57 protein-coding genes, 2 riboswitches and 1 other annotated feature (2 of these 60 running past the window's edge) are annotated in these 57671 nt (G+C 43.1%); of the genes, 28 read left to right on the top strand and 29 right to left on the bottom strand.

The window, feature by feature from the left end; genetic code table 11:
- The 5 genes from MHZ92_RS06045 to MHZ92_RS06065 all read right to left on the bottom strand — a co-directional run.
- On the bottom strand, positions 1-424 hold the start of the coding sequence (locus MHZ92_RS06045; RefSeq protein WP_239430684.1) for a DUF4139 domain-containing protein. Its footprint begins 860 nt before the window's first position; 424 of the gene's 1284 nt are visible here — the first part of the coding sequence; its start codon is at positions 422-424; its stop codon lies off the left edge, out of view.
- A 469-nt stretch (positions 425-893) separates the two neighbouring features.
- Complete coding sequence (locus MHZ92_RS06050) at positions 894-2516, bottom strand: long-chain fatty acid--CoA ligase (protein WP_239430685.1); 1623 nt, start codon at positions 2514-2516, stop codon at positions 894-896.
- 108 nt (positions 2517-2624) lie between these two features.
- On the bottom strand, positions 2625-3773 hold the full coding sequence (locus MHZ92_RS06055) for an acyl-CoA dehydrogenase family protein (protein ID WP_239430686.1): 1149 nt from the start codon (positions 3771-3773) through the stop codon (positions 2625-2627).
- A 15-nt stretch (positions 3774-3788) separates the two neighbouring features.
- Entirely contained in the window at positions 3789-4559 is a 771-nt protein-coding gene (locus MHZ92_RS06060) for a 3-hydroxyacyl-CoA dehydrogenase (protein WP_239430687.1), read from the bottom strand.
- A 27-nt stretch (positions 4560-4586) separates the two neighbouring features.
- Complete coding sequence (locus MHZ92_RS06065) at positions 4587-5735, bottom strand: thiolase family protein (protein WP_239430688.1); 1149 nt, start codon at positions 5733-5735, stop codon at positions 4587-4589.
- A 199-nt stretch (positions 5736-5934) separates the two neighbouring features.
- Here MHZ92_RS06065 and MHZ92_RS06070 point away from each other — a divergent pair, with 199 nt between their 5' ends.
- The 5 genes from MHZ92_RS06070 to MHZ92_RS06090 all read left to right on the top strand — a co-directional run bounded on the left by MHZ92_RS06070 (position 5935) and on the right by MHZ92_RS06090 (position 9397).
- Entirely contained in the window at positions 5935-6288 is a 354-nt protein-coding gene (locus MHZ92_RS06070) for a lmo0954 family membrane protein (RefSeq protein ID WP_239430689.1), read from the top strand.
- Positions 6289-6301: 13 nt separating this feature from the next.
- On the top strand, positions 6302-6940 hold the full coding sequence (locus MHZ92_RS06075; RefSeq protein WP_239430690.1) for a PspA/IM30 family protein: 639 nt from the start codon (positions 6302-6304) through the stop codon (positions 6938-6940).
- Between the two features lie 105 nt (positions 6941-7045).
- Positions 7046-7747 (top strand): cell wall-active antibiotics response protein LiaF, encoded by a 702-nt coding sequence (gene liaF, locus MHZ92_RS06080; protein WP_239430691.1) that lies wholly within the window; start codon positions 7046-7048, stop codon positions 7745-7747.
- Positions 7744-8790, top strand: coding sequence for a sensor histidine kinase (locus MHZ92_RS06085; protein WP_239430692.1), 1047 nt, complete (start codon positions 7744-7746; stop codon positions 8788-8790). The genes liaF and MHZ92_RS06085 overlap by 4 nt, the downstream gene beginning before the upstream one ends.
- Entirely contained in the window at positions 8765-9397 is a 633-nt protein-coding gene (locus tag MHZ92_RS06090) for a response regulator transcription factor (protein ID WP_239430693.1), read from the top strand. Before MHZ92_RS06085 ends, MHZ92_RS06090 begins: the two co-directional genes overlap by 26 nt.
- Positions 9398-9623: 226 nt before the next feature.
- On the opposite strand, the gene MHZ92_RS06095 is transcribed toward MHZ92_RS06090, so the two are convergent.
- The gene (locus MHZ92_RS06095; protein ID WP_239430694.1) at positions 9624-11441 is read right to left on the bottom strand and encodes a mechanosensitive ion channel; all 1818 of its coding nucleotides are present in this window, start codon (positions 11439-11441) and stop codon (positions 9624-9626) included.
- A gap of 497 nt (positions 11442-11938) precedes the next feature.
- Between MHZ92_RS06095 and MHZ92_RS06100 the strand changes: the two genes are divergently transcribed.
- Positions 11939-13105 (top strand): solute carrier family 23 protein, encoded by a 1167-nt coding sequence (locus MHZ92_RS06100; protein ID WP_255723404.1) that lies wholly within the window; start codon positions 11939-11941, stop codon positions 13103-13105.
- Positions 13106-13345: 240 nt separating this feature from the next.
- Here the strand turns inward: MHZ92_RS06100 and MHZ92_RS06105 are convergent, their stop codons facing one another.
- The 3 genes from MHZ92_RS06105 to MHZ92_RS06115 form a co-directional block, all read right to left on the bottom strand.
- Positions 13346-15754 (bottom strand): S8 family peptidase, encoded by a 2409-nt coding sequence (locus MHZ92_RS06105; protein WP_239430695.1) that lies wholly within the window; start codon positions 15752-15754, stop codon positions 13346-13348.
- 19 nt (positions 15755-15773) lie between these two features.
- A complete protein-coding gene (locus MHZ92_RS06110) occupies positions 15774-16772 on the bottom strand; it encodes an AAA family ATPase (protein WP_239430696.1) in 999 nt (332 codons plus the stop codon).
- A 764-nt stretch (positions 16773-17536) separates the two neighbouring features.
- Positions 17537-20623 carry an efflux RND transporter permease subunit gene (locus MHZ92_RS06115; protein WP_239430697.1) on the bottom strand — a complete coding sequence of 1029 codons (3087 nt, stop codon included), beginning with the start codon at positions 20621-20623 and terminating at the stop codon, positions 17537-17539.
- A 98-nt stretch (positions 20624-20721) separates the two neighbouring features.
- Between MHZ92_RS06115 and MHZ92_RS06120 the strand changes: the two genes are divergently transcribed.
- The gene (locus MHZ92_RS06120) at positions 20722-21561 is read left to right on the top strand and encodes a TetR/AcrR family transcriptional regulator (RefSeq protein ID WP_239430698.1); all 840 of its coding nucleotides are present in this window, start codon (positions 20722-20724) and stop codon (positions 21559-21561) included.
- Positions 21562-21593: 32 nt separating this feature from the next.
- Positions 21594-22400 carry an SMI1/KNR4 family protein gene (locus tag MHZ92_RS06125; protein ID WP_239430699.1) on the top strand — a complete coding sequence of 269 codons (807 nt, stop codon included), beginning with the start codon at positions 21594-21596 and terminating at the stop codon, positions 22398-22400.
- Positions 22401-22440: 40 nt separating this feature from the next.
- Here the strand turns inward: MHZ92_RS06125 and MHZ92_RS06130 are convergent, their stop codons facing one another.
- Positions 22441-22908: a DinB family protein gene (locus MHZ92_RS06130; RefSeq protein ID WP_239430700.1), complete on the bottom strand. Its 468-nt coding sequence runs from the start codon at positions 22906-22908 to the stop codon at positions 22441-22443.
- 78 nt (positions 22909-22986) lie between these two features.
- Positions 22987-23322, bottom strand: a complete 336-nt coding sequence (locus tag MHZ92_RS06135) for a hypothetical protein (protein WP_239430701.1) — start codon at positions 23320-23322, stop codon at positions 22987-22989.
- Positions 23323-23506: 184 nt separating this feature from the next.
- Here MHZ92_RS06135 and MHZ92_RS06140 point away from each other — a divergent pair, with 184 nt between their 5' ends.
- From MHZ92_RS06140 to MHZ92_RS06150, 3 genes are all read left to right on the top strand, one after another.
- Positions 23507-24157, top strand: coding sequence for a CPBP family intramembrane glutamic endopeptidase (locus tag MHZ92_RS06140; protein ID WP_239430702.1), 651 nt, complete (start codon positions 23507-23509; stop codon positions 24155-24157).
- A 220-nt stretch (positions 24158-24377) separates the two neighbouring features.
- Complete coding sequence (locus MHZ92_RS06145) at positions 24378-24875, top strand: hypothetical protein (protein ID WP_239430703.1); 498 nt, start codon at positions 24378-24380, stop codon at positions 24873-24875.
- Positions 24876-24963: 88 nt separating this feature from the next.
- Positions 24964-25524, top strand: coding sequence for a hypothetical protein (locus MHZ92_RS06150; RefSeq protein WP_239430704.1), 561 nt, complete (start codon positions 24964-24966; stop codon positions 25522-25524).
- Positions 25525-25589: 65 nt separating this feature from the next.
- On the opposite strand, the gene MHZ92_RS06155 is transcribed toward MHZ92_RS06150, so the two are convergent.
- The 3 genes from MHZ92_RS06155 to MHZ92_RS06165 are packed head-to-tail and all read right to left on the bottom strand — an operon-like array spanning position 25590 to position 28661.
- A complete protein-coding gene (locus MHZ92_RS06155; protein ID WP_239430705.1) occupies positions 25590-27815 on the bottom strand; it encodes a sensor histidine kinase in 2226 nt (741 codons plus the stop codon).
- Positions 27815-27994 (bottom strand): hypothetical protein, encoded by a 180-nt coding sequence (locus tag MHZ92_RS06160; protein WP_239430706.1) that lies wholly within the window; start codon positions 27992-27994, stop codon positions 27815-27817. The genes MHZ92_RS06155 and MHZ92_RS06160 overlap by 1 nt, the downstream gene beginning before the upstream one ends.
- A complete protein-coding gene (locus MHZ92_RS06165; protein ID WP_239430707.1) occupies positions 27972-28661 on the bottom strand; it encodes a response regulator transcription factor in 690 nt (229 codons plus the stop codon). Before MHZ92_RS06165 ends, MHZ92_RS06160 begins: the two co-directional genes overlap by 23 nt.
- Before the next feature lie 126 nt (positions 28662-28787).
- On the opposite strand from MHZ92_RS06165, the gene MHZ92_RS06170 reads away from it, so the two are divergent.
- Positions 28788-28946, top strand: coding sequence for a hypothetical protein (locus MHZ92_RS06170; RefSeq protein ID WP_239430708.1), 159 nt, complete (start codon positions 28788-28790; stop codon positions 28944-28946).
- 22 nt (positions 28947-28968) lie between these two features.
- Complete coding sequence (locus tag MHZ92_RS06175; RefSeq protein WP_239430709.1) at positions 28969-29154, top strand: hypothetical protein; 186 nt, start codon at positions 28969-28971, stop codon at positions 29152-29154.
- A gap of 40 nt (positions 29155-29194) precedes the next feature.
- On the opposite strand, the gene MHZ92_RS06180 is transcribed toward MHZ92_RS06175, so the two are convergent.
- Entirely contained in the window at positions 29195-29620 is a 426-nt protein-coding gene (locus MHZ92_RS06180; RefSeq protein WP_239430710.1) for a hypothetical protein, read from the bottom strand.
- 149 nt (positions 29621-29769) lie between these two features.
- Here MHZ92_RS06180 and MHZ92_RS06185 point away from each other — a divergent pair, with 149 nt between their 5' ends.
- Complete coding sequence (locus tag MHZ92_RS06185) at positions 29770-29949, top strand: hypothetical protein (protein WP_239430711.1); 180 nt, start codon at positions 29770-29772, stop codon at positions 29947-29949.
- A 53-nt stretch (positions 29950-30002) separates the two neighbouring features.
- Positions 30003-30261: a binding site (T-box leader), on the top strand.
- A gap of 217 nt (positions 30262-30478) precedes the next feature.
- Complete coding sequence (metG, locus tag MHZ92_RS06190; protein ID WP_239430712.1) at positions 30479-32122, top strand: methionine--tRNA ligase; 1644 nt, start codon at positions 30479-30481, stop codon at positions 32120-32122.
- A 74-nt stretch (positions 32123-32196) separates the two neighbouring features.
- Here metG and MHZ92_RS06195 read toward each other — a convergent pair whose 3' ends face one another.
- Both MHZ92_RS06195 and MHZ92_RS06200 read right to left on the bottom strand, forming a co-directional pair.
- Positions 32197-32868, bottom strand: coding sequence for a hypothetical protein (locus MHZ92_RS06195; RefSeq protein ID WP_239430713.1), 672 nt, complete (start codon positions 32866-32868; stop codon positions 32197-32199).
- Positions 32843-33406, bottom strand: coding sequence for a sigma-70 family RNA polymerase sigma factor (locus MHZ92_RS06200; RefSeq protein WP_239430714.1), 564 nt, complete (start codon positions 33404-33406; stop codon positions 32843-32845). Before MHZ92_RS06200 ends, MHZ92_RS06195 begins: the two co-directional genes overlap by 26 nt.
- Positions 33407-33812: 406 nt before the next feature.
- Here MHZ92_RS06200 and MHZ92_RS06205 point away from each other — a divergent pair, with 406 nt between their 5' ends.
- From MHZ92_RS06205 to MHZ92_RS06215, 3 genes are read left to right on the top strand one after another with little or no spacing between them, the layout of a single operon-like run.
- The gene (locus tag MHZ92_RS06205; protein ID WP_239430715.1) at positions 33813-34661 is read left to right on the top strand and encodes a hypothetical protein; all 849 of its coding nucleotides are present in this window, start codon (positions 33813-33815) and stop codon (positions 34659-34661) included.
- Positions 34654-35238 carry a hypothetical protein gene (locus tag MHZ92_RS06210; protein ID WP_239430716.1) on the top strand — a complete coding sequence of 195 codons (585 nt, stop codon included), beginning with the start codon at positions 34654-34656 and terminating at the stop codon, positions 35236-35238. Before MHZ92_RS06205 ends, MHZ92_RS06210 begins: the two co-directional genes overlap by 8 nt.
- A 19-nt stretch (positions 35239-35257) precedes the next feature.
- The gene (locus MHZ92_RS06215) at positions 35258-36148 is read left to right on the top strand and encodes a CPBP family intramembrane glutamic endopeptidase (RefSeq protein ID WP_239430717.1); all 891 of its coding nucleotides are present in this window, start codon (positions 35258-35260) and stop codon (positions 36146-36148) included.
- Between the two features lie 144 nt (positions 36149-36292).
- Here the strand turns inward: MHZ92_RS06215 and MHZ92_RS06220 are convergent, their stop codons facing one another.
- The 3 genes from MHZ92_RS06220 to MHZ92_RS06230 form a co-directional block, all read right to left on the bottom strand.
- A complete protein-coding gene (locus MHZ92_RS06220) occupies positions 36293-37171 on the bottom strand; it encodes a DMT family transporter (protein WP_239430718.1) in 879 nt (292 codons plus the stop codon).
- A gap of 80 nt (positions 37172-37251) precedes the next feature.
- Complete coding sequence (locus tag MHZ92_RS06225; protein ID WP_239430719.1) at positions 37252-37560, bottom strand: hypothetical protein; 309 nt, start codon at positions 37558-37560, stop codon at positions 37252-37254.
- A gap of 26 nt (positions 37561-37586) precedes the next feature.
- Positions 37587-38603, bottom strand: coding sequence for a hypothetical protein (locus MHZ92_RS06230; RefSeq protein ID WP_239430720.1), 1017 nt, complete (start codon positions 38601-38603; stop codon positions 37587-37589).
- A 143-nt stretch (positions 38604-38746) separates the two neighbouring features.
- A riboswitch (PreQ1 riboswitch) is annotated at positions 38747-38792 on the top strand.
- A 5-nt stretch (positions 38793-38797) separates the two neighbouring features.
- Between MHZ92_RS06230 and MHZ92_RS06235 the strand changes: the two genes are divergently transcribed.
- On the top strand, positions 38798-39283 hold the full coding sequence (locus tag MHZ92_RS06235) for a QueT transporter family protein (protein ID WP_239430721.1): 486 nt from the start codon (positions 38798-38800) through the stop codon (positions 39281-39283).
- A gap of 41 nt (positions 39284-39324) precedes the next feature.
- On the opposite strand, the gene MHZ92_RS06240 is transcribed toward MHZ92_RS06235, so the two are convergent.
- Positions 39325-39711 carry a DUF2512 family protein gene (locus MHZ92_RS06240; RefSeq protein WP_239430722.1) on the bottom strand — a complete coding sequence of 129 codons (387 nt, stop codon included), beginning with the start codon at positions 39709-39711 and terminating at the stop codon, positions 39325-39327.
- A gap of 94 nt (positions 39712-39805) precedes the next feature.
- Here MHZ92_RS06240 and MHZ92_RS06245 point away from each other — a divergent pair, with 94 nt between their 5' ends.
- Positions 39806-40036, top strand: coding sequence for an excisionase family DNA-binding protein (locus tag MHZ92_RS06245; RefSeq protein WP_239430723.1), 231 nt, complete (start codon positions 39806-39808; stop codon positions 40034-40036).
- 265 nt (positions 40037-40301) lie between these two features.
- The gene (locus MHZ92_RS06250; protein ID WP_239430724.1) at positions 40302-41819 is read left to right on the top strand and encodes a BCCT family transporter; all 1518 of its coding nucleotides are present in this window, start codon (positions 40302-40304) and stop codon (positions 41817-41819) included.
- A 57-nt stretch (positions 41820-41876) separates the two neighbouring features.
- Here MHZ92_RS06250 and MHZ92_RS06255 read toward each other — a convergent pair whose 3' ends face one another.
- Together MHZ92_RS06255 and MHZ92_RS06260 are read right to left on the bottom strand one after the other, a co-directional pair.
- Positions 41877-42863, bottom strand: coding sequence for a homoserine dehydrogenase (locus tag MHZ92_RS06255; protein ID WP_239430725.1), 987 nt, complete (start codon positions 42861-42863; stop codon positions 41877-41879).
- Between the two features lie 190 nt (positions 42864-43053).
- The gene (locus tag MHZ92_RS06260) at positions 43054-44352 is read right to left on the bottom strand and encodes an O-acetylhomoserine aminocarboxypropyltransferase/cysteine synthase family protein (RefSeq protein ID WP_239430726.1); all 1299 of its coding nucleotides are present in this window, start codon (positions 44350-44352) and stop codon (positions 43054-43056) included.
- A 119-nt stretch (positions 44353-44471) separates the two neighbouring features.
- Positions 44472-44587: riboswitch (SAM riboswitch) on the bottom strand.
- Between the two features lie 324 nt (positions 44588-44911).
- On the opposite strand from MHZ92_RS06260, the gene MHZ92_RS06265 reads away from it, so the two are divergent.
- Both MHZ92_RS06265 and MHZ92_RS06270 read left to right on the top strand, forming a co-directional pair.
- Positions 44912-45553, top strand: a complete 642-nt coding sequence (locus MHZ92_RS06265) for a glycerol-3-phosphate acyltransferase (protein WP_239430727.1) — start codon at positions 44912-44914, stop codon at positions 45551-45553.
- Between the two features lie 207 nt (positions 45554-45760).
- Positions 45761-45979: a DUF2187 family protein gene (locus MHZ92_RS06270; protein WP_239430728.1), complete on the top strand. Its 219-nt coding sequence runs from the start codon at positions 45761-45763 to the stop codon at positions 45977-45979.
- Between the two features lie 40 nt (positions 45980-46019).
- On the opposite strand, the gene MHZ92_RS06275 is transcribed toward MHZ92_RS06270, so the two are convergent.
- Positions 46020-47030, bottom strand: coding sequence for a YeiH family protein (locus MHZ92_RS06275; RefSeq protein ID WP_239430729.1), 1011 nt, complete (start codon positions 47028-47030; stop codon positions 46020-46022).
- Between the two features lie 112 nt (positions 47031-47142).
- Here MHZ92_RS06275 and MHZ92_RS06280 point away from each other — a divergent pair, with 112 nt between their 5' ends.
- The 5 genes from MHZ92_RS06280 to MHZ92_RS06300 all read left to right on the top strand — a co-directional run bounded on the left by MHZ92_RS06280 (position 47143) and on the right by MHZ92_RS06300 (position 52216).
- The gene (locus MHZ92_RS06280; protein ID WP_239430730.1) at positions 47143-48039 is read left to right on the top strand and encodes a LysR family transcriptional regulator; all 897 of its coding nucleotides are present in this window, start codon (positions 47143-47145) and stop codon (positions 48037-48039) included.
- A 119-nt stretch (positions 48040-48158) separates the two neighbouring features.
- Positions 48159-49385, top strand: a complete 1227-nt coding sequence (gene pepT, locus MHZ92_RS06285; protein WP_239430731.1) for a peptidase T — start codon at positions 48159-48161, stop codon at positions 49383-49385.
- Positions 49386-49396: 11 nt separating this feature from the next.
- Positions 49397-50356: a DMT family transporter gene (locus MHZ92_RS06290; RefSeq protein ID WP_239430732.1), complete on the top strand. Its 960-nt coding sequence runs from the start codon at positions 49397-49399 to the stop codon at positions 50354-50356.
- 37 nt (positions 50357-50393) lie between these two features.
- On the top strand, positions 50394-51197 hold the full coding sequence (locus tag MHZ92_RS06295; protein ID WP_239430733.1) for a class I SAM-dependent methyltransferase: 804 nt from the start codon (positions 50394-50396) through the stop codon (positions 51195-51197).
- A 53-nt stretch (positions 51198-51250) separates the two neighbouring features.
- Positions 51251-52216: a quinone oxidoreductase family protein gene (locus tag MHZ92_RS06300; protein WP_239430734.1), complete on the top strand. Its 966-nt coding sequence runs from the start codon at positions 51251-51253 to the stop codon at positions 52214-52216.
- Positions 52217-52276: 60 nt separating this feature from the next.
- Here MHZ92_RS06300 and MHZ92_RS06305 read toward each other — a convergent pair whose 3' ends face one another.
- The 5 genes from MHZ92_RS06305 to MHZ92_RS06325 form a co-directional block, all read right to left on the bottom strand.
- Positions 52277-53746: a serine hydrolase domain-containing protein gene (locus MHZ92_RS06305; RefSeq protein ID WP_239430735.1), complete on the bottom strand. Its 1470-nt coding sequence runs from the start codon at positions 53744-53746 to the stop codon at positions 52277-52279.
- 325 nt (positions 53747-54071) lie between these two features.
- Positions 54072-55142: an ABC transporter substrate-binding protein gene (locus MHZ92_RS06310; protein WP_441347710.1), complete on the bottom strand. Its 1071-nt coding sequence runs from the start codon at positions 55140-55142 to the stop codon at positions 54072-54074.
- 41 nt (positions 55143-55183) lie between these two features.
- Complete coding sequence (locus MHZ92_RS06315; RefSeq protein WP_239430737.1) at positions 55184-55972, bottom strand: ABC transporter ATP-binding protein; 789 nt, start codon at positions 55970-55972, stop codon at positions 55184-55186.
- Between the two features lie 4 nt (positions 55973-55976).
- Entirely contained in the window at positions 55977-56798 is an 822-nt protein-coding gene (locus MHZ92_RS06320; RefSeq protein WP_239430738.1) for an ABC transporter permease, read from the bottom strand.
- Positions 56799-57114: 316 nt separating this feature from the next.
- Positions 57115-57671, bottom strand: the 3' end of a protein-coding gene (locus MHZ92_RS06325; protein WP_239430739.1) for an acetyl-CoA hydrolase/transferase family protein. Its footprint extends 715 nt past the window's final position; only the last 557 of its 1272 coding nucleotides appear in the window; its start codon lies off the right edge, out of view — the gene reads right to left on this strand; it ends in the stop codon at positions 57115-57117.

Genomic DNA, 57671 nt, shown 5'->3' on the forward strand with positions numbered 1-57671 from the left:
ATACGAGCGTAGGCTCCACATGATTCCCGCCGTCAATTTCCGGGAATCGAATCTCACCTTTCGGATTCACAATAAGCTCTTTCGTTTCAACGTCTTGCATAACGATCGGTCCATTTCCACGCAACAGCGTGTACACCCGATCCTGTTTTGAAAAAGGATCTTTAATCGTCAGCTGACGGCCGATATACCTTTCAAAAATCCTCAATTCATCCATCAAATCATACTCATACACAAGCTCCGATACATCCAAACCTTCCACAATAATGGAATCGGGCTTCAACTTCCTAGACACCCCAACGAAATAGACCAAGTCGTCTACCTCTAATTGTGGGATGGAACGTGTATCTTTCACAAGCGCAAAGCCATCATTATAAACAGTAAGGGAACAGTCGGTCGTCTGGGATTTCGGTATTCGGTTCAGCATACTTACTACCTCCTATGTGATTGAACATTCCTATACACTTTCCATTGCATATGCTCCCTATACGCTATTCCCTTTTCTGGTGGATTTAATGCGGTAAGGTGAAATAAAAGTTTATCACCGACTTGGCACTGGTTATCACCGACTTGCGGGAGTTTATCACCGACTCTTGACGTTTTATCACCGACTCGGAGAAATTTATCACCGACTGACTACAATTCAAATAGGAAAGTTCCTTTTCGATGGTGGATTTCAATGCTAAAACGCGTTATCACCGCTCACGATCTCTTTATCACCGCTTAGAGGGAGTTTATCACCGTTCGTGACCACTTTATCACCGCTTAGAGATGGTTTATCACCACTCATGGGGATTTACCACCGATTTGAAGCACTTTACCACCGTTTCGCCGAAAAGCGTCCATGGAAAACTCCATTAAAAAACCACCCGCTACCAAAAGCGGGTGGAACATTTTCACACTTCCAACACATGGCCTTTCAATTGTTCGCGCAGAGCGGCTTTGAGGAACTTGCCGACGGATGTTTTTGGCAATTCGTCCATGAACACGACGTCGTCTGGAACCCACCACTTTGCAAATTGGTTTTCCAAATAGGCAAGGAGTTCAGCTTTCATCGCTTCGTCTGCCGCTTTCCCTTCCTTCAACACGACGCACGCAAGCGGGCGTTCTTGCCATTTTTCATGCGGTACGGCGATGACAGCCGCCTCGAACACAGCCTCATGCGTCATTAACGCATTTTCCAGGTCGACGGATGAAATCCATTCGCCGCCACTCTTGATAAGATCCTTCGTCCGATCCATCAATTTCAAATAGCCGATATCCGTCATGACGGCGATGTCTCCCGTGTAAAGCCAGCCATCCTTGAACGCTTCTTCCGTCCGGTCGTCCTTGTAATATTCACTTGCAATCCAAGGACCGCGTACCGCCAGTTCGCCCATCGTCTTGCCGTCCCACGGCACTTCGCCGTCTTCATTCACAACTTTCACTTCAAGCCCCGGCATGATCAACCCTTGCAACGCACGGATATCGATCCGTTCGTCCATCGGCAAATCTTCCATGCCGGACGTATAGACCGATAAGCTGACGAGCGGCGATGTTTCGGTCATTCCATAGCCGACATAGAACGGCACACCAAGTTTCTCTTCGAATGCGCGAATCAACCCTTTCGGCGATGCCGATCCCCCACTTACGATGCCACGAACCGAGGAGAGATCCCTTGGATTTTGCTCCTGCTCTTTCAAAACGGCCAGCCAAATTGTTGGCACTCCAGCCGTCAACGTCACTTTTTCCTGTTCAATCAAATCAAGCAATAGCTGCGGAGTGAAACCTGGCCCTGGAAGTACTTGCGTTGAGCCGTAGAAAACCGCCGCAAACGGCATCCCCCATGCGTTTACGTGGAACATTGGCACAATTGGCATGATGACATCGCTTTCTCGTAAACCCATCGCATCCGCCAAACCAAGCGCGAAACTGTGCAACACGATGCCGCGATGCGAATAGACGACCCCTTTCGGATTGCCTGTCGTTGCAGACGTATAGCACATTCCCGCGGGTGTATTTTCATCCAAGTCTTCTGGATAATCGTATTGATCCGAAGCCTCCGCAAGCAGCGCCTCATAGGAATGGACATTTGGAAGTGTCGATTCCGGTACTTCGGTGCTGTCTCCCATAATGACGTAATGTTTCACCGTCTTCAGTAGCGGTGCCAGCTTCTCTAAGTGAGGAAATAGATTATCATCGACGAGCAGAATTTCATCTTCCGCATGGTTAATGACATACGCGATATGCTCTGGTGATAGACGTATGTTCACCATATGCAAGATGGCGCCTGTACTCGGCACGCCAAAGTATGCTTCCAAATGGCGATGATGGTTCCAACCGAACGTTCCCACTTTCGTTCCGTGCTTCATACCGAGCTTCGCTAATGCATTGGAAAGTTTTCTCGTCCGTTTCGCAAATTCACTATACGGAATACGATGGATCGTGTCAGGCCCCGTACGGGAAATGATCAGTTTGTTTGGAAAAAACTGCTCAGCCCTCTTAATGAACGATGAAAGTAATAATGGTGTTTGCATCATGTAAATCGCTCCCCTTTTGCAATTTATAATGTGAAGCATGTACAACCATTCCCAGCAAGCGCTTGTATCCACGCAATCATATGCGGACAAGCTTCCTGCTATTCCCTTTTATAGTCCCATATTCTTAGCTATGATCATCTTCATTATTTCATTCGTTCCTGCATAAATCGAAGCGACCGGGATATCGCGGTATCGCCGCGCGATTTTGTATTCCTCCATATAACCGTATCCTCCGTGCAGTTGCATGCAATCCGCGGAAATTTCCCGCGCCGTTTCGGTGATCCAATATTTCGCCATTGATACTTTTGACACAACATCCTTGCCGGCCAAATGATCTTCAATGAGCGATTCGAGAAACGTTTTCCCAAGCTCCACTTTCGTCGCGATTTCCGCAAGCTTGAATTGCGTATTTTGGAATGAACCGATCGGCTTGCCGAACGCCTCCCGCGATTTCACATAGTCGAGCGTCATTTCAAGCATATCTTCCGAAGCGATTTGCGCGGATAACGCAACGAGCAACCTTTCCTGCTGGAGCTTTTCCATCAAATAGCTGAAGCCTTTCCCTTCATTGCCAATCAAATTTTCAACAGGCACTCGGCAATCCTCGAAATAGAGCTCCGCCGTATCTTGCGAATGCATGCCGACCTTATCAAGTTTACGCCCTTTCGTGAAACCAGGCGTCCCCTCCTCAATCATGAGCAAGCTGATCCCCCGATGTTTCGGCTCCGCCTTCGGGTCCGTCTTCACGACGACGAGGAACAGATTCCCGTTCACGCCATTCGTAATAAACGTCTTCTGTCCGTTCACGACATAATGATCCCCGTCTTTGATGGCAGTCGTCCGGATATTGGCGAGATCCGAACCGGTTCCAGGCTCTGTCATCGCAACTGCTGTAATAAAATCTGCAGTAATGCATCCCGGCAGCCAGCGCTTCTTCTGCTCTTCCGTCCCGTACGATTCGATATACGGAACGACGATATCATTATGTAGGCCAACTCCTGTTAGCCCCGCGCCGACACGTTCCATCTCCTCACCGATAATGACTCCATAGCTGAAGTCGAGACCGAGACCTCCGTATTGCTCTTCCACTTGCGGACAAAGGAACCCCATTTCCCCGAGCTTTCGCCAAAAGCTGATAGGGATGAGCCGATCCTTCTCCCATTGTTCGTAATGGGGAACCGCTTCCTTTGAGAGGAACTTCCGGAGCGTCTCCCTGAATAGGACATGTTCATCTGTTTCATAGCGATAGCGCGCCATACAAAATCCCCCCTCTTATTTCGGTTGCATGCGAATTGCTCCGTCGAGCCTGATCGTTTCCCCGTTCAGCAGTGGATTTGTAAAGATGCTTTCGACGAGCTTTGCGTATTCTTCGGGACGACCGAGCCGTTTCGGGAATAGCGTCAATTCCTCAAGACCCTTACGCGCAGGCTCAGGAAGACCAGCAAAAAGAGGTGTTTCAACGAGACCCGGTGCAATACTCATGACACGAATACCGAATCCGGCGAATTCACGGGCGATCGGCAATGTCATACCGACAACCCCACCTTTTGATGCACTATACGCCGCCTGCCCAATTTGCCCCTCGAATGCGGCCACGGATGCAGTGTTCACGATGACGCCACGTTCCCCTTCCGCATTCGGCTCGTTTTCCATCATCGCGGCAGCTGCGACACGGATGACATTAAAAGTGCCCGTCAAATTGACGCGGATCACTTGCTCAAAACGCTCAAGTAGCATCGGTCCTCCTTTTGACACGACTTTTCCGGGCGTTGCAATGCCTGCGCAATTGACGACGGCATTCACCTTCCCGAAAACAGATAAAACTTCCGCTACATTCCCTTCCACATCTTCAGCGCTTGCCACATCTGTCTTCAGGAATAAAACATGGTCTCCCCCTAGCTCGTTGACCAAGGCGTTTCCACGTTCTTCGTTCCTATCAAAGATAGCGACTTTACCCCCAGCCGCAACAATCCTCCGAGTCGTTGCTTCCCCTAAACCGGAAGCGCCTCCGGTGACGATTGCAATAATGTCATGCATTTCCATCTGTCCGTACCCCCTTTATGTAAAACGTTATAACCTTTCAATAATTGTTGCGTTTGCCATTCCCATTCCTTCGCAAATGGCGAGCAGTCCGTATCTTCCGCCCGTGCGTTGCAACTCGTTCACCATGGACACGAGTAATTTCGTTCCCGTTGCGCCAAGCGGATGGCCAAGTGCGATCGCTCCTCCGTTCGGGTTCAACTTTTCAGGATCAGCGTTTGTTTCCCTCAACCATGCGAGCGGGACTGGAGCAAATGCTTCATTCACTTCATAGACGTCCATATCTTCAATTGACAGTCCCGCCTTCAACAAAACCTTCTTCGTCGCTTCAATCGGACCCGTCAACATCAATGTAGGATCGGAACCAACAACCGTACGGGCGACAATCCTTGCGAGCGGCCTTACCCCAAGTTCCTCCGCCTTTTCCTTCGACATGAGCAGGACAGCGGACGCTCCGTCACTCATTTGACTTGCATTTCCTGCGGTGATGGCACCGTTTTCATCGAACACCGTTTTCAGTCCCGCAAGTGCTTCAGGTGTTGTGTCCGGACGCGGGCCTTCATCCCTCGCGACGGTTTCAACTGAACCATCGACGCGATTCACCTCAACCGGCACGATTTCGTCATTGAATTTACCTTCTTCAATGGCTCGGATTGTCTTCTGATGGCTTTCGTACGCGAAGCGATCAAGCTCTTCTCTTGACAGTCCCCATTTTGCCGCAATACGCTCCGCTGATAGCCCTTGGTTGATGATTTCATGCTTTTCCGTTAGCTTCGGGCTCGGTTTGGCGTCCCCCATGTTCGAAAACATCGGCGCCCTTGTCATACTTTCGACGCCCCCGGCAACTACGATGTCCATATCCCCTGCTGCAATTGCTTGCGAAGCAAAGTGGACCGCCTGCTGACTCGATCCGCATTGGCGGTCGATTGTGACGCCCGGAACGTGGATAGGAAACCCTGCAATCAAAGCTGCTGTCCGCGCAATATTGCCCCCTTGTTCACCCGACTGCGTGACACAGCCGAGAATGACATCCTCCACATCTCCTTTATCGATTCCCGCGCGTGTAATCAGTTCTTCGAGAACGACAGCCGCCAGCTCATCCGGTCGATATTCCGAATAACCGCCTTTCCGTCTCGCTACCGCGGTTCGCACCCCTTCGACAATGACAACTTCCCTCATATCGGCACCCCATTCTCTGAATTGATTGATAGTTCGTATAGTTATAGCTTACAGGAAAGCGATCCCAATATCCATAGCGTTTTCAACGGTTCTAGGTAGGAATCGGTCTCAAGTCGTAGACGGAAATCCGCATTGCGCCCGTTTGGATGAAACGAAACACATTGTAAGATGTAGATACAACGAAAGGAGGAACAACAATATGAAAAAATTTGGTCTTGTGACACTCGGTATAGTGGCAGCGATCGTTGTTCTCGCAAACTTAGGGTCAATTTTGGCGCTAGCCATTTCCGGTGCGATTGCTTTTGCAGGGTTCCATTATTACAGGAAGACTGATTCGACATTCTTGAAGGTGTTTTGGGGAATCGTGTTGGTCATCGGATTGGTGACAGCCGTTTCAAATGTGCCTGCGTTCATCGGCATCATCGCATTGCTCGGTGTCTACTACGTATGGCGTAATTGGAATGAACGCCCGAATGACAATGTAATTGAAGCAAAGTATTCCGACGATCCGTTCGTGAACTTCGAACGTCAATGGGATGAAATCACAAAATAAGGAGGAAACTACAATGAGTACATTATGGAACAGATTGAAATATACGGTGCAAGCGGATTTGCATGCTGCGCTAGATAAAAAGGAAGCGAAAAATCCGATTGCGATGTTGAACCAGTACGTCAAGGAAGCGGAGAAACAAACTGAAGCTGTTGGCAAGTTGTTGGAGCGTCAAGGGAAGTTGAAAGTTGAACTTGAAAAGGAGTTCACGGAAGCTGAAACGATGCTCGAAAAACGCCGTCGTCAATTGGAGCTCGCCCAGTCGACAGGCGAAGAAGATTTAGTCGCGTTCGCGCAAGATGAAGTCCGTGCATATGAGACGCGTTCAAACGAATTGGCGAGAAGCATTGCCGAAGCCGCGCAAGAATTGTTCGCCTTGGAGCGGAAATTTGAGGAAATGAAACATAAAGTGAAAGATATGAAAGTCCGCCAGCTTCAATTGATGGGGAAAGAAAACGTCACACGCGCCCATCGCCACATGGACCAATTCATCTCCCCCGAAACTGGCGACAAGCAACTTTCAAGCGTTGATGAAATGAATTCGTATATTGAAAATCTTGGTGGTAAGATTAATCGTGAGCATGAAGTATCCTCGATGGAACGTAGATTGGAATTACTAGAAAAAAATGCCGCATCTACTAACGAAGTTGTGTAAAATAGAAGTAGATATCACTTGCAGAGATTTATGATCACTAACATTTAAAATGGGAAGGTATCTCGCCTTCCCTCTTCCATCTGACATCAAGAAGGGGGCATTACAATGAATCAAATGGATACGAATAAGATGACGTTTTGGGTTGTGGCTTTTCTTGCGCTCTTTTTCATTGAGTCCACTTTCCTTTCGAATGGCAATATCATCTTCCTCCTTCTCGGTGCCGGATTCGCATATTTCGGATTCAAGAAGCGTTCAAAATGGATGACCTTCTTAGGTCTTTTCTTCATCGTTATGGCGTTGATGACGTTGTGGAGCTTGCGCCTGTTATTGTTGGCCGGGTTCATTTACGTTTTATATCACTTATGGAAAGGGATGCCTGCGGAGCAGATGATGCGTCCGCTGAAAGAGTTTCAAAAAGAGACGCCGAACGGCATTTGGAAAAACAAATTGTTTTCCGTCCAGGCTTCCCCCTTCTCCTCATATGAATGGGAAGACGTACAAATCCAAGGCTTTTTCGGGGACATTCACGTCGATGTGACCGACACAGTCCTTCCGAAAGGGACATCATTCATTGCGATTCGACAAGGATTCGGGCGGATCAAAGTTGACCTGCCTTACGAAATTCCTGTCCGCATCCATTACACTACCTTGTTTGGCGAAGCGCGGATTCTTGACATCAGTCCGAAGCGGATGATCAATGAAACGCTTCATTATAAAGAAGGCTATGATACGGACATCGGGGATCGGGCAGAGCTGATCATCTCCCTATCTACGTGGATTGGGGATATTGAGGTGGTGCGGAAATGAAGAACTTCTTTGGCCGCAGCCTCTTTCTGTCCCTTATTTTCATAGCAATTGCTGCACTTTATTTTTACTCGCTCATTGACGTCCCGTTAAGTGAAAGTTGGTTAATCTTTTACGGCATCCAATATGCGAACGTGCCTTTAGGCGTTTGGATCATTTTCACTTGCATTGCGTTAGGTACTGCTATTGCAGGCTGGATGGGCGGTATTGGCCGGTCAAGGGAAAAGGTGATTGAACAACAGCTAACGGGATTGATTCAAAATGAAGAGATTGTGAAAATCACGAAATCATTTTCCCCGAAGATTGATAGAACGCTTGAAGACGTCTCCAATATTTTGATGACGCAGCGAAAAAGCTTACAGCGAATTACAGATGAACGTGCGGAAGCGCAAGAAAAATTAATACAAGAGCAGATTGTACAGGAACGGCAACGGCTCGCTCGAGAACTCCATGATTCGGTTTCCCAGCAGTTGTTTGCCGCTTCGATGCTCATGTCTGCCATCAACGAGCAGGAGCACGAACAGAATATGCAAAAGCCGCTTTTTCAAGTGGAGCGGATGGTGCAACAGGCTCAGCTTGAGATGAGGGCATTGCTGCTTCATTTGCGCCCTGCCGCCTTGAATGATAAATCACTTGCAGAAGGTCTTGAAGATCTGTTAGTTGAATTAAAAGAGAAAGTCTCGTTTGATATCCGCTATCGACTCGAGGAAGTATCTTTGTCTAAAGGAGCGGAGGATCATTTATTCCGCATTGCGCAGGAAACGTTGTCGAATACGTTGCGCCATGCGCAGGCAACGGAAGTCAATGTCCTTTTCGTCGAACGGGACGACCTCGCCATTTTCCGCGTGCAAGATAATGGGGTCGGCTTCGAGGAATCAGATAGTAAAGGCGGTTCATATGGATTGCAAAACGTGAAGGAACGGGCGATTGAAATCGGCGGCACATGCAAAATCGTTTCGGTCCCTTCGCAAGGTACGATTGTGGAAGTGAAGCTGCCTATCAAAAAGGGGGATGAACCGGATGATTCGGATTCTATTGGCGGATGATCATGAAATGGTGCGGATTGGCGTGTCCGCGTATTTACAGACCCAGCCGGACATGGAAGTGGTCGGCGAAGCGGTCAACGGGAAGGAAGCTGTCGAAAAGGCGCTCGCATTGCGACCTGACATCATTTTGATGGATATGGTCATGCCGGAAATGAACGGTGCTGAGGCAACTGCTGAAATCATCAAGCAATGGCCCGAAGCGAAAATCGTCATCGTCACGAGTTTCCTTGATGATGACAAAGTGTATCCCGCACTCGAAGCCGGCGCGATCAGCTACATATTGAAGACTTCGAATGCTAAACGGATTGCGGAAGCTATCCGCGAAACGTTGAAGGGGCAAACTGTATTGGAGCCTGAAGTGACGTCGAAAATGATGCAGAAGATGCGTTCTGGCAACGGGCGCCAACTCCATGACGAGCTGACAGAGCGGGAATTGGAGATCCTTCTTTTATTAGCAAAAGGGAAAACAAATCAGGAGATCGCTGACGACTTATTTATCGCGTTGAAGACTGTGAAAACGCATGTGAGCAATCTTTTGTCGAAGCTTGAAGTGCAGGATCGAACGCAAGCGGTAATTTATGCGTTTAAGAATAATCTTGTGGAATGAAATGTATTAGGTCAAAGGTCACAAAATGAGCATAACTATGTAAAAGCTGCGCATATCTGGGCTGAAGTTGCGCATAACTTGCGGAGTTTGCGCCATAACTGACTTGAAGTTGCGCAAAACAAGTTGAAAGATACGTATAACTTCCTTTCATGACGACATGAATTACAATAAACAATAAAAAACCTACCCCACCACCGGATGTCCGATGGATGGGGCAGTTTTACGTTTATCGATTACCGCGATTCGGATCAAACGGGTAGTCTTCACCCGGATCAGTATCATTATAGCCGTCTTTATTTGCTTCGTTCGTTCTTGTCGGATCATGGTCCTCGAACGCATCCGTCATATTTGAATCTGCTGGGTCGGATAATGGCAGCTCATCCGAAGGCAAGTTGCCTGTTCGTGGTTCATAATCCCGCTCATTCGGATAGTCTCTGCCATTTCTCATTGTGGGCGCTTCATGTTGCTTCGCTGTTTGATCAACCGCATTTTGAGCTTTATTCACGGATTGTCTTGCCTCCCTCTTCATTTCGTTCTTTTCCTGTTCCCACTTCTCTTTGGAAACATCCGCATTTTGCAAACTGCTTTCCATTTTCGATAAATATCGGGCAGCGTGCTCACGTCCGCCTAATCCGAAGGCCAAGCCGAACGCTAATGCGACACCTCCAAGGATGAGGATGAATGCCGCGTTAATAATTGCTGGAGCAATGCCGAGCTGGCTCAATGCCATGAAGAATGCGAACGCTAAAATCGCATATTTCGCTACGTATCGCAATACGTGAGGTTTGCCTGTTTGTGTCGTCATGATGCTGCCGACAAATTTCTCGGCTAGATTTGCGAGCCAGAACCCAATCGCCAAAATGACAACTGCCGCTACTACCATTGGCAAGTATGCAAATATGGCGGTTGCGAGTGTCACCATGAAGTTCAGGTCGAGAATTTGAAGTGCTTCAACGACGAACAACAAAATGATAACGACTTGGACAATCGTACCGATAATTTGAGAGAACGTCGGCATTGTTGCGCTCGAACGCACACCGATCTTTCTGGAAATCGAGTTGATGCCGAGATTATCCAATAAGGAGATGACAATCCCCTTCACCCACTTCGCCAAGTAAATGCCGACCAAAACGAGGACAATGGCAACCGCAATTTTCGGCAGCATCGTCATAATGTCGTTCAACATCGCGATGGCTGGTTGTGAAATTCCTTCAAGATCTAATACTTCCAATGCGGAAACCGTCACCGGAATCATGATGAGAACGAATACGATCGTGCCGACGATTCCAGAGATGCTTGTCCCGGTCGGACTCGCAGTGGATTTCAGCTTATGTGCAAATCTATCGACGCCAACCGATTCAAGCAGCTTTGTTACGATTGTACGGACGATATTCGCGACAACCCATCCAACCGCAAATATTAGTGCTGCGCCGACTAGCTTCGGAATGAAATTCATGAAACTCGTAAGCATTCCTTCGAACGGTCCGCTAATGCCACTCAGGCCGAGCGCATGAAGAATGGCCGGTACAAATAACAGCAAGATGATATAGAACGCAATATTCGCTGCCGTTTCGACCCATTTCGACTTGTCGATTGCGTCAGGGGACCCCCCTACCTTGGCGACGTATTTATTCAATTTCATCTTGCCGCCGACTGCCAAAATCACTTTTTTGACAATCAATGCAAGAACCCAGGCCAATAGTAGAATGAGCCCAGCTTTCAAGATGCCAAGAACCGCTCCGCCGATTCCCGAATACATCGTCATGAATGGCGTGGCAATCATTGAGGCATTCATGATATTAAAGAAGAGAAGGAATGCTAATAGAAGGATTCCGAAGAAGAACACTTTACTGATGATCTTTTCCACATTCCATTTTCCTTCTTTGACATCAAGCCTTTCATTGACCCTCGATTTCTTCAAACGTCTGTACACCGCGTTTTCGACAGCTTTCGCAATGAAAAAGCCGATCAGCAAGACGAGTAAGCCGAGAATCAATTCAGGCAGCCAACTTAGCATATTGGCAACATACATATCTCTATACATTCCGCGTCCTCCATTCAGTTAGGTAGTCTAGTTATGCTATTCCTATAAACGTGGAGAACTAAACCTTCTAGTCTATTGAATTCTGATTGTGATGTCGACTTTGGGCGCGGGAGTCTTTGCTTAAGTGCACGCATTTTTTCGTTCGCGATTCCCATAAAAAAGTATAAGGCCTTTGATTAGAAGATCCTGATTGGAGTAATAAAATGTAATTCATTGCAAAGGTAAAGGTAATCTTTCGTGTAACAAGCATCGATACTAAACAGCACCTCTCTATCAAATAGGAGGATGCTGTTAGTTTTTCACAAAATTTATGGTACGGTTCTCCTCGTTGTATCTAAATGAGGGTTATATTTTCTAGTAAAGAAAGGAGTTGTATTTTACCCTTCTTGCAAAATCTTCAAGTACAGTAAACACAAAATATTATTCCTTAGCTTTCATTCTAAATAGTAAATAGGAGAAATATCATGTACTAACATCAGTAAAGAGGGAGGATATAATTGAAAGGTTTTTTGAAAGCGTTTCCATTATCATTACAGCATTTGTTTGCGATGTTTGGTGCGACAATTTTAGTTCCCGCACTAACCGGTCTTGATCCAGGAAGTGCACTTGTTGCCAGTGGTGTAGGAACATTGATTTTCCATCTAATTACGCGAGGAAAGGTTCCTACTTATTTAGGTTCATCTTTTGCTTTCATTGCTCCTCTAGCATTGTATGCAGGAGAGTTAAATTCACCCGGTCAAGCAGTTGCAGGTCTTATCGCTGTTTCCATTGTTTATGCCATTGTTGCCATTATCATTTCATCTGTCGGCATTGACAAAGTCCGAAAAGCAATTCCTCCTGTTGTTGTTGGACCAGTAGTCAGTATCATCGGTCTTGCACTAGCAACCACGGCGGTGACCAACATGGCTGCAATCAATTGGGATGTAGCTATCGTCAGCCTCCTTGCTGCAATCTTTGCTACGCTTGCAGGTACTAAGACGATCCGTATTTTCCCGCTCATCATTGGTCTAGGAGTAGGTTATATTTATGCAATGGTTCGTGGATTAGTCGATTTTAGTACCATCGCCAGTGCACCAGTGTTTGCCCTTCCACAATTCATAATGCCAGAATTCACGTGGGTCGTCGTCTTCGGGATGGCGCCGATTGCCTTGGTTACTATCATCGAAGACCTTGGACATATGTTGGTACTAAAAGAAATTACTGATAAAGACGTAATAAAGGATCCTGGGTTTTCAAGCGTCTTATGGGGAAATGGTCTTGCAACATTAATCTCAGGGCTCATCGGCGGGCCTGCACAAACGACTTACGCAGAAAACCTCGGAGTTTTAGCCATCACACGCCAATTTTCCAGTAGAATCATTCAAGGTGCTGCTGTTATTGCGATTCTTCTAGGTCTGTTCGGTAAAGTTGGAGCCGCTATCCAATCCATTCCAGTTGCCGTGATGGGCGGCATCTGTATCTTGTTATTCGGTATGATTGCAGGCATGGGGATCCGTCACGTCATTGAGGAAAAAGTTAATCTGTCGAACATGAAAAATTTGGTCATTGTCGCAGTTATCTTTATCATCGGAGTTGGATACGCAAATGGTATCGCCTATGCAACGATTGCTGGATTGCTCATTTATTGGCTCGTACCTGATTTTACAACAAAGAATGAAAGTTAATATGAAAAGGTCGTTCCACACAACACGTTTGTGTGGAACGGCCTTTTTTTTAAGTAAGCCATCGGGCAAAGGCAAGGCATTCAAAACATCATTTACTTATGATAAGGTTCGCCGTATCAATTTAAAGGTAGCAAAGTTCTATATATACTAATGAGGACAAGCAAAATGAAAGTAGTTAAGATACTCCTTTTACTTGTCCTCAAAAATTTATGTTGTTGAAACATCTGTCTTTCCTGGTTCTTATCTAATTCGAACCCTTTGTTGAATTGCAGTTCTAATTTCTGAATATACCTTTATATCTTGTGAATGCTCAACCATTACTGATATACAGTAATTTTGTTGGTGATTTTCATCAACTATCCACTTATTTGAATTGATGACTACTAAGGTAAGAGGTGAGCTGGGTAATGCTTTCGGTTCTCTTTTATATTCTTTAACTCCCTTTTGATGACATCCACTATTCCTAATGGTTGGTCCTGGGTTAAATTCAATTTCATATTTATCTAATTCGCCTATAACAGCTTCATCATCAGAAAAGTCATATTCTGCAAATTTTTCAGCTATAACATTTTGATTAATAGAATGATAGAGTTTAAATTGCATACGATTCCCTAAATAGCTGTCACCTCTTGTCATTCTTGTAATTGGATCAAAAGTTAAAGCAACAGATATTCGTTTATATCCTTTTGTTTCAAAAAATAATTGTGGCAGATCAAACGAATAAACTTGTACCTTATCTAATCCAATAACTCCCTCATCAAGTAACAACACTCTATTATCAAGTGAAGAAATAGCCCTATCATAGCTCGGTAGTCCATATCCTCTAACTTTTAGTAATGACTTTTCTTTATTAGTATCAGTTCCATTAAATCCATCAATTTTTATCATTTCTGTTGATTGTAATAAAAGATTTTTTAAGTAGTTTGCTGACTTATCTGGATATTCATTAGCTATCTGACCTAATATATGGGTAATCATTGGTGCTGAAAAACTTGTACCATAACTAAAATTGAATAGCTTTTCAGTAGGGTTATTTGATAACAGAGGGAGTTTGCCACCATTATCTTCATTAATTCTTCCAAACTCTTTTTTTAATATCATATTTCCACCATAGTGAACCACTTCAGGCTTAACCATTCCGTTAATTCCAAATCCAGTACGGGTAAATGGAGATGATTCAAGGTGTTGCGCAATTGGAATATGTAAAATAGATTTATGGCCATCCATAGATTGTTCTTGTATTGTCACTTCTTGAGCTATTGATCCAACAGTTAGAGAAAGTGCAGATGTAGCTGGATTAATTATTCTAAAATAATCACTTTCGACCAAGTAATTAGGGTAATTTTCAATAATTTCTTCTAACTCATCATAAATCATTCTTGGATCAGAATTCCCAGCAGATACAACAAACACAACATCCTCATATTCATAGGCTAACTCATCTAATAATGCCGCTAATGGGAACTGTCTATTGTTTTTGTCCATTAATGATTCATTCGCATTTCCAAACGATAGATTAACAACCTTGATTCTATAACTTTCATTATTAAGAAAACTCCTGACAGCCATATTTAACTGGTTCTCAAAGAGTTTTTCCTCGTCATAGACGGGATAGAAGTTTCCTCGTAAATCTTCTACTCCATACATAACTTTTGCAGAAAATAGCCAATTTGATGGTTGAAATATACCTTCATTGATTCTTTGTTTTATATCACCATATAAAGCTACCCCTCCGACAGCTGTCCCATGTCCAACTTTATCTTGAAGTTCTTTTTCTACTTCTTGAAAATTTTCCTCATCTCCAACAGCCTTTTCCAATAATGGATGATTAGAAGTTATCCCCGAATCAATAACTAACACACCTACCGATTCATCATCTGGAGGAGAGACATCAAATTCCTCAACAGCTTGTCCAAAATAATCACTCAGTTTAAATGTTGGAATAAAAGGTCGATCTATTCTCGCAATCTCTTTGAACTGGATAATTTCTGTAAAAATCTCATAAGAAATTTTCACCCTAAAAAGAGCAAAGGAATTTGTTATTAAACTATCACATATGCGAAACTTGCTCCGATTATCATATGTATTATTGAGCTGTTGTATAAAGTCATCTATATGTTGATTATCCATTCTCCATAGCTCTATATCTAAATATTCTATAGCACCTTCATTAATTGGGTTTTTAGTGAGGCTTTTACCCATCTTATCTTCAACAGTTATGTCTTCAATTGAGTCTATGACATGAAAAAACTCATATTTGTTTCCATCTTTCACTCCTGAATATTGCGCCAATTTATCCTTAAAGCTCTCTAATTCGGTGTCATTAGAAAAAACAACCCAATAACCTTTACGATTTTCTGCTACTGACAAGACTGTAATTCCACCCATGGAGTTTAGTGTTTTAGAAAATTGATTGTAATCAACGCTTTGATTAACTGAGATTCTATAGATCAAATTAGGATCCACTTTACCATTAAACTTTTCTTTAAGTTCGGAAAAAGAACTTGTTATCTGTCCTGCCTTATCACTAACTTCCCTATAATAATCCCGTTTAATTCTACCCTCTGGCATAGTAAATCCCCCACCACCTTGCCTTTTCCTTCTTTCAAGTCCCCCTATGTGTGGTGGTAAAGACAGATGCTCATACATTAGTTCTCCCCCTTGTTAACTAATCAGTTCTTAAAGCCAAACGTTCTTTAAAACGGTCTAATGAGTATCTCAAATCACTAATTGTAATCGATTCTCTTTCATTTATAATAGCATGGGTAATTGCGTCTCTACACATACTCTTTAAATCAGATGGTGAAAATTCCTCTGTTTCCTCAGCTATCAACTCTATATTAATATCCTTCTCCTTCTTTATTGGCTTTAAATAAAGTTTAAGCAAACTTACTCTTTCTGAACGATCTGGTAACTCAAAATTAATTACTTCATCAAATCTTCGCCAAATTGCAGGGTCAAGGATATGTGGATGATTAGTAGAAGCTATAATTAAACTGTCCCCCTCGAAGTTATCTAACATTTGAAGGAAATTGTTCACCACTCTCTTAATCTCTCCTGTTTCATGTTGGTCATCTCTGTTTTTTCCAATAATATCAACTTCATCAAATAAAACAATCCAAACACCATTTGAAATAAAATCAAATACCTTCTTAAGGTTTGTTGCAGTTTCACCAAGGTAAGAGGAAATAATTGCTTCGAAGTTTACATAGACGAGAGGAATACCCAAATAAGAACTTATAACTTGTGCAGAAAAAGTCTTCCCTGTTCCTGGCATACCACAGAATAATATCTTGTTCTTTGGCTTTAAATTATACGTAGCAAGAATTTCGTGAGATTTAAAACCTAACACAATCTGTTTCAAAGCATAATCAGTTTTAGTCGAAAGTATTAATTCTTCCCAAGCATGGTTGTAACGCCTTAATTCTAATAAGGGAAAACCTGTATCATTATCTCTTGGAATTGGTACATCTGTTTTAAATCGCCTATTCGAATTAATTCGAATATTGCTCGTAGCATACAATGCCTCTTTTAACTCTTTGGCAACTATATTATGTTTCTTCCGTTTCTCCAGATTGATAAGTTCTTCGGCAAGTCTATAGAATTCCTCTTCATCTTTCTTCGAGAAAGCTATAAATAGTTTTTTTATTATTTCATTTGTTGTCATGTTGTTCACCTCCAATTCTAACTCAAATATAATTTGGTTCTTTACAGTATACTCTGTTAATAAGAAATTGTTAAATTCACCTGCAATTCAAACTACGACCAAAGACATGGTATTATTACTTTTCACCTTTTCTTTCGAAACTAATCATTTTCTCCACAAAATGATTGATAAAACATGAAACTGTTATGCTTATTATATGTAAATCCTAATAATAAAGCACAGGATAAGGGCATCTCTCCTTAATAATAAGTTAATCGAAATCTTTAACTAAGTAAAGGTGACACGTATAAAATGACAGCTTATTAGAGTTGGATAGTTTTAAAAGGAGTTATATAAGAAAACAAATAAAAAGGAACTAAAGAATATTTACTTTTCCTTTATTGCTCATCTTCCAGAGAAAGACTTGGATCCAACAGATCCAAGCCTACATAATGACACTAAACCAGTCCCTCTTCTTATGAAGGGATTATATTTTAAACCTAACCATTACCTATTTGTGATACGGTTCACCGTAATGCAGTTAGTTACCATTTTGCTAACAATTTGGCTACAGGGCTATATGCGTTAACATTCATAATTAGGTAGCCTGCTGCTCTGATTAATTATTTACCAAGGCTTCAGTATTAAATCCATATAAGTATGTAGCAACAAAAAACAGAGACACTAATTCATATGTGAATCGTGTCTCCGAATAGTTTGTTATTTGAAGTTTACTCCCCAACAACCGAACCCTTAATGTTTCAGCCCCTACTTCTGCTCTACCATTAATCCTCTTCCAAATCTAAACGATTCTTCTTGAACATTTTCGATAAGATTTCATACACGATCGGCACGACGATCAACGTCAACAATGTGGAGCTGATTAAACCGCCGATAACGGTGATGCCGAGTCCTTTGGAAATCAATCCACCGCCTCCGCCAGTTCCCATTGCTAATGGAATGAGGGCGCCGATTGTCGCGATCGCCGTCATCAAGATCGGGCGTAAACGTGTAGCGCCCGCTTCTAATACAGCATCACGCATTTTCAGCCCAGTACGTTCCATCCGGATAATACGATCTACTAGTACGATCGCATTCGTGACGACGATACCGATCAACATCAAAAGACCCATCATGACCGGAACGGAAATCGTTTCGCCTGCGATGAGCAAGCCGACGAACGAACCGATGACTGCAAATGGCAGTGAGAAAAGAATCGCAAACGGTGCCACACCTTCACGGAAAGTGACGACGAGGATGAAGTAGACAATCGCTATAGCCGCAAGCATCGCTAGACCGAGCTGTGTAAATGCCTCTTCCATGTCAGCTGCGACACCCGCCGTATCGACCGTTACACCTTTCGGAAGATCCAATTCGTCAATCGCTTTATCTACTTCGGAAGTCGCTTTGGAAACATCAGCGTCAATCAGCTTACCTGAAACCGAGGCATAATATTGCCCTTTGCTTCGCGCTAGCGTATTGAACGTCGATCCTTCTACAACTTCAACAATTTCGGAAAGCTTGATTGTAGTACCTAATGCTGTTGGAACTTCCTGGTCAAGCATTTCATCAATCGATTTTGGTTGTTCTGCTTGTTCCTGCTTCACGACAACTTCCAACTCATTACGGTCTTTGCCGATTGTCGTCAGAACTTCCTGCGTCCTGGACGGGTTAAGCATCATAATAATTTGCCCAGTCGTTAATCCATATTGCAGCAACTCATCTTGTGTCGCCTTCAATGTGTATTGGACGTATGCATCTTCTGCACTTGAAGAGACATCTTCAATTCCTTTGTTTTTGCCCATGATGTCTTCAACCTGTAGGACAGCTTCCTTCAGGCTGCTTAAATTTTCACTATAGAACGTGTAGCTAATTTCATTTGTAGCCATCCCCATGGAACCGAAATCTTGGCTCTTCCATTCTCCGGACTGGCCGATGTTGAATACATAGTCTTCAATTTCCGAACGAACCTCTGGGAAGTCTTCCATATCCGGATCAAAGATGAGGTACATAAGCGCACCGTTCGATCCGCCACCCATCATAGCGGTCATCGGATCGCCGCTTTCCGTGACGGATAATTGGACAATATCGATATCGTCGCGCTTCAGCATTTCTTTCTCGACAGCTTCAACGTTTGCTAATGTCTCCTCCATCAGCTCTCCCGTTGCAGGCGTGTACGTAATATACATGACTTTTTCTTCTTCACTGCCTAAGAAACTGAAGCCGATCAAAGGCATGAGCCCTAAGCTTCCTACCAAAAGAACGATGGAAATGATCGATGTAATGACTTTATGATTCAAGGACCAATTTAAAACGCCTTTATACCAATTCGCCATTTTGCCAGCTTCCTTATGCTGACTTTCCTTCTTTTCGCCATACAGTTTTTTCTTGAATAAAAAATGGGACAATGCAGGCACGATTGTAATCGCGACGAGCAATGAAGCACCAAGTGCAAATGACATCGTCAATGCGAACGGCATGAACAACTCTCCGACCATACCGCCCACAAAGATCAGCGGTGCAAATACCGCAACTGTAACGAGCGTGGAAGACATGATTGGTTTGAACATCTCAATTGTCGCTTCACGAATCAATGTACGGCCTGATAGCTTCTCAGTTTTCAAATGCAGTCGCCGGTATATATTTTCCACGACGACAATCGAGTCATCGATGACACGACCGATGGCAACCGTAATGGCACCAAGCGTCATAATATTAAGCGTAATATCCATCCAGTGAAGGATCATAAGCGCCATGAAAATGGAAACTGGGATCGAAACGATCGAAATGATCGTCGATTTGATATCACGCAAAAATAGTAGGATGATCAATATAGCAATCAAACCACCGAAAAGTGCTTTTTCGACCATCGTTGAGACAGATTGTTCGATCGGCTCCCCTTGGTCAAGCGATACGTCAACGACTAGACCTTCAATCGCTTTTTCTTCATCTTCCATTAACTTCTTCACGTCATTTACGACATCGACCGTATTCGCCCGCTGTCCTTTGACGATTTGAATCGCAATCGCGTTTTCACCGTTTGTACGGGAAACGGACTGCACCTTACCTACTTTTTCAATCGTTGCAATTTCACCGAGCTCAACGAAAGGCGATGGATTCGCCTCTGACGGCGTGACAGGGATGAGCATGCCCTTCAACTCATCGATTGTCATGAACTTGCCGTCGACAGCGACCGCTTGCTCGCCTTCCTCAAATTCAAAGAGACCGAGTGAAACTTCCATATTGCTCGCTTGGATCATTTGTTTCACAGTATCTTCCTGCAAACCAAGCGCAGCCATTTTCTCCTCGTCGTACGTAAGCTCGACTTGTTCAATATGCTGACCCGAAATCGTTGCGGAAGCAACTCCGTCAATTTTTTCGATTTTCGGCAGTAAAATATCTTCGACAGTGGACGTCAATTCAACGATATCTTCTGATGTACTGCTCACACTTAACGCAACGACAGGCATCATATTCATGCTAATTGCAGTAATGACAGGTTCCTGTGCGCCTTCCGGCAATGTTAACGAATCCATCGCAGAAGCTAAGGCCCGTTTCGCTTCATCCATATCAATGCCGTACTCATATTCCACTTGAATGCTAGACATATTGGAATATGAATTGGAGTAGACAGACTTCACATGATCTAAGTTTTCTACCGCCCTCTCGATCGGTATCGAGACTTCCTCCATCACTTGCTCTGGAGTTGCACCCGGATAGACACCCATGACCATTAAGTACGGTATCGAAATATCCGGCAGCGTTTCTGTTTTCATTTGCGTAGCTGAATAAACGCCTGACACCGTAATAATAATAGTAAGTAGCCATACTGCTAGTTTATTCTTTAATACAAAATTGACTAACCCTTTCACCCTGACACCTTCCCTATATTGACAGTTTACACTCAATTATTTATACTAATGACCAACCGGTCAATTGTCAAGAATTAGCAATGGAGAGATTCAAATATATGACAAAAAAACAACTAATTATGGAAAAGGCATTGGAGCTTTTTGCAAAACAAGGATTTGAGGCGACGTCTGTCCAACAAATAACAGACCATTGCGGCATTTCCAAAGGTGCCTTCTATTTATCATTCAAGTCGAAAGACGAATTGATCGTCGCATTGATTGACCACTTCATGAGAGCGTTTTCAGCCGACATTGACTATGTGGTCAATCGTGAAGAGAACAAGAAAAAACTGCTATACAACTTTTACTACACGACATTCGAGTCGTTCAATAAACATTCTGATTTTGCTAAGTTCCTCATGAAGGAACCTTTGCAATCATTCAACGAAGAGCTTTTCACGAAACTCCATAATTACAATAAATCTATTGAAAAAGTGATTTTATCATTAATTGAACGATTATACGGCGAACGGTCTAATGAGCTGAAATACGATTTATTATTCATCATCAAAGGATTTATGAGTACCTACTCGGAATTATTCTTACTTTATAAATTACCGATTGATTTGGATTTACTCGTTCGGTCCCTCGTCGAAAAGACGAATCTACTAGCCAAGAACATGACAATTTCCTTCATTTCCGATGAACTGATCGAAATGATCGATCAACCCCTCATGAATGAAAACCTTTCATTAGAAGGAATGGTTGAAATGATAGAAAAGAACATCGAAGACATAGAAGATTCGATTGAAAAAGATTCGTTGAGCCTGTTGAAGCAAGAGCTGTTAGAACCTTCATTACATCCAGCGATTGTAAAGGGGTTGTTGGAGAACATCCAGCACCATCCGCATTGTAAATGGGTTGCTTACTTGTTGAGGAAGCATTTTGGAATGAAATAATTTAAAGTTTTTGTTTAAAAGGGGTTGGTTGTATGAACATTTGGAGGAAAGTTGAGAACGATATTTGGAAGTTGAACCCTGTAACTTTAAATGATATAGAAGAGGTTGAATACCGACTTTCCATACGTCTGCCAGAGACCTATAAAAAGATTATCCTGGAACAAAACGGTGGAACAATCGCCTTTAATGCGTACCCCTCACCTCAGATTACAGACTGGGGAGATTTCGTAAAGATTGAGGCTATACGGGGTGTCGGCGAAGAAAACGGGATACTTGAAAGTGATTATTTCATTCATGAATGGAACCTTCCAAATGACATACTGTTACTTGATGGCGATGGACATTCTTGGATTGCACTGGATTATCGGCAGAAGAATGAGAATCCCCCGGTAGTCTTTATCGATACAGAACGTGATCAACTCTTTGAATTAGCTCCAGATTTTGATGTGTTTGTGAGTGGATTATTTTCAATCGAGGATACGGGTAGTAGCTACGGAGATATCGAAGTAGCGTATGACTATATGCCTTCATACACAGAAGAAGAAGTACTCGAGGAATTTGCGAAAGGAGATATTGCTAGGTGCATTGAATTAATTCATATGATGTCTTACTCTTACAGCCAAGATTTTGTATTGAAGAGTTATAGTAAATTCATTCAACATAAAGAGTTAGCTATCAGGGAAGCAGTGGCATCAGAATTCCTAAATTTAATTGCAAACGACGATGTCCAGGTAAATGACTTGTACAACGATCTGCTTCGTCTAATTTCAGAAGATCCAAGTGAATCTATTCGTGTATATACCGGTTTTATCAAAGACGAAATAGCGAATAAAACATAAAGACGAATGTCGATTGGATGACATTCGTCTTTTAGTATATTTAATTATTTCCAATCGCCCGATTCAACCCATGAATGACACCTGCATGAACACCCTCATGCCATAAAGCAAATTGAATAACGGCATCGACCGTCCCCATCGTTAACATTTTACCAATTTTGAGTGGCTCAGGCAGTTCCTGATCGAGCTTGCCTTCCAACGCTTCAACGATGCGCGGCATCTGTTCCTGTAGAGCAGTTACCAATTCATCATTCGAAGGGACTTGACCTTCCCACGTTGCCGGGCTCGTTCCCCTATCAAATAATGTTTGCCACTCTTGGTGATGTGGTACATAGGATGGTAAAACTTGAGCCGTAAAATCTTCCAAAGAACAGTAGATATGCCCGACATTCCAACGGATTGTATTATTGAATCCAGTCGGTTGCTTATCCCATGCATCATCCTTCACTTGTGATAAACGCCCCATCGTATAGATTCTTGCAAACTTCAATTGTTCAATTGTTTCCATTTCCCTCTCCCCCTCTTCTTCATCATACTAAAAAGGGGTGAAAAAGAAAAAGCGGACATCCGCTTTCGGGAGTCCACTTTATGTTAGATCTATCGGTTTATCATTTCTCTTTTGGCTGTTCCATCTTTCACGGGTCATGCTGTTGAATTCCCGATTTTCATTCGGTTGCGCATCAGCAGACATCTCATTATCCATCACTTGGAATTCATTGACAAGCGGCTTATTTTCACTATAAGCAGATGGATCTTCCTTGCCTGTATGGTCTTGAGCGTTTTTACGGAATTCATGTGTCCAGTTCGAGTCGGCAGGGTCCGCCAAAGGCAGTTCATACGCCGGTCCCACACCTTTTCCAGGATATAGGATCTTCGGTTCCAAGTCCTTTTTATTCGGATATTTACCATCAACGATCGTCATATGGATTCCTCCTTTTTCTCTCTTTCAACACGGAGTCCCGCAAGGTGAGAAGTAGTTTTATTCTATTCCCGTTCTCCACGAAGTATAAACCTATTTTTTCGAAATAATTTGCAAAGGGAACATCAATCTTTTTTTTTCGTCAAAACAACATAGAAATTAATGGAGAATCTCGCGGGGTGATTGTATGCAAAAATGGTTCGGAGCTGCTTTCCCTGTTTTGAGCATTTTGCTTTTGTTATGGATTGAGCAAAGTGTAGGCGTTTCATATGGAGTTAAAACAGTCGCGAAGGTCATACTATTTCTTGCAATTCCTTTGATTCTTTTCCGTGCGACAAGATTTCCATTTCTCCGGTTTCGAAATGCGGATCGAAAGAGCGTACAACTTGCTTTCATTTTAGGAATATCGATCATGGTGCTCATCATCGGTGCTTTCCTTTTATTGCAAACGCATATCGACATCGCTTCCTTGCGGGACGATTTGCTGCAATCCGGCATTACACCTAGAGTCTTCCCGTTCATCGCGCTTTACATCTTGATTGGAAACTCAGTCATCGAAGAATTCTTTTTTCGCGGATTGCTGCCAAGCTTATTCGGCCAGTCAAAAATGCGGTTCATCCTACCACCCTTCTTTTTCGCCGTTTACCATATCGCCATCTTCTTACCTTGGTTCACATTGCCGATTTTATTACTCGCTGTCGGGGGCCTCTGGGCAGGCGGCCTGATCTTTCAGCTTGTGAATGAAAAAAGCCACACCATCCTGCCGTCCTGGATCATCCATATGTTTGCGGATGTCGGTATTTTACTCATCGGGGTTTATGTGCTTTATTTTTATTGACCGCGACGATTTCCCAATAGTAATTTTTAGCCAATATGATAGGATTAAGAAAACAACAAGATATTCCAACAAGAGAGTGTGGCTGCGAAATTTTCAGCCACACTTTTTAACAATCAATTATACGACAATTCAAAACTAAGTGGTGATTATTTGAAAAACATTTGCTTGCTGAGATGTATATACCTTAAGATCAATCCACTTTTAGAGAGAAGGAATGCCTTTGCAAACAATTAAAAATGCGCTACTTATTTTACTTACAATAACTGTTTGTGTGTTAACGTACTATAACTTGACCTATCAAAAACAACTAAAAGAAAGCAACCGTATGATAAATAGTACTTTAAAAGAAAATTCCAACTTAGAGGCACAGCTACGTACTGCAATTAGTGAATTACAATTGGCCGATGCTGCAGAAAAGGACTTCCCAATGTATTCTAGCGATGAACTAGCACTAACGGGATACGCAGGTACAAAACAAGATGTAATCATAGATCTTATTGAGTATTCACACTTGATTCCTTACGAATCCTTATCTGGCGAGATGAACTTTATTCAGGAAGATGCACAAATACTTACACATGAATGGGCTTTTATGCCGTTTGGTGATGGATCAACTGGCGGCTACCTCTTAGTAAAATTTAGTGTGGATGAAAATGGCCATTATCCAAGTTATATTGAAGTTATCGATTCATACTTGTATGGTGAAGGTTTTAAATAGAGGGCGATAAAGGGATTGAAGGTGTCAAATGGTTGATTTAATCATAAAAGAGGGATATTCAGTCGGTCAATTCAAATTTGGCATGACGATGGAGGAAGTTGAACAATGTAATAAACTCTACATGGAGAGGTATGGCATCAATAAGGAATCATTCTTTTTTGAGTACGATGAAGAAGGAAAAGTCACCTCTATTCACCTCCTCATAGAAGAACTTAAAAAGCACTTCCAATGTAACTTCAAAGGAATTGATTTGTTGAATTTGAAGGCGAGTGAGCTCATAAAGGCTATCGATACCATTGACCCCTACATTAGAGATCAAGAGGCACTGCGAGGTTTCACATATCAATTTCCCGATCTAGGTTTAACCCTTTGGAGAGGCAATGTTTGTACTGAAGAAGATCTTGAAGCAGACTGGTTCAAAGAACTTATTCCTGAGAATCAAGAAGATGAGAAGCGATTTCTGTTCTTTGAAACAATCACTTTCCATCATAAAGAAAAAGTGTTTCAACGATTTCCGGAAACTGAAATCAATATTGAAAAGAATCTCACTCAGCGAACGACCACATATTGGGAGAAAGAGCCAGATCCCGACCAGTTACGAGAACTTGCTATTAAATTCGGATTGGAAATACCTAAAAATCTAAAATAGTGTATGGACGATTATTAGAAAAATCCGCATGCTCGCCAATGATTTCAGCAATGCATGCGGATTTATTATTTTGTCGGTACGGTCACAGTCACTTTGAACAGATCGCCATCCAGATCGATTTTCATAGTACCATGGTGCATGTCAACGATCGATTGTGCGATTGCCAAACCGAGTCCTGAGCCATCGGTATTTCGCGATGTGTCCGCACGCTTGAAGCGCTCGAACAGCTCATCGACATTTTCACCGAGTTCATATTTTGTAATATTTTTCACAACGAACTCTGCAGACTCCCCTACTTTCCGGAGCGTTACGTACACACGAGTGCCCGGGAGTGAATATTTGATGGCATTGACAATCAGATTATCAAGCACACGCCACCATCTTTGGCCGTCTACATATGCGATGAGCATGTCTTCGGGAAGCGACGTCCGGAAATCAAGGCCCGATTCGGCGATTTCTTCGGCATGCTCTGCCAGTGCTTGCTGGAGCAATTGCGTCAAATCGACACGCTGTTTGTGCAGCTCTAGATTGCCACTCGCCATTTTCGACACTTCAAATAAATCCTCGATAAGCGTCTTCAACCTTTGCGATTTCTTATCCAATATATCGACATATTTCGCTCGTTCCTCAGGTGTTATTGTCTCATCCTTCAAAAGGTCTGTGTACGTAATGATCGAGGTCAACGGTGTCCGTAAATCATGACTCACATTCGTGATCAATTCCGTTTTCAGCCGCTCACTTTTCGCCTGCTCGCTCATGGAGAGCCGCACGCCTTCTCGAAGATTGTTTAAGTTTTTCGCGTGTTCCGCAAGTGGTGAACGACCTTCAATTTTTATATCTTCATTTAACTGACCCGCTGCCATCTTTTCCGTCGCAATGATGATCCGGTTCAAGTACGCAGAACGCCGGACGAAAATATAGAGGGCAGGAAGGCCAAGGAACAGGACGCAAAAGATGTAAATGACGAAGAAAACACCAAACATAAACATACCAACAAATCCTATTCCCGCAAGGAAAAATCCGATAAGCAGGATGAATGACTGAACGCCAATCGACCTTTTCAGGAACATTTCACGCAACGCCTTAAAGAATTGAAGGGTGAAACTGTTTTTAACATCCTCAGCAAACACACCTTCTCGCTTCCAGCGCTCCACACCATTCACAAGTTGGAATGCAAGCAACACCGTCATGATGACGCCACCAACAAAGAAGGGGCCCAACCACATTACCCAACTCCTCAGTCTTTGTTCTGTAAAAAGGTTCAACAGATTGTAGGACTCGTTGTCGATGTATCCAACTAAAATGAGAGCTGACATAAGAAGTGCCGCAGCCTTTACATCGATTTTCATGTTCGCATACCAATCTGCAATCGCTGTCCCCGTCACCCATTCCTTCTGAAACTTCATGACAGTGACTAATGCAACAAGAGCGACGATGCCCAGCAGCCAAAAGATGTACATCGCTATTTTCCCTTTATTGAAATCCCTATACTGCCAATAGAGAGTGCCACCCTTTTCAACGGTCGCCTTCGGAACGATGACAACGCCTTCGAAGTTTTTCATAGAATTGTTTACCGGAATAGCTTCACTTGTCACCGAAACCGTTTCTTCATAAGTGAAAGGATTTATCCATCCATTACTGTCACTACTAATATTCTTGCTACTGTGTCCGGGCAGTGAATTCGCCTTAAAATACCCTTTTGAGGAATTGAATTGTTTTTTATAAATTGCGGGCACTGAAACATCTCCGGAAGAAAACGTCTCCCCTGTTTCAACGTCCGTCAATTTATAAGAGATTGGCAAAGAATATGAATTCGCTTTGATATCTTTTACATATTGAACTAAGGCTTTCTCTTTTTCTTTACGTATTTTTGCCTCCACATGGGCATCGCTCTCGAAGTTTTTCCGGATATCCTCAAGTTTCTTGTCCCGTTCTTCGATCAACGTCTTCTCCAATAATTCATTTCCGGTATTTTTCGCATCTGCAATTCTTTGTGTGTATTGATCATGAATATTTGTAAGCTGATCAGCAAGCGTCCCGTAGTATGTCCGGTGTTCCTCGATTTCACTGTCGGATACGGTAATAGCTTTCTTCGCCTCTTCCACATCGATCGGGTTGAGCACGGTCGGTCCAATCGTGCTGTAAAACTCATCAAGCCGCCAATTGAAATCATGGTAATTGGAAAAATCCTTTCCAATCAGCTCCGTTCCCTGTCTTACAAATGAAAGACTGGCGAGCAGTACAATGACAACAAGCGCAGACCATAGTAATAGAAGAACTTTATTTTTCATCAGGCCGCGCCTCCTCTAATAATGCGTGAAAAATAGGCTATCGCCCGTGATGACCGTTCCCATCCGCTTTCGATCATCTCGAGAATATGAGGGAAACAATAGCCGATGCTAATAATGGCGATGAAGATGGAGACTACCGAAAAGACGACACCCCAATCACTTCTCGATTTTGTAACCAATTCCCCACACCACCTTTACATATCGCGGATTTTTTGGGTCCGCCTCGATTTTTTCGCGGATTTTACGGATGTGGACCGCCACGATATTTTCCGCATTGTACGCCTCTTCATTCCACACACGTTCGTAAATTTCATTTATAGAAAACACACGCCCCGCGTTTTTCATCAGTAACTCCGTAATCTTATATTCGATCGGCGTCAGCTTTACCGGTTTCCCATCAACCGATAACTCTTTCGCATCTTCATCGAGCGCTAATCCGTCAATCTCAATCTTTTTCTTGCCATCATATGTGCCGAATTGGACATACCGTCTCAGCTGTGACTTGACGCGAGCCATTAGCTCAAGTGGATGGAACGGCTTCGTCACATAATCGTCCGCTCCAACCGACAGACCGTGGATTTTGTCCGTGTCCTCTGCTTTCGCACTGAGCATGATGATCGGAATATTTTGCGCCTCCCGGATCTTAAACGTTGCCGTAATCCCATCCATATTCGGCATCATAATATCGAGGATGAGCAGATGGACTTCATTCGTTTGGAGCAATTCAAGCGCCTCTCTCCCATCCGCTGCCTTCAACACGTTGTATCCTTCATTTTTCAAATAAATCTCAATCCCGTCGCGGATCTCCTTATCATCATCCGCCACAAGCACCGTGAACTTCGCCATCATCCGCACCTCACTTTCCTCTATGATACCAATTGTAGTGGTTAAATCTTAACATTCGATGAGGGGAATTATGAAGAAATTCTTAAGATGGTGGTTCGTTGGCTTAAGATTTATGTCTGATAATGGTTGAGTGGTGATAACGTCGGCGTGAGTGGTGATAACAGTGATCTAAGTGGTGATAAACGTTGTGCGAGTGGTGATAACAATGATCTAAGTGGTGATAAACTTTTCCTTGCTTGGAAAATTGGCGGATTTGTTATGGAATTCAGCATAGAAAACGCTTAAAGTGTAGCGAAGCGGTGGTAAATTGGGAAGAATCGGTGGTAAAGTCCCGAGCAACGGTGGTAATGGTTCGAGAATCGGTGGTAATATCTTGCATGCGCGGAAAATGTACGGGACCTGTCATGAAAATCACTTTATCCAAAGTGGCGGTGATAAATTTCTTTTACTAGATATCGACCGACTCTCCATTGAGACTTCCATTCTAAAATAAAAAATCATCCGGTTGTCAGCGGATGATTTTTTGAGGCATGCTATCGGTGATATATCATAATTTCTTCGTCATTATTGTCTTTCATCTTGATCCCGTCAATTAATCGTTTATTGGCAATATCTTGCTTGGTTAGATTATGGGCGTCGAAAATAATATATCCCTTTATATCAATGCTGCCCACATGTATAGTCTTCTCTGTCATTTTATCCTCCAACTTTCTTTCAGCTAACCACTCACTCATGACAATATCTATGGAGTCTTCTTGAACAATCTTTCCACCCTTATTACTAATTGAGAACTCATAACTTAATTTTTGTTCATCCATTGAACCAAATTCTCCAATGGTTAGCATACGGTTACTTAACTGTAAAACTTCCTTGCTTTCTCTTCCACTTGTTTTGTTAAAATTTGAATAAGCTATGACAATACATAAGAACAATATTAGTATCCCAAAGATCTGTTTCATGTCACACCCTCTTTAGAAGTACTTTTGGTTTAATTAAACCTAGTATACGTTAATTTATTGAATACTCAAAACTCCAATCAAGCTTTTCCACTTTAGAATAATCCACCCCAAAAAGTCCATGCTTCCCATATACCGGGAGGTGAACTGACTTGGCGAAAGAGAAGAAAATCAAAAAAGGCAATACGTTGGATCGTGAGGAATTCGGGTATGGGTACGATATTAGCCCCGATGATATGGGTGTGATTGGGAAGAATGACAATGTGAAGAATAAAAATAACAAGACAGCAGAAGATCGAAACGACCAAAAGCGCCCGCCTACAAATTGGTAAACACTATTGATTTCTCTGAATCAAACGACTATAATCATTTCAATAACAACTTACTAAAGGCAATGAGAGGGAAAAGTAAAAAGAGGATGTCGCCTAGAGAGCTTCTGACGGTGGAAATGAAGCGGACCAATCTTTTGAACATGATCCTTGAGCTGCGCACTGAACGTCTTTGACTAGTAGGATGCGACGAGGTTTGGCGCTCGTTATCAACGTCAAAGTATAACGCTTTTTCGGCGCGTACTCTTGGAGATAATCAGTGTGAGCTGATTATGAAGTAAGGTGGTACCACGGGTGATATACCCCGTCCTTATCGGTTTTTATCGATAGGGGCGGTTTTTTTGTTTTCCAAAAAAGTTATGCGCAAATTTGAGGTGGTTATGACGCACTGTTGATGAGTTTTGAGTAAATTCGGTATCGTTATGACGCATTTGAACAGAGTTATGCGCAACTTTTAATCGGTTATGCGCATTTCAGGACTTTAAACCTACTTCTTTTTAAAAGGGCTATCTAAAACAAAGGGGGAATGAACATGAGTGTTTTTATCGGAGGGGCTTGGCCATATGCGAACGGGTCGCTGCATCTTGGACATATTGCAGCTCTATTACCGGGGGATATTTTAGCGAGGTATTACCGATTGAAAGGCGAGAAAGTTCTTTACGCTTCGGGAAGTGATTGCAACGGGACACCCATTTCGATTCGGGCGAATGCCGAAGGAGTGTCTGTAAAGGAAATTGCGGACCGTTACCATACGGAATTTATCGTTAACTTTTCAAGATTAGGATTCTCGTATGACATTTACACCCGGACAGACGGAAGGTTTCATCATCAAGTTGTCCGCGAAGTATTTCTAACTTTATTGGATCGCGGTTTTATTTTCAAAAAAGAAGTGGAACAGACGTATTGCGAAGTTGACGAACGTTTTCTTCCCGACCGATTTGTCGAAGGAATTTGTCCGCATTGCGGAAGCCGAGCGCGTGGCGATCAATGCGACAACTGCGGCTCCATTTTAGATCCGCTTGATTTGACGGAGCGCACGTGCAAGCTTTGCGGGAATGAACCGACTATCCGAAAGACGGAGCATTTTTATTTCAAATTAAGCGCATTTCAAGATGAACTTAATAAATATGTCACGAGCGCGAAGTCTGAAAAGAGATGGCGTGAAAATGCGATTCACCAATCCGAGCGCTATATACGGGAAGGTCTCCATGACCGGGCAGCTTCACGAGATTTAGCGAACGGCGTCGGAATACCTGTCAGAGGTTATGAGGATAAGAAAGTGTATGTATGGATCGAGGCGGTGACGGGCTATTATTCCGCAAGCCAGGAATGGGCGGCGTTGAATCGAACCGATATCGCCGAGTTTTGGAATGAAGAGACGATTTCTTATTATGTACACGGCAAAGACAATATCCCCTTCCATACAATCATCTGGCCCGCCATTCTTATGGGCATTGGAAAGGAGGACGCATTGCCGACACGTGTCATTTCCAATGAATATTTGACATTGGAGAAGCGAAAATTGTCGACGAGCCAAAACTGGGCCGTTTGGGTGCCGGATATTTTGGATCGCTATCAGCCTGATTCGCTCCGTTATTTCTTGACCGCAAATGCGCCAGAAAACCGGGACGCGGATTTCTCGTGGCGTGAGTTCATTTATAGCCATAACTCCGAGCTTCTTGGGGCTTACGGGAACCTTGTGAATCGAACGTTGAAATTTGTCGAGAAATCCTATGACGGGGTTGTACCGGTTGCGGAGATCGATGGGGTTATTAAAAAAACTGTTGCGGATCTTTACCGTATTGTCGGCGTGCGCATTGAGACGGGGCATTTTAAAGAAGCGATCGAAACGATTTTCGATTTTATCCGACGAGCTAATAAATACTTCGACGATGAAAAGCCGTGGATTCAGGTGAAAGAGGACGCAGCTGCATGTGAGCGGACGATGGCGACATGTGTGTACATCATTGCCAATCTAGCACAACTCCTCTCCCCTTTCCTGCCGTTTTCGAGTGAGGACGTGCAAACGATGCTGAAACTGCGGAAGCCTGAATGGAAAGCGATCGAGCTAGGGGAATTGAAATTGACAAATGTGAAGACGCTGTTTGAAAGGATTGATACAGGACAGATTGAAGAGGAGGTAGAAAGGCTGAAAAATCAAGCTCTGGTGAAATAAAATAGTCTTTCCCCTGCCATGCACAGTGACAATTTGCGTCCGTTGGATTGTGGCTGTGCATGGCCTCTTGTTGTTTATTGGGGTGGAGATCCAAAACGAATTACATCTTTAGAGAATTGTATACTGGTTATTGTGTTTTTGTCTTGAATATCAACAAAGCAGTTAAAGTGCCATTTTTTATATATGGAATCTCCGACTGAGAATGTGACTAGACCATGACCGTGCTCTTCATTATAAGCTTCATAATCGGGTCTTCCAAAAACCTTGATCATATCTTCCTTAGTAATGTGAGGGATGTTACTAATACTAGTAAACAGTAATTCATCGAAAGTAAAGAGCAAATAAATGTCTCCGTACCATAATACGGTATCAATTTCACTCGGCATTTCAACAGAGTTAGGTTCACCTAATATTCCTCTAACTTCGTCTACCGACATGCCGTAGCTCACAGAAGGAACCGGACTAAATATACCATTCTTTGCATCAGCAATTAATTGTTCATTTAATTGAAGCGGATAAAACTGTGAACCAGAGTCGCGGCCAATTAACATGCCATCCTTGATTTGTATAGTTGATAGCAATAATACACAAAAGATTAAAACCGAAAAAGTTGATGAAAGAATAAACTTCACATTAAAAGGGTTCTTGTTTTTTGCATCTAGTTTATTTAATACATTATTCCTCTGTTTTTGACCAAATTCCATGTCTTTAAAAACGGAGTTATTCATATCCGCTTTCAATTCCATTAATTGCTTGTCTAACATCCACATCACCCTTTTCTAATTTACTTTTTAACAGCTCTCTCGATTTAATCATTCTTGATTTTAATGTATTTTCATTAACATCTAGCAGCGTAGAGATTTCCCTAATATTTAATTCCTCAAAGTAATATAAGAAAAGTACTTCCCTGTATTTGATTGGCAGGTTCATAATACTCTTTATCAGATGCTTTTTACCTTCGCTTAACATGACTAGTCGTTCAGGTGTATTTATTCCATCGTCTCCAGAAAATATCGTAAGTTGACTAGTTACGATCGTATATTTATAGCTCCAGCTTTTGAGATAGTCTTTGCATTTGTTGATTGCAATTCGATATAACCAGGTCTTTAATGTAGAGTCACCTTTGAATTCATCTAATTTCATGTAACATGTGAGAAAAACTTCTTGTGTAATCTCTTCTGCAATCTGATAGCTTTTCACATACGAATAGGAAAGTTTGAGTATGCTCGTACCATACGTCTCCATGATTTCATCCAATGTCTGCTTTTTATAATTTACCTCCAATTGTTTCCCCCCTTCCATGCTCTTCAACTAATTAGACGACTCCCATAAATGAATAGTTGAAAAATCTGCTATTGATTTTATTATTTTTTATGAATTATAAATAATATGACTCATCTAGAGGCTACTATTCAAGGATTTTCTGCATTTGGCTATATTTACAGCCGAGAAACTCCTCAAAAATAGTTGAGCGGTGATAAAGTCTCTTTGAACGGTGATAAAACAGTCGTGAGTGGTGATAAACTCGGCTAAGCGGTGATAACTTTCCAAGTCGGTGGTAATCGGCCGAGATTCGGTGATAAGTTGCCCCGAGTCAGTGGTAAACTCCCCTCTTCCAAAAATTTGGTGCAATCCCTTCCTCCATTTGAGACAATATACAGACAAAGGAAAGGTTGGAAGGAGGAATTAGATGCGGGAACGTAATTTTTGGACGGCAATCGTACTTATTGCAATCAGCTGGATTGCGAATTCATTATACGCACATTCAAAACAATTGGAGGAGCCTATTTTTCTTGACCATTATATCGAAACGGCGATGGATGACCATAATTATCTCACTTTCTACTATTTGACTAATATAAACGACCGTTCTCGTATTAGTCATGTGCGTCTTGGAAGTTTAGAAGGCTATCCGGAACGCGGCTTCATATATGATGATAATTCTATATACAACATGGATACGTACAGGCATCATGTGTTGAGAAGTGTTTCAGTCCGTCTGCAAAATTATGAAACAGATATCATGACGGATCTTATTCTCAACGACATGGTTGTCTATTTTTCAGATGGCAGGCAAACTACTGTGTCCATCGGTGAAGTTATTATTCATCCAGAGGGATACTATGTAAAGGAAGAATTAGTATTGTGGCAACGTTCAGGCGGAAGTGGCACCGATGGTATCACTTGGCATTCATTCGAGGCAAGTGAATCGTTGGCAATTGAGGAGATTTCATTCCCTTTCAATGAACCAATCGAAGACCGATTCAACTTTTCAATCAGTGGTAGACAAAAAGACAGGACGCTTGAATCACTCGAGCTTCCGATCCATTTAGATAAAGATAAACTTTTGACGTTACAAATCAACCTGAAAACCCAAAGTTATGTGAACCCATACGCCTTTCCCATCCATATAGCAGGAACAACAGAGCAGGGAAAACCTTTCGTAAGTTTCGCACATTATCATTTGTATCCGTATTTGACGCAGGCCGATGTGAACAAGATTATCCTGGAGAAGACGAGGAGGGATTCGGTTGAATAAAGCGTTACGTAATATATTTTGGGGGTACCTCTTCATTTTCTTCGATTTCTATATCATAATGATTGATGTATTTATGGATCCTATCGGTTATTACTTGATTTACCTCGGATGTGCGCGGATTGTTGGTTCTTATCCGATTGCGAAGAAAGCACTGACGGTTGGGATGATCGGAATTTTTGTGTCATTGCCCTCGGCGTTTGTGAATCTATCGGATTCGGAACTGCCTTTTGGTTGGTCATTGTACGCGAGTATATTATCGATATTTAAATTGGTTATAGCATTTTATTTATTTTTTGTGTTAATGGGAATGGCTAAGTCGTTTGGTGATGAGGCGCTTTTTAAAAGAACACAGTCTACTTTTAAATACTTTGTAACCATCCATTTTGCAATATTGGTGTTTATGTCCTTTTCCATGAACGTTTCCGGGGACGGCTGGATTGCTTTATCAGTAATCCTTGTCATTGCAGGGATTTTGATGGATATTCTCTTTTTAATTTTAATAAGGGCATTTTCGCGGCAACTCCTGATGTTCGTCAAATTAATTATTATGTTTAATACGGTAGTCAGCATACAGTAAAAGGAATGGGGGTTGTCTAATGTTCAAAAACGAAGCAAACCAAATTCGCGCCGGATGGCTAATCTTTTTGGCGTTCGTCTCGATGTTCATCGCCCAGCAAGTTTTTGCAATACCAGGAGGAGTTTTGCTAGCGATCGTAGATTTCCCGTTTCAAGACGGAAATTATACTATGGGCATTCAAGCTGCTTTTGACAGGCATCCATGGATTTTTGTTTTGACACAAGGTGGAGCAACGGTTGGCGGCATGCTCGCGACCGTGTTGTTTTGGCGTTTTGTCAATAAAGGGACGTTGAAAGAGTTGGGATTCAGGGGCTCGTGGAAGGATTTTGTTTTCGGCCTCTTGCTTGGAGCGATTTCAATTGCCGTCATTTTCTTTATCCTACTGGCTTCCGGAAATGTAGAAATGCTGAATTCATTTGCCCAACCTGAGTTTTCTGTGTACTCCTTATCGTTTCTAGTTTTATTCATCTTCGTCGGCTTTTCTGAAGAGATCTTTTTTAGAGGGTACGTCATGTCGACGATGGAAAGTCGCGGAAATCCGAAATGGCTGATTTATGCCGTTTCCGCAATCGTGTTCAGTTTAGCGCACGGCATGAATCCGAATGTGAGCATATTAGGATTGGTCAATATCGCATTGGTCGGTATTTTATTCGCCTATATGTTTGACGCAACGAAGAGCTTATGGCTACCCATCGGTTATCATATTACGTGGAATTACTTTCAAGGGAATGTTTTCGGATTTGCCGTGAGCGGAACGACTCCCCACGGTATATATAATGTTTCGATTGAAGATGGGAATGCATGGCTGACAGGCGAAGCGTTCGGTTTGGAAGGCGGCATACTTGCGACGTTGTTAATTATTCTAGGGTTTATTGCGACAAGGGCGTATGTGAAGATAAAGGCGGAGTAAGCGTTTATGCGTCTTTGCAACGATTTATGCGTACTCTTTCGGTTTTATGCACATTTAAAGAGATTTATGCGTGAATATCGTGACTTATGCGCGTTTCGCGGCGTTTATGCTTCATTTCACGGATTTATGCGTTTTTGAGGCTGCCTAATTCATGGCAGCCTCTTTTTTTCTTCCGCTGAACGTTAAAACGAGGATCCCGCCTAATAGAAGCGCGATTCCGCTCCATGAAATGAGATCCAACCTCTCTCCTACGACGATTACGCTTAAAATCGCGGCAGTGAGTGGTTCGGCTAGCGACAGCGTCACCGCGGATGATGAAGGAATATGTCGCAATCCGGTGGAAAACAGGATATACGCAATACTTGTTGATGCAATGCCAAGATAAATCATCGTCGATATGCCGGGAACGGTGAGCAACCCTTCCGTTTCGAAGATGAAAAGAAACGGCATGAGCATAATTGCGCTCACTGAGAAAATGACAGCGACGGAAGGAATTGCATCCGCTTTCTCCAATACTTCTTTATTGAATAACGTATAAAAGGCAAATAATAGTCCAGCAATCAAAGATAGCGAGACGCCAATTGGATTGACGATAAGCCCCTCTTTATTTGAAAACAATAATATACAACCAACAATGGCAAGGGATGTCGCCATCAACCAGATTTTCGACGGTCTCTTTTTTAGAATCAACCATTCAATGATTCCTGAAAACATCGGCGCGCTCCCAATTGCTACGACGGTTCCTATCGCGATTCCAGTCAAACGGATCGATGTGAAAAAGCAATATTGAAAGACTGCCATCGCAAACGCAGCAAGAAGCGTCGCTTTCCATGGCCAGTTTCGGAAGTCAATTTTGCGAAGAATTAGCATGATGACGAGTAATGTGAAACCACCTACCGCAAGTCTTGAGGCACCGACTGCCAATGGGTGTACCGTTTGTGGCATGAATGTTTGCGCGGTGCCGGTCGTCCCCCAAAGCACCGCTCCTAACAAGACAACTATGAATGCAAGACGCTGTGACAAAAAAAATCCCCTCCCCGATGTAATGAATATATCATGTTATTGAAGGAGGGTGTGTGAATTCTCTCAATTATTCATTTGTTTTAGAATTTAAACCGCTTAACATGTTGTTTATGCTCGAAAACTTCAATAGTTTGTGTAGATTTTTCTGTTATTATTTCCATTACGTAAGCACTCTCTTTAGTTACAACGCGATACATATTATTTCCCAAATACTTTACACTAGTAATTTTAGAATCATCGTCAAGGATTTCTAATCTAACTGCGGGGTCTGCTAACAAACTACTGACTTTATTCTCTGCAGTAAAGTAATGGACTAGATTATAGGGACTTACAAGTAGTAAGACGATAATAAGCAATATTAGACTTATAATACCTATTAATTTCTTCACATGATCTCCCCCCATGCTAGTCATTTTTAGCGGATGAAATCAATTCTTCTAAGCTTCTCCTGAACTTCCGGATGAAGCTGATTCTCGTCTTTATTTACAATATACTCTGTTTCGATAGCATTGAATACGTCGTGAATTACTCGTAATTGATTCATTTGCTCAGCTGTCGGCGGCTTGCGAAACATCGAGTTCAGCAAGTCAACTGCGCCATCTAACGAGACGGTCAGCTCTCGATTCAGCTCCGCGACCGTCTCCAACAATCCTTGAGCATTATAAATATCAACTAAGATTGGATCAATGATCCGCCTTCTCTCCTCAAAATCTTGAAGAGCAGACTCATTCGCTTCTAGAATCGATACCGCTTTAGTTGTAAAAGCCACGTCCATTAATTGATAAGCATCGTTGAAAAAGGCATAGGAGGCTGGCTGGTTATACTGATCATGTATATTTTCTTTCTTATAAAAGGTTTCTTTTTGATATCCTTTTTCATTTTTATCGTATGTGAATTTCTGGATTATTTTATCGGAGTGCTGCGCCATAATCATGACGATTCCTGGTTTGCCATCAAATGTTGCCGTACTGAATCTTATTGATCCAAGCTGAACAAAATCATCGAATAGCGGATATGTCTCCTCACCGTCTTTCACTACCAACAACCAGTTCTGACCGTCGTCCCAAGCAAAAAGGCCATCCTCCATTTTTTCCGCATTCACATACAGTTCAATCACTTCTTCTTCCCCATCCCCGTCCAAGTCCAAGGCGGTTTTCTTATACAGCGATTGCGGATAGTTTTCAATTTCTTTTGCGACAATCATCGAATAATCATTATTCACCTGTTCATTTATTGCTAGCTCGAACGCTATCCTTTCTTCCTCTAGTGTCTTTTCAACAGCGTCTTTTTCTAATGAAATTTGCTCAATTTGTTTTTTTAGTTCGTTAATTTCTCTTGCCTGATCTGTTGTTTCCTGGTTCGCATTTGACTGATCCGTGCAACCACTAAGTAGACCGACTACGCATACGCTTCCTAATAAGAGTTTCCTCATTCCCTTTCCCCCTGTAAATAATTCCGGACTATTTTATCAATTCGACAGTCCGCGTAAAACACCTCTGTCTAGCAACGATTTTCTATCCAACTTAATCCATTGAACCATTCCTAGTGCTATGGTACACTGTAAGGCAGGCTTTTTGCCACGTGGTTCGAAAACCTCCCACGTAAAAAAAACTAAGGAGAATGAATATGAAAGTAAAAACAATGGCAACGAGCGGGATTATCGCTGCGTTGTATGTCGCTGTGACGTTTTTGGTTGCCCCGTTCGGGTTCACAAACATCCAGTTTCGCTTATCTGAGATGTTCAATCATCTCGTTGTGTTCAACAAAAAATATATCATCGGGGTTGTATTAGGTGTATTCATCGCCAATCTGCTCTTTTCAGAGCTAGGACCGATTGATTTAGTCTTTGGAGTCGGGCATTCCATTTTTGCTCTTTCAATTACAATCTTATCGGCTAAGTTCATTAAAGGGCTGTACCGACGGATGTTTTTCAATACACTTGTATTTACGTTCACGATGTTTATTATTGCATGGGAATTGAACATTGCACTTGAGTTCCCTTTCTTACTGACATGGTTCTTTCTCGCTGTAAGCGAATTTGTCGTCATGGCAGTTGGAATTCCTATAATGGGTGCAATAAACAAACGACTCAATCTCAGCAAGCTCATATAATTAAAAGAGAGAGTGGCGATTTCGCCACTCTCTCTTTTAATTCATACGTATTTGTTGCTGAATTGTGTTTTTAAGATCCAAGAGTGCAGGAAGTATTCCCCAACACATATTATTGCCGCAGACAAGAATGCCTCTCCTAGGGCTTCCGTGTAGCCAAGCAAATTTAATCCACCCCACAGAACGAGAGTCCCTACAAGTAAGTCCCCTATCGTCGCGCTCATATTACCCATTTTCGGGAGAATCATCATATCTCCAGCCAAGTAGGAAATGATAAGCAAAGCAATGCCTAGAATAGTCGAGTCCCCGAAGGAAACATCATTGAAGACAGATAAAACGATCCAGACAACAGGTAATATTAACAATGCTTTCATAAAAATATTCCTTCCATGATTTACATTCGAGTTTTCATTCACTTTAGCTTCCTCCATTCATATGCTTATCCATATATTACCCAATTACTTTTAAAGTATAAGCAAATGATTTCATTCGTTTATAATGGAAGAAACGAAGGAGGGGTTCCGAATGTACATATCAATTGAAGAAACAGCAGAATATCTAGGGATGCCTGTCGAACAAGTCCGGAAGTACGTTTGGGAAGGGCGTATAAGAGCCGTCCATGATGGGAAGCAATATCTCATCAATCAAAATCAGTTCGGGACATATTTCACTCAGCTTGAACTCGTAAAGAAACAAATTGAGGATTATTTGAGCGAACCTCTGCCCCCGGATCGAGACATAAAAGACGAGGATTAAAAAATTGCATAGAGGGTAAACTGAAAACAAGATATGACGTAGTTAGAAAGACACAATTTTTTCATTCAATCTGTCATCCATTACTAATTTTCTTAACTCATTAATTCAGCTTTAGGCACTTTCACGAAGCTGTTTATTCGTGTTGATGAAAAAATAAAACGAAATAACCGGTAGAATAATTAAATAATTATTCCTTTTGCTTTCCCGCTTTATGACTGCTATTGTAAGAAGTCGTTTCAAAAAACCATCACTCATAGGGGGAAACATGCGAAATATATCAAATGTATTCTATATAACAATCGGCTTTATCATTTTGGCGGTTGGGTATGGAGTGGTTGCTGCGGGCAGTTTCGAAGCGGTGACGACATCTATCAAATCTTTCGTTTCATCATCATTTGGATGGTACTACATGCTTCTGCTTTCATTTCTTCTTGTCCTTAGTCTGTTCTTTGTTTTTGGACCATTCGGCAAAATACGTTTAGGAAAAGACACAGACCGTCCTACATTTTCGACGGTCACTTGGATTTCCATGCTTTTTTCTGCTGGAATGGGAATCGGGTTAGTCTTTTATGGGGCAGCAGAACCACTATCCCACTATGCCATTAGTCCACCAACTGCCGAGCCTCTAACAGATGCAGCATTCAAAGAAGCAATGCGCTATACATTTTTCCATTGGGGTTTGCACGTATGGGCAATGTACGGAATTATCGCCCTTTCCCTTGCCTATTTCCAATTCCGTAAAGAGGAGCCGGGGTTAATTTCAGCAACATTGAAGCCGATTTTCGGTAAAAAAATGGAGGGGCCATGGGGCGTCTTTGTCGATGTGATTGCCGTATTTGCAACAGCTTTTGGCGTTGCCACTTCTCTCGGCTTCGGTGCTGTTCAAATTAACGCCGGGCTGAATCATCTGTTTGGCTTTACTATCGGATTTACTTCACAACTGGTCATTATTGCCGTCGTCACAGTCCTGTTCGTCATGTCAGCATGGTCAGGACTTAATAAAGGGATTAAATATTTATCGAATGCGAATATGATTCTCGCTCTTTTCATAATGGCATTCGTCCTCATCCTCGGGCCGACGTTGTTCATATTCAATGTGTTCACCGATTCACTTGGAGGCTATCTTGCCAATCTTATATCGATGAGTTTTCGTACCGCACCATTGAACGAGACGCACCGCGAGTGGCTTGAAAGCTGGACAATTTTCTACTGGGCTTGGTGGATTTCTTGGGCGCCGTTTGTCAGCATGTTCATCGCGCGCGTATCGAAAGGGCGGACCATCCGAGAATTCATGATCGGCGTCTTGGTGGCACCAACCATTTTGGGCGCGTTCTGGTTTACAACTTTCGGAACGACCGCCATCAATATGCAAATGGAAGGGATCGCAGATTTGGCGAAGGCAAGCACGGAGTTGACGATTTTTGAAATGTTCGACGCGATGCCATTCTCATTCTTCATTTCACTCGTAGCGGTAATTCTCATCGCATGTTTTTTCATCACTTCCGCGGATTCCGCGACTTTCGTGCTCGGCATGCAATCAACGTACGGTTCATTGACGCCACCGAATAATGTAAAAATCATCTGGGGTGTCATCCAGTCCGGCATTGCGGTCATTTTGCTGTCAGTAAACGGGCTGACGGCGTTGCAAAATACGATCATTATAGCCGCTTTGCCATTCTCGTTCATCGCATTGATGATGGTCATTTCGTTCGTAAAAGCTTTGCAGAGTGAACGGCCTAAGAGCGAACGACCAAAAAGAAAGAAAGCGAAAGATACTGTGTAAATTTAAAAAAGTGGAGGAGGAATTGTATCATTCCCCTCCACTTTTATTTTTCATTTATCAGTTCGGTACTAGTACCGCTTCGTGCTGACGAATGATATGCAATAAGTCTGCAACCATCGCGCTTCCAGTCGGATACATTCCAGCACCCGGACCAACCAATGTCAAGGAGCCGAGGTATTCGGTATTTACGATGATGGCATTGTCGACCCCATCAATACCGTACAACGGATGATCAGCGCCAATCAAAACCGGTCCAACTGTCGCCTGCAACTTCCCCTTCTCATCTTTCCAAATATCCGCCATATGACGATAACGGAGATCACGTTTCGAGGCATCGCTAATATCAGCGGGCTCGACGTAATCGATACCAACGACAGGGACTTCCTCCCAGTCAGGCTGCTTGCCGAAAGCAAGCGAGCTCAAAATCATTAGTTTACGGAAAGCGTCCGTACCATCTACGTCATCCGTAGGGTCTGCTTCCGCGTAACCGGCTTGCTGCGCATCTTTGAGAGCCACGTTGAATGAAGATCCTTCCTCGCGCATTTTCGTCAAAATGAAATTTGACGTCCCATTTAAAATGCCTTGGATCCGTTTCACACGGTCGCCTGCAAGCAGATTAGAGACTGTCCGGATAATCGGGACGCCGCCTGCTGTCGTCGCTTCAAATCCGACTTGCACATTACGGAACTCTGCATGTTTGAGCAGCGCTGGTCCGTGTTTGGCGAACATTTTTTTATTCGCGGTGATAATGTGGCAACCCTTCTCGATGGCATCAGACAAATACGTATAGGCAGGTTCTTCCCCGACAATCGCTTCGAAGACGACATCGATTTCGGGATTATTCAATATTTCCTGAATGTCATCGGTAAACTTTGCACCTTGGATCGGCTTACGTTTTTTTGCCTTGTCTTTCACAAGAATGGATACGACATCAACTGTGAAACCAGTGCTCTTTTTAATTTCCTCCCGCTTTTCCTGCAGGATTCTGTAGACACCTTCACCGACCGTACCAAAACCAAGTATGGCCACTTTGATTGACGGCATTCCATCACCTCCTATTCAAAAGCGGAGGGGGGCGTTTAGCCCGTGCTCCTAACGCTTCGCTTTTACTCGCAAAAGCCGTTCTGCGTGACGGCTACGAAAATGATGTGCTCGTAACGCTTCGCTTTTACTCGCAAAAGCCGTTCTGCGTGACGGCTTTCGCAGCTAGATGTTAACCAAAGCAAACCGTTTCTTAACCCACTGTAACCGGCGCTGCTTTTTCAATCGCCTGCTTCAAGTCTGCAATCGTATCTTCCGTTGACTCAAGACCGACAGACAGACGGATCAATTCCTCTGGTGTACCTGTCTTTTTCAAGTCTTCTGCAGACAATTGCTGATGTGTCGTCGATGCCGGGTGGATGATAAGCGATTTTGCATCTCCGACGTTTGCAACATGTGACCACAATGTAATATTATCGATCACTTTGCGCCCTGCTTCGCGACCGCCTTTAATACCGAAGACGATGATCGATCCGAAGCCATTTTTCAAATATTTCTTGGCGTTTTCATACGTCGGATGATCTTCCAATCCTGCATACGTCACCCACTCGACAGATGGATGTGACTTCAGGAATTCTGCCACTTTCACGGCATTTTCGTTATGGCGTGTAACACGCAAATGAAGCGTTTCAAGTCCTTGAAGGAAGTTGAATGCACTGTCCGGATCTAGGCAAGGTCCGAAGTCGCGTAGTAATTGAACGCGGAGCTTCGTCGCGAATGCAGCTGATGCTGTGTCAATGCCGTAGCGCAATCCATGATACGTTTGGTCTGGCTCTGTAAAGCCTGGGAATTTGCCTCTCGTCCAGTCGAATTTCCCTGCGTCAACAACGACACCACCGATAGTAGTTCCATGACCGCCGATCCATTTCGTTGCGGAATGAATGACGATGTCTGCCCCGAACTCGATTGGATTCGATCCGTATGGGGATGCGAATGTGTTATCGATGAGGAACGGGATTTCATTCTCATGTGCAATGTTAGCGACTGCTTCGATATCGAGCACTTGAAGGCTCGGGTTTCCGATCGTTTCAGCAAAGATCGCCTTCGTTTTGTCTGTGATCGCCGCACGGAAGTTTTCTGGATCTTCCGCATCTACGAATTTCACATTGATGCCATAGCGAGGAAGCGTGACGGCGAATAGATTATACGTACCGCCATACAGATTGCCAGCAGCGACGATCTCATCACCTGCTCCTGCAATGTTCAAAATAGAGAAAGCGATAGCAGCCATTCCGGAAGACAGAGCAACTGCAGCAGTTCCACCTTCTAGTAGGGCAACCCTTTCTTCGAAGACGGCAACGGTCGGGTTCGTAATTCTTGTGTAAATATTGCCTGCTTCTTGCAAGCCGAATAGATTTTGGGCATGTTCAGTATCTTTGAAGACAAATGCAGTAGTACGGTGAATCGGAACTGCTCGTGAACCTGTGACAGGATCCGGCTTTTGGCCACCGTGTAAAAGAAGAGTTTCAGGTTGAAGTTGATTGTTTGTCATTTTTATTACCTCCAGTAGTTTTTTTAAGATGAAAAGGCAATGCGGAGGCGTTGGGGGTTTTGGAATAAAAAAAATAACCCCTTTCGCTAAGAGAAGGGTTACGCTTTCGCTTATTCCTCCTCTTATCTTTCAGACCGTTTACACGAATCTGTAGGAAGTAGCACCTTTGCAAGTTCGTCACTTGCCGGTTGCCGGGCATCGCAGGGCCTAGTCCCTCCGCCGCTCTTGATAAGAGTTTGGGTATTCAGTTTTTCATCTTGTTGTACAGTATAGGAGACTATTTTTTAAAAGTCAAGGGGTGAATTTATTTTTTTCTGAAACTTGCACCTTATCATTCATGTTATGATAATTTTATTAGCTTCCTGCTTGTTTGGGGGAAACGAGCGATAGCTTTGAACGTAGGATGACCGACTTTAAGCGCGAAACCACTTGCTTTGGGCGTGGATTGGCCGACTTTGGGCGCGAAACCGCTTGCTTTGGGCGTAGATTGGCCGACTTTGGGCGCGGGGTTGACTACTTTGAACGCTACATATGGATATATTAATTTTGGGGGATTCTTATGACGTTTTGGATTTTTGGCATAGTGGTTTTCGGATATTTGGTCGGCTGCTTGCATGGATCGGTTGTAGCTCAATGGATGTCCGGCGTTAATTTGAAAGAGACGGGTGTGAAAAATGCCGGGGCGTCGAACGCGATGATCGTACTCGGAAAACGGTATGGTGCACTCGTTGCTATAATAGATATAGGAAAAGGTATCGCCGCAGTCATTGCGGTTAGATTGCTCGCCGTTCATTTCGGATTGCCGGCAGACTATGTCACATTACTATTGTTCCTCGTCGGAGCCGCTGTTATCGTCGGCCATAATTTTCCTTTCTACATGGGCTTCAACGGCGGAAAAGGCACAGCTACCGTTATCGGCGTACTATTTGCCATCGATTGGCGGTTCGGTCTTGTGGCACTTAGTTTATTCATACTAATCGCCATTCTCACCGACCTTATTGTTTTCGGTGTCATCATGCTGTACATCACACTTTTGGTAATGGCCATTTGGATGGACGGTTCGTGGCCAATCCTAATTGCTGCTTTGCTATTCATCATGGCAATCTGGAAACATATTGAAAATTTCAGAAGGATCCGTGAAGGAACCGAACCACGGATTCGCGCATCGTTCAAGAAAAAACGGCAGAAGAACTCGGAATGAGGCTTCTGTTTTTGTTTGCGCGAGTGTCAATATATTTTGAACCAGTTCAACACCCAGCAAATTCCGACAAAATATGGTATACTAGTAATAGACAACTTGAAAAGGATCGGTTCAACTAGTTGTTTTCCATCTTGACTGATTTTGCTTAGGACTTGCCCTAAGCGTTTTTTCTTTCATAGATGAGAATGCACAATGGGAGGGATTCGATTGGCTTTTCCACGCAAGGAGAAACCTGTTTCAGACTTTGTCGCAGCGCGTCATGTTGATGAAGAAATCTCGTTCGTCCGCAATGACCATGAAGTGAGTGGGACGATTCATAAGATTCTCGAAAACTCGGTTATCGTAAAAATATCCGAAGAGGATGCAGAGCGAATCGGCGCCGCATCCAATCTGACTGTCGTTTCACACAAGCACTATACGGTATAACTTTGAATGGGCACCTCTGTTAAAAGAGATGCCCTATTTTTTATATGATAAAATATGCCAAAACCGATAGACAGATGGATGTAATCGTTACAGCTAGCAACGGTTTCATTGCACGTTCGCGCAGATCCTTCAAACTGACACTTAAGCCGAGTCCAACCATGGCAGCCGTTAAAATCCAGGTTGTCACCGTACTGATCCCCTCCATCACACTTTCAGATACAGGTATCGAGTGGCCCAATACATAACTTCCGAATACGCTTAGCAAAATGAAACCGACAAGGAACCACGGAAATTCAATTTTTGCCTGGTCCCCTTCCGTTCCTTTGCTTTTCCGCTTCATGAAATAAATAAAGATGAAACATAAAGGAACTAATAAAAACACCCTGCCGAGCTTAGCCAATAAAGCGATGGCAAGTGCGTCATCTCCTGCAGGTGCTGCGGCGATAGCGACATGCGCAAGCTCGTGAAGGCTCATCCCCGACCATATGCCATATTCTGTTGGCAACAGGGGCAAGATCGGCCGTAACAACGTATAACCGATTGCAAATACGGTACCTAACATTGCGATAATCCCGACGCCGATCGCAGTGTCTTCATCCTTCGCTTTAATAATCGGGGCAACCGCAGCGATTGCTGCAGCACCGCAAACTCCTGTCCCTACACCTACTAGCAATGATATATCCTTGTCCGCCTTCAACCATTTCGCTAGTAGAACCATCGCCGTAATTGCAAACGCAATGATTAGTGCATCCCGTGTTAACAAACCTAACCCCTCGCGAAATATGATATCTATATTCAACTTCAATCCGTAAAGAATAATTGCCAATCGAAGCAGCTTTTTCGAGGAAAATGTAATTCCACTACGTAGTGCTTCCGGATAACCGAAAATTTGCCGGTACGCCACGGCAATAATGATGGCACTCGCCAATTGTCCGATATGGCTAAATCCAGGCACTTTCGCTAATAAAAAACCTAATAAGGCAATAAAAAATGTGAATGCGATTCCCGCAACCCACAATCTTCTCCTGTTAGGGGCCTTCTTTTCATTCATATGTAATCACTCCTCCTGTAAGAGTAATACGCAAAGATTCATAAGTAAAATAAGTTATAATAATGATGATGATAAGTAAAAAGGTATGATTGATTGTAAGGAGTGATGGATTATGGACCAACAGCTTCAAGTGTTCGTCACGGTGGCTGAGAAAGAGAGCTTTTCACGCGCCGCAGAGGAACTTCACTTGACCCAGCCTGCAGTGAGCCAATATATCCGCCAGTTCGAGGAACAGATCGGAGCGAGACTGCTGGAGCGTACGAACAAATACGTCCGGCTGAACAAGGCTGGAGAAATCGTCTATCATCATGCGAAGGAAATTCTTGCTTTATATACGAAAATGCAAAATTTAGTCGACGACTTGGCGAATAAGGCGAGTGGACCGCTGTCAATCGGTGCGAGTTATACATTTGGTGAATACGTATTGCCACGTATTATCGCCAATTTGCAACTGACTTATCCGGATATCCAACCGACGGTAACAATCGGCAATACAGCGACTGTAGCGAATCTCGTTGCAAGTCACCAGCTCGATATCGGCATCGTGGAAGGTAAATTCAACGCCGCAAGACTAATTGTTGAAGATTTTGCGGAAGATGCCATGGTGATTGTCAGTGCAGTCGATCATCCGCTTGCACATAGGGAAAAACCTATTACAATCGCAGATTTGGAGGATGAGACTTGGATTGTCCGCGAGCACGGCTCCGGCACACGGGAAGCGATGGATACTTTATTCAAGCAACACGGCATCTCACCTGTAAAGCTCATGGATTTCAGCAGCACCCAACCCATTAAGGAATCGGTCGAAGCGGGTCTTGGAATCAGCCTGCTTTCGCATTGGTCGATTAAAAAAGAATTGAAAAATGGTGATCTTCAAATGTTGGACGTGAAAGGACTTCCCTACCACCGCAAATTTTCCATTGTTACAAATACACCGTTTCAGACGAAAGCACTCGAAGTTTTCATTGAGATTCTGCGAACAAAAAAACTGCTGACGACACTCAACTAGAAGGATTTCCGTAATCATTTATCGAAATGAAGTAGGTGCGGAGTTCTCAATATTCCGCAGGCCGAAACAATCTGATAAGATAAGTGAAATAACGCTTTTCATTAACTGGAGGTATTGGAATGAAGGAAAAACTGATCGAACGTCTGACACGCTATGCGAAAATCGATACACAATCGGATGCGAATAGTACATCAACGCCGTCCACACCTGGACAATGGGATTTGCTGCATGTACTGGAGAAAGAACTTGCCGAAATTGGCATGGAAGAGATTACGTTAGATGAAAACGGTTATTTATTCGCCACTCTTCCTGCGAATACGGATAAAGAGGTTCCGACAATCGGCTTTTTAGCCCACGTCGACACTGCAACGGACTACACGGGCAAAAACGTCAATCCACAACGGATCGATAATTACGACGGCAATGACATCCAGTTGAATGAGCAGACAGTCATGTCCGTCTCCACATTCCCTGAACTGAAAAACTACGTCGGCCATACTCTTATCACAACTGACGGCACAACGTTATTAGGCGCGGACAATAAAGCTGGAATCGCCGAAATCATGACAGCGATGGAGTATTTAATTCAACATCCTGAAATCATACACGGAAAACTGCGTGTCGCTTTCACACCTGACGAAGAGATCGGACGTGGACCACATAAATTCGATGTAGAAGCATTCGGTGCGAAATATGCGTACACGATGGACGGCGGACCGCTTGGCGAGCTGCAATATGAGAGCTTTAATGCAGCTGGAGCAAAAGTGACGTTCCACGGAACGAATGTGCACCCAGGATCTGCAAAAGACAAGATGGTGAATTCCATTTTAATCGCAAATCAATTCCAAGCGGCGATGCCGGCGGATGAAATCCCTCAAGTCACAGACGGTTACGAAGGATTCGTCCATCTGATGAACGTGAACGGTTCCGTCGAGAAAACCGAATTGCATTATATTATCCGCTATTTTGACCGTGAAACGTTTGAGGCACGGAAGCAGTTGTTCGTCGACACAGTTGCCCAATTGAAAAAAGAGCATGGCGACAATGCTGTTGAGCTTGACCTGAATGATCAGTATTTCAATATGCGCGAGAAAATCGAGCCTGTCATGGAAATCGTCGATATTATTTCAGATGCTTTCAAAACGCTCGGTATTGAGCCGGATATCGTCCCGGTACGGGGTGGTACAGATGGATCTCAGCTTTCGTATATGGGCATGCCGACTCCGAATATTTTCACGGGCGGTGAAAACTATCACGGCAAATACGAATACATTTCTGTCGACAATATGGAAAAAGCGACAAATGTCATCGTCGAAGCTGTGAAACTGTACGAAGAACGCGCTTAAGGGACCGTCCAATGAAAGCGATTTGGATCGGAATCCTCTCATCGTTGTTTTTCGCGGTTACATTTGTGCTAAACAGATCGATGGAACTATCGGGAGGCAGCTGGCTTTGGAGCGCCTCCCTCCGTTATTTCTTCATGGTTCCTTTTTTGATTGCAATCGTTGCGTACCGAAATGGACTTGGGGATATGCGAAAGGCCATGACTGCAACACCTTTGCCGTTCTTCGGCTGGAGTGTCGTTGCCTTCGTCCTGTTCTACGCTCCCCTCACCTTTTCCGCCGCCTATAGTCCTGGATGGCTGCTGGCGGGAACATGGCAATTGACGATTGTGGCAGGCGTTTTGCTAGCTCCTTTTTTCTTTATCGTCGTGAAAACGGAGAAAGGGGAAAAAAGGATCCGGCAAAAGATTCCCCTAATTTCGCTTGCTATTACATTGATCATTTTTGCAGGAGTTGTTTTGATCCAAATCCCGAATGCGAACAGTGTCGATACTCGTACGTTGTTACTCGGCATTCTTCCCGTCATCGTAGCAGCTTTTGCTTATCCGTTAGGCAATCGGAAGATGATGGATTTATTGCAAGGAAGGCTCGATACATTTCAACGGGTACTAGCAATGACACTCATGACAATTCCCGTGTGGATCGGCTTTGCAGTCTATGCAACAATCACTGTCGGACCGCCTTCTACGAGTCAAGTTATTCAGTCTTTACTTGTGGCAATGAGTTCCGGTGTCATCGCGACAACGCTATTCTTCATGGCGACCGACCTTGTGCAAAACGACCAAGGCAAGCTTGCGGCAGTTGAGGCGACACAGTCAACAGAACTTATTTTTGCGATGATCGGTGAGATGCTCATTTTACATATCGCTTTGCCAGGCCCGTTATCGCTTATTGGAATTGCAGTAATTATTATCGGAATGGGTTTACATAGTTACCAGACGTCGGTTACGAAGAAAAAGATGTCAGTCATATAGAAAACTAGGAGCACGATGCGAACTTGGAGGGGTTAGCTTGGAGAGTTTAGAAATTGTGAGGAAGTTTTATGATGAAACAGTGACCTATGAATGGGATCGACTTGAGCGCCACAAAGTTGAATTTGAACTGACCAAACGATATTTGAACCGTTATATTAAGCCTACTGATAAAGTGTTGGATCTAGGTGGTGGTCCAGGGAAGTACTCCTTATATCTGGCTGAACGTGGTTGTGATGTAACGTTAGCAGACCTATCCGGGAAGAATGTAGAATTTGCTCTACGTATGGCGAACGAACAAGGTGTCCCTCTTAAAGGCTTACAAGTTGATGGACGTGATTTATCTGCTATTGAAGATGATCAATTTGACTATGTGCTATGTATGGGGCCTATGTATCACCTCAAAACCGAGGAGGATCGAGCTAAAACGATTAGAGAATGCTTAAAAAAACTAAAGCCTAACGGAATTATTTTTGTAGCATTTATTTCATCGTATTCTTTCGTTTGGGATTATCTCATTCGTAACCCTGAACTTATATTGAATAGCGACAGGAAATCAGAGCTTTATAAAATAGTAGAAGATAAGGATTTTACAGGAACTGGTTTCTCAGATAACTTTTATATTTCCCCCAAAAATGTCCTTCCGTTTTTTAATCAGTTTAATCTTGATAAGCTTCATTTATTAAATAGTGAAAGTTTCTTATATTTACGTGAACCTGAACTGCTTGAGCAGAAAACCGAAGTTATTGACGCTTGGTTAGATTTGGCGGAGCAAGTATGTGAACGAGAAGATTTACTAAGTATAGCTGAACACATAATGTATATTGGTAAAAAAACCGGATAATCCTTCGACACCTTGGCTCCGAAAATTACGTGAAAGAATTAGGGGGATGAAAAATGAAGGCTGTAGTCCAACATGAATTTGGCGGTGCAGATGTACTTTCATTTACAGAAATTGAAATACCTCAAATACATGACAATGAAGTATTGATAAAAGCTGCTTATACGAGTGTGAATTATGCCGATATTAAAGCGCGCATTGGTAATAAAGGAAAAGGAAACTTCCCTATTATCCTAGGATTGGACGTAGCAGGGGTCGTCGAGGAGGCTTCCCCTACCTCACCTTTTTCGAAGGGAGATCGGGTAATTGCTTTCCCGAAAAACGGTTCGTATGCAGAATATGTTGTTGCCAATGAAAAACTCGTTTTTAAAATTCCGGATGCCCTTTCACTTGAAAAGGCTGCAACAATGCCAGTAGTTTCGATTTTATCGTATATTCTTCTTCATGAAATAGGACAAGTCCAGAAAACAGACACCATTGTAATCCACAGTGCAGCGGGTGGAGTTGGCTCAATGCTCGTCCAATTAGCGAAATTGGCCGGTGTTCAAAAAATAATCGGTACGGTTGGAAGCTTATCTAAAGAAGAATATGTGAAGCAATTAGGAGCCGATCTTGTTTGCACGTACGAGACATTTGCCGAGGAAGTCTTACGTCAGACGAATAACAAAGGCGCAAATGTTATCTTTGACTCGGTTGCGGGTGAAGTGACGAGTAAAAGCTTAGATTGTTTGGCGCTCTACGGTACACTCGTTCAATTTGGCAATAGCAGCGGAAAAGCAGGTACATTTTCAACGAGCGATGTACATATGAGCTGTCGGAATGTGAAAGGGTTTAGTTTAGGGACAACTCGTCAGCATGATCCTGAACGCCTAGCACCCGTTGCAGAAAAAGTATTGGACTTATTCGCTTCGAACAAAATTTCACTTCCCGTTGCTCACGTATTCGATTTAAAGGATGCGGCAAAAGCTCATGAATTAATTGAAAGTCGGAATTACGAAGGAAAAGTATTGATTAAAATGTAAAGTGAAGTAATAAAAAAGCTCAGAATAATTCTGAGCTTTTTTGGATTTTATTTATAGTCTTTAACCTTTGTTTACTGTTATTCGATAATAGATTCTCAATATCGACAGAACCAATCCGATAATGAAAACAATCGCCAATAAGAACATCGCGGCGGGGAAAAGACCAAATGCATCAATCGTGGTCGAACTGTTATTTTGTAATGTCGGAACAATAAAAAACAACCATCCGATTAATAATGTTGGAACCAACTGGGGAAGTAAACGAAGGATAAATTTCCAAGTAGGATGTTGTTTACGTTTATCCGACCATTTTTCACTCCGCAGAATCCATCTAATTCCTAAAATCACATAAATCAAAGTGATCACACCAAGTGATAAATCAATTATTTTCGATACTGGTGCTTTCAATTCGGGTTCTTGCCCCTCGGTCAATTGAATTATACCCGAACTAATCTCGTAAGCGTGTTCAATTGTAGGGGTATAGCTGTTTAGCAAAACAGCCACGGCATAACCACTACTTGGTACAATGTCCTGTTGAGTTTGATATGTTGATACCACTCCGCTATGTGAAATTCGTGCTGGCTTCACATTCGGTGAGCTTAACTCCCAACCAAGTCCGGATTTTTCACTTCCAAGTTGTGGAGAATGAGATTCTCCCAATAAATTTGTTGATAATAATTGCTCTCCTGTTCCGGATTTTCCCTCATTCGTCTGCATAGAAAGCCATTTCCCCATATCTGATGCCGTTGATATGATACTTCCAGCTCCCATTTCCATCGCTTCCAGTTCTGTCCAAGGAATTGCCGTTCCATATGCTGTTACGTATCCATTAGGTAGTCCTTGTACAGAATCTCCAGAGTTAACAGTAGCGAGCGAGTCATTCATTCCTAGCGGAGAGAATACCTTTTGTTTAAGATATTGAGAGAATTCTATTCCACTTACTTTCTCCACTAAAAGTGCCAGAACCCAGTAGTTCCCATTGCTATAGTAGTATTTCTCCCCTGGGTTCGATTGAAGCTTCCAATCGTTCAAACGTTCCACACCTGCTTTTAAGGTACTCGCTGGCGGAACAATAACCGGGTTTGGAATACCCGATGTGTGACTCAATAATTGACGCACTGTAACTCCTCGCCATCTTGAATCGTCCAGTTTTACCTCTGGCAAATAATTAATTACTGGGTCATCCAGTTGAATTTCTCCTTGATCAACAAGTTGTAAAACAGCAAATGCAGTTAATGATTTGGATGCGGAACCAATTCTCATTAACGACTTTTCTGTTATAGGTTTCCCCTCAGAATCGTGTCCATATCCCTTCTCATATACTAATTTACCGTCTTTTACAACTACAATGGAGGCACCAGGTAGCCCATTATGTTCTATGTAGTTTGTGACAAATTTATCTACATTTTCCATTTTAAACGGTTGAGCAGCTTGGACAATTACAGAAAAGGGAAGATGAAATATAGGCATTAAAAGAATTACTATCAGAAGAATAGAGCTTAACTTCTTCAAATTTACTATTGCTTTCAAATTATCCCCCTCCAAACTTAGATTAACCTGCTTAAGACTACTAGCAATATTCTTTGGTTCCAAAAAAGGTAAGTAAGTTCCCTGCAAAAACTTCCAACAGTTTGGTATTGGATTTAGTCATTGTCCGCTTGAAAAATTTAGTTTTTAATATTATAGTTTTCCCAATGTCAACTCGTTATAAACATTATAAAAAAGCAGACCCAATTCTAGGCGAAAAGGTCTGCTAATCGGAAGCTAATTAAACTGTTTCCCTTCCCTTAATCGGAACCAGTTAGAAAAAAATCGAGCGTTTTTATTTGTGGAAACTAAATTATCGTTATTCTATTTATTCATACACCCCGATGATTTCTACGGCTTTCTCCGTTAGCGACGTATCCACAGCCTTATCAAAATCAATATCGCCTAAGATGGCGCCGTTCGCTTTATACGTCTCATATTGTTTTTTAATATCGTCAACGAACATTTTCCCGTTCGGATCAAGCCCTGTGACAAATACCTGATCCCATAGGTCATGATCTTTCAAGGCAGTGTGTTGCACCATAATATCGATGATTTCATCCTTGTCGATATCTTTGAAGAATGCGTCGTTGTAATCACGAACCCCTTTCAAGTAGGCAGCCATGAAGCGCAATGACACTTCTTCGTTTTCCATGAACTTCGGAGAAGCGAGCACCATGGCAATTTGGGATTCGGGCGCATAATCTGTTGCATCGCCGAAACGGACATGGAAGCCTTTCGCGACTCCTTGTGCAATGAGTGGTTCGATATTTAACGCAGCGTCGATTGTTCCCGAATCAATCGCGCCAAGCATCGCACCGAAGTCAGCGATATGGACATATTCGACATCTTCCTCGGTCAAACCGGCATGTTTCAACATTTCCTCGTAAATATACCCATCAATCGAGTTTCTGGAAGACACCGCTATTTTCTTCCCACGGAAATCGGCGTATTCTTTAATTTCATCTACCATGTGGTTGCCGATGACAAACGTGAAATATGATTTCCCCGGCATATTATGCCCTTTATCTGCAACAATTCGGACGTCGATGCCTTGTGCAATCGCGTTAAAGAAAGACGCGGTCGAGACGCCACCCGCGATATCGACTTCCCCTGCAGCCAGCGCCGGCAACATATCATCGCTGTTTGCGAAATCCGCAAATTCGACTTCAATATTATATTGTTCGAAATACCCTTTTTCTTTTGCGATATAGAACCCTGCTCCGGAAGCAGCACCGTCTTCCGCAATTAATACCTTCACCCGTTGGTCAAGTGGCGCCATATCCCCGGAAGGTGGCACAACGACTGAATCGCCAGGTGGAGTTTCCACTTTTGTTTGTGGAGCGGGCTCTTTTTTGGCGCACGCTCCAGCAAGTAAGAGCATTGCAGCAAAAATCATGATCCAACCGTATTTGAACCCTTTCACCTTTTCTCCCCATTTCATTTGTTCTCTTTCCTCGACCGTTGCACTTCATTTTGCAAATGCTTCCAAATATCGACAAATTGCTCCGCGAGCATTGGATCTTTCCGGATATCTTCGATTGTCCGAGGACGCGGCGTGTCGATTTTGATTTGTTTTATGACCTTACCGGGTTGTGCACTCATGAGCAAAATTCGATCACCCAACAATAACGCCTCATCGATGCTATGTGTAATGAAAATGACAGTTTTCCCTGTCTCCGACCAGATGGAGAGCAATTCTTCCTGGAGGATGAATTTATTCTGCTCATCGAGTGCAGCGAACGGTTCATCCATGAGCAAAATTTCCGGGTCATTTGCGAACGCACGGGCTATGCTCACCCGTTGTTTCATTCCCCCGGAAAGTTCTTTCGGATATAGATGTGCAAACCGATCAAGTCCCGTCTTTTGTAAGTAATAGTCCGTTCTCTCTTGAATGGCATCCTTCGGCATTTTTCGCATTTTCAACCCGAAAGCGACATTCTCCTTCACTGTCAGCCAAGGAATGACGCCCCTTTCCTGGAATACCATCGATTGGAGAGGGCGCCCTTCCTGCTCTGAACGGATTTCAAATTCGCCGACACTCGGTTGTTCGAGCCCCGCCAGTATACGCAATAAAGTTGTTTTTCCACAGCCGCTCGGTCCGACAATGCAGACAAATTCCCCTTCTCCGATCGAGAGGGAAATATCGTCGAGCGCTGTTACACTCAATTGTTTTTTATAAAATGCCTTCGTTAAATTCCTAATTTCAATTTTCACGTTCTTTCTCATCCAATCACCTCCAAGGTAACAACTTTTTCTGAAGACCGCGAAGCATCAAGGAGAAAAGGTAGCCGAAAAATGAAATCAGGATGAGTCCAACGAACATTTCCTTTAAAAGAAATGCTTTATACGACGTCCAAATTAAGTACCCGATACCCGAAGTCGCCCCCATCATTTCCGCAGCGACAATCGTCAACAGGGCGATCGCCTGCCCCATCTGGATTCCTTCTAGCATGACCGGCAATGCGCCAGGCAAGGCAATTTTGAAAAAGAACTGCATCTTACCGGCTCCATAATTATTCGCAACATCCAAATAAATTCGATCGATGTTCAAGACACCCGCCGCCGTGTTGATGACGACCGGGAAAAACACACTTCCCGCAATTGTGACAACTTTCGACAGATCGCCAATCCCAAAAAGTATGATGATAATTGGAAGCAATGCAAGAGTCGGAATCGGCATTAGCGCCATAACAATAGGCTGCACGAAATGTCGAATCGGCGAATAAAGCCCCATCAGCAAACCGATGATGACCCCCGGTATGACTCCCGCAAGGAACCCTGCAAAGATCCGATACAAGGAAACTCCGATATGATTTGCCATTGCCCCGCTCGCAATCATGTTGACAAATGTCTCCAAAATGGCTGTAGGTGGCGGGAAAAACCGGATATCGATCATCCCCGTCCTCGACATCACTTCCCACAGCAGCAATAGGAAGATTGGCGAAGCGATCGTCAATAGTTGCTTGTAACGTTCCTTCGATTGTCTCTGCTTCCATTCCCGCTGTTCCACTTCATACGGATCACGTACAATAGTCGCTCTATCTTTTTTCAACGTTCACCACCTCTTCATAACAATAATATGTGTACGCCTATTGAGAGGGTTGGGCAAATGGGCAGTGAAGAGGCATGAAAATAGGGGATAATTGTTGGATTAAGGGGGTATGACCAAGTTGTTCGGGTTATCACCACTTAGAAGGGATCTATCACCACTCAGCAAGAGGTTATCACCACTTAGAAAGAGGTTATCACCACTCGACTAATCTTTCACACTATACACCGGGGTTAGCACCGATACAGACGACTTTACCACCATCTGACTACAATTCGACTATAAGAGACAAAAAAGAGAAGCGCAGTCGGCTCCTCTTTTACTGAATCAATCCAAATTCCTTCGCTTCTCTTGTTAATTCTTCTCTAAATTTCGGATGCGCGATAGCAATTAACGCCTCTGCGCGCTCGGATAACGACTTTCCATGCAACCGTGCAATCCCGTACTCCGTCACGACATTGTCCACGTAGTTTTTGGATGTCGTTACGACGGAGCCTGGCGCTAAATGTAATTTAATTCTCGAGATTGTGTCGTTTTTCGCGGTCGAATACATGCATACGTATCCTTTTCCATATTTCGACAATCTAGCTCCTCTGGCAAAATCGGCCTGTCCTCCGGTTGAAGAATAGTATCGACCCGCCACCGTTTCCGATGCACATTGCCCATACAGATCCACTTCCGTCGTCGCATTGATCGACACCATCCGCTCCTCTTTTGCAATTTCGTAAGCATCGTTGACGACACTTACCGGCAAGAATTCTACGGATGGGTTGTTATTAAGAAAGTCATATAGACGTTGGGAACCGAATGCGAAAGTCGCGACGATTTTTCCTTTATGTGTTGATTTCCGCATGCCATCGACCGCTCCTGCCTCGA

Source organism: Sporosarcina sp. ACRSL, from assembly GCF_022346605.1.
In the GTDB taxonomy this organism is placed as follows: domain Bacteria; phylum Bacillota; class Bacilli; order Bacillales_A; family Planococcaceae; genus Sporosarcina.

Excerpts from the sequence above, each read along its gene's own strand:
- MHZ92_RS06050 (WP_239430685.1), bottom strand. The coding sequence starts at position 2,516 with ATGATGCAAACACCATTATTACTTTCATCGTTCATTAAGAGGGCTGAG.
- MHZ92_RS06055 (WP_239430686.1), bottom strand. The coding sequence starts at position 3,773 with ATGGCGCGCTATCGCTATGAAACAGATGAACATGTCCTATTCAGGGAG.
- MHZ92_RS06060 (WP_239430687.1), bottom strand. The coding sequence starts at position 4,559 with ATGGAAATGCATGACATTATTGCAATCGTCACCGGAGGCGCTTCCGGT.
- MHZ92_RS06065 (WP_239430688.1), bottom strand. The coding sequence starts at position 5,735 with ATGAGGGAAGTTGTCATTGTCGAAGGGGTGCGAACCGCGGTAGCGAGA.
- MHZ92_RS06070 (WP_239430689.1), top strand. The coding sequence starts at position 5,935 with ATGAAAAAATTTGGTCTTGTGACACTCGGTATAGTGGCAGCGATCGTT.
- MHZ92_RS06075 (WP_239430690.1), top strand. The coding sequence starts at position 6,302 with ATGAGTACATTATGGAACAGATTGAAATATACGGTGCAAGCGGATTTG.
- liaF (WP_239430691.1), top strand. The coding sequence starts at position 7,046 with ATGAATCAAATGGATACGAATAAGATGACGTTTTGGGTTGTGGCTTTT.
- MHZ92_RS06085 (WP_239430692.1), top strand. The coding sequence starts at position 7,744 with ATGAAGAACTTCTTTGGCCGCAGCCTCTTTCTGTCCCTTATTTTCATA.
- MHZ92_RS06090 (WP_239430693.1), top strand. The coding sequence starts at position 8,765 with ATGATTCGGATTCTATTGGCGGATGATCATGAAATGGTGCGGATTGGC.
- MHZ92_RS06095 (WP_239430694.1), bottom strand. The coding sequence starts at position 11,441 with ATGTATAGAGATATGTATGTTGCCAATATGCTAAGTTGGCTGCCTGAA.
- MHZ92_RS06105 (WP_239430695.1), bottom strand. The coding sequence starts at position 15,754 with ATGTATGAGCATCTGTCTTTACCACCACACATAGGGGGACTTGAAAGA.
- MHZ92_RS06110 (WP_239430696.1), bottom strand. The coding sequence starts at position 16,772 with ATGACAACAAATGAAATAATAAAAAAACTATTTATAGCTTTCTCGAAG.
- MHZ92_RS06120 (WP_239430698.1), top strand. The coding sequence starts at position 20,722 with ATGACAAAAAAACAACTAATTATGGAAAAGGCATTGGAGCTTTTTGCA.
- MHZ92_RS06125 (WP_239430699.1), top strand. The coding sequence starts at position 21,594 with ATGAACATTTGGAGGAAAGTTGAGAACGATATTTGGAAGTTGAACCCT.
- MHZ92_RS06130 (WP_239430700.1), bottom strand. The coding sequence starts at position 22,908 with ATGGAAACAATTGAACAATTGAAGTTTGCAAGAATCTATACGATGGGG.
- MHZ92_RS06135 (WP_239430701.1), bottom strand. The coding sequence starts at position 23,322 with ATGACGATCGTTGATGGTAAATATCCGAATAAAAAGGACTTGGAACCG.
- MHZ92_RS06140 (WP_239430702.1), top strand. The coding sequence starts at position 23,507 with ATGCAAAAATGGTTCGGAGCTGCTTTCCCTGTTTTGAGCATTTTGCTT.
- MHZ92_RS06150 (WP_239430704.1), top strand. The coding sequence starts at position 24,964 with ATGGAGGAAGTTGAACAATGTAATAAACTCTACATGGAGAGGTATGGC.
- MHZ92_RS06155 (WP_239430705.1), bottom strand. The coding sequence starts at position 27,815 with ATGAAAAATAAAGTTCTTCTATTACTATGGTCTGCGCTTGTTGTCATT.
- MHZ92_RS06165 (WP_239430707.1), bottom strand. The coding sequence starts at position 28,661 with ATGGCGAAGTTCACGGTGCTTGTGGCGGATGATGATAAGGAGATCCGC.
- MHZ92_RS06180 (WP_239430710.1), bottom strand. The coding sequence starts at position 29,620 with ATGAAACAGATCTTTGGGATACTAATATTGTTCTTATGTATTGTCATA.
- metG (WP_239430712.1), top strand. The coding sequence starts at position 30,479 with ATGAGTGTTTTTATCGGAGGGGCTTGGCCATATGCGAACGGGTCGCTG.
- MHZ92_RS06195 (WP_239430713.1), bottom strand. The coding sequence starts at position 32,868 with ATGGAATTGAAAGCGGATATGAATAACTCCGTTTTTAAAGACATGGAA.
- MHZ92_RS06205 (WP_239430715.1), top strand. The coding sequence starts at position 33,813 with ATGCGGGAACGTAATTTTTGGACGGCAATCGTACTTATTGCAATCAGC.
- MHZ92_RS06215 (WP_239430717.1), top strand. The coding sequence starts at position 35,258 with ATGTTCAAAAACGAAGCAAACCAAATTCGCGCCGGATGGCTAATCTTT.
- MHZ92_RS06230 (WP_239430720.1), bottom strand. The coding sequence starts at position 38,603 with ATGAGGAAACTCTTATTAGGAAGCGTATGCGTAGTCGGTCTACTTAGT.
- MHZ92_RS06235 (WP_239430721.1), top strand. The coding sequence starts at position 38,798 with ATGAAAGTAAAAACAATGGCAACGAGCGGGATTATCGCTGCGTTGTAT.
- MHZ92_RS06240 (WP_239430722.1), bottom strand. The coding sequence starts at position 39,711 with ATGGAGGAAGCTAAAGTGAATGAAAACTCGAATGTAAATCATGGAAGG.
- MHZ92_RS06245 (WP_239430723.1), top strand. The coding sequence starts at position 39,806 with ATGTACATATCAATTGAAGAAACAGCAGAATATCTAGGGATGCCTGTC.
- MHZ92_RS06250 (WP_239430724.1), top strand. The coding sequence starts at position 40,302 with ATGCGAAATATATCAAATGTATTCTATATAACAATCGGCTTTATCATT.
- MHZ92_RS06255 (WP_239430725.1), bottom strand. The coding sequence starts at position 42,863 with ATGCCGTCAATCAAAGTGGCCATACTTGGTTTTGGTACGGTCGGTGAA.
- MHZ92_RS06260 (WP_239430726.1), bottom strand. The coding sequence starts at position 44,352 with ATGACAAACAATCAACTTCAACCTGAAACTCTTCTTTTACACGGTGGC.
- MHZ92_RS06265 (WP_239430727.1), top strand. The coding sequence starts at position 44,912 with ATGACGTTTTGGATTTTTGGCATAGTGGTTTTCGGATATTTGGTCGGC.
- MHZ92_RS06275 (WP_239430729.1), bottom strand. The coding sequence starts at position 47,030 with ATGAATGAAAAGAAGGCCCCTAACAGGAGAAGATTGTGGGTTGCGGGA.
- MHZ92_RS06280 (WP_239430730.1), top strand. The coding sequence starts at position 47,143 with ATGGACCAACAGCTTCAAGTGTTCGTCACGGTGGCTGAGAAAGAGAGC.
- pepT (WP_239430731.1), top strand. The coding sequence starts at position 48,159 with ATGAAGGAAAAACTGATCGAACGTCTGACACGCTATGCGAAAATCGAT.
- MHZ92_RS06290 (WP_239430732.1), top strand. The coding sequence starts at position 49,397 with ATGAAAGCGATTTGGATCGGAATCCTCTCATCGTTGTTTTTCGCGGTT.
- MHZ92_RS06300 (WP_239430734.1), top strand. The coding sequence starts at position 51,251 with ATGAAGGCTGTAGTCCAACATGAATTTGGCGGTGCAGATGTACTTTCA.
- MHZ92_RS06310 (WP_441347710.1), bottom strand. The coding sequence starts at position 55,142 with ATGATTTTTGCTGCAATGCTCTTACTTGCTGGAGCGTGCGCCAAAAAA.
- MHZ92_RS06315 (WP_239430737.1), bottom strand. The coding sequence starts at position 55,972 with ATGAGAAAGAACGTGAAAATTGAAATTAGGAATTTAACGAAGGCATTT.